The organism is Saccharopolyspora sp. NPDC002376 (genome assembly GCF_053593195.1).
The window spans coordinates 1-42,456 of record NZ_JBSFBZ010000065.1 but is presented as its reverse complement, the minus strand read 5'-3'; the positions used below and the strand labels follow the sequence as shown (position 1 = coordinate 42,456).

At 68.4% G+C, this 42,456-nt stretch carries 33 protein-coding genes and 4 pseudogenes; 17 read left to right on the top strand and 20 right to left on the bottom strand.

The window, feature by feature from the left end; genetic code table 11:
* Positions 1-92 precede the first annotated feature (92 nt).
* The 7 genes and pseudogenes from ACWCO2_RS31420 to ACWCO2_RS31390 form a co-directional block, all read right to left on the bottom strand.
* Positions 93-278: pseudogene (locus tag ACWCO2_RS31420) on the bottom strand (ISAzo13 family transposase); the annotation flags it as partial.
* Positions 279-604: 326 nt separating this feature from the next.
* The gene (locus tag ACWCO2_RS31415; protein WP_450131411.1) at positions 605-2,008 is read right to left on the bottom strand and encodes an amino acid permease; all 1,404 of its coding nucleotides are present in this window, start codon (positions 2,006-2,008) and stop codon (positions 605-607) included.
* A 1-nt stretch (position 2,009) separates the two neighbouring features.
* On the bottom strand, positions 2,010-3,179 hold the full coding sequence (locus tag ACWCO2_RS31410) for an aminotransferase class V-fold PLP-dependent enzyme (RefSeq protein ID WP_450131410.1): 1,170 nt from the start codon (positions 3,177-3,179) through the stop codon (positions 2,010-2,012).
* 37 nt (positions 3,180-3,216) lie between these two features.
* Positions 3,217-3,753, bottom strand: coding sequence for a helix-turn-helix domain-containing protein (locus tag ACWCO2_RS31405; RefSeq protein ID WP_450131409.1), 537 nt, complete (start codon positions 3,751-3,753; stop codon positions 3,217-3,219).
* A 68-nt stretch (positions 3,754-3,821) separates the two neighbouring features.
* The gene (locus ACWCO2_RS31400) at positions 3,822-4,265 is read right to left on the bottom strand and encodes a hypothetical protein (RefSeq protein WP_450131408.1); all 444 of its coding nucleotides are present in this window, start codon (positions 4,263-4,265) and stop codon (positions 3,822-3,824) included.
* 630 nt (positions 4,266-4,895) lie between these two features.
* Positions 4,896-7,187: a bifunctional salicylyl-CoA 5-hydroxylase/oxidoreductase gene (locus ACWCO2_RS31395; RefSeq protein ID WP_450131407.1), complete on the bottom strand. Its 2,292-nt coding sequence runs from the start codon at positions 7,185-7,187 to the stop codon at positions 4,896-4,898.
* Positions 7,184-7,753, bottom strand: a complete 570-nt coding sequence (locus ACWCO2_RS31390) for an acyl-CoA thioesterase (protein WP_450131406.1) — start codon at positions 7,751-7,753, stop codon at positions 7,184-7,186. The genes ACWCO2_RS31395 and ACWCO2_RS31390 overlap by 4 nt, the downstream gene beginning before the upstream one ends.
* Positions 7,754-7,862: 109 nt before the next feature.
* Between ACWCO2_RS31390 and ACWCO2_RS31385 the strand changes: the two genes are divergently transcribed.
* Positions 7,863-8,027, top strand: coding sequence for a hypothetical protein (locus ACWCO2_RS31385; RefSeq protein ID WP_450131405.1), 165 nt, complete (start codon positions 7,863-7,865; stop codon positions 8,025-8,027).
* A 38-nt stretch (positions 8,028-8,065) separates the two neighbouring features.
* Here the strand turns inward: ACWCO2_RS31385 and ACWCO2_RS31380 are convergent, their stop codons facing one another.
* Together ACWCO2_RS31380 and ACWCO2_RS31375 are read right to left on the bottom strand one after the other, a co-directional pair.
* Positions 8,066-8,509, bottom strand: a complete 444-nt coding sequence (locus tag ACWCO2_RS31380; RefSeq protein WP_450131404.1) for a cupin domain-containing protein — start codon at positions 8,507-8,509, stop codon at positions 8,066-8,068.
* The gene (locus tag ACWCO2_RS31375; RefSeq protein ID WP_450131403.1) at positions 8,506-8,730 is read right to left on the bottom strand and encodes a hypothetical protein; all 225 of its coding nucleotides are present in this window, start codon (positions 8,728-8,730) and stop codon (positions 8,506-8,508) included. The genes ACWCO2_RS31380 and ACWCO2_RS31375 overlap by 4 nt, the downstream gene beginning before the upstream one ends.
* Before the next feature lie 229 nt (positions 8,731-8,959).
* Between ACWCO2_RS31375 and ACWCO2_RS31370 the strand changes: the two genes are divergently transcribed.
* The 5 genes from ACWCO2_RS31370 to ACWCO2_RS31350 all read left to right on the top strand — a co-directional run bounded on the left by ACWCO2_RS31370 (position 8,960) and on the right by ACWCO2_RS31350 (position 13,852).
* On the top strand, positions 8,960-9,166 hold the full coding sequence (locus ACWCO2_RS31370) for a hypothetical protein (RefSeq protein ID WP_450131402.1): 207 nt from the start codon (positions 8,960-8,962) through the stop codon (positions 9,164-9,166).
* Positions 9,167-9,204: 38 nt separating this feature from the next.
* A complete protein-coding gene (locus tag ACWCO2_RS31365; protein WP_450131401.1) occupies positions 9,205-9,429 on the top strand; it encodes a hypothetical protein in 225 nt (74 codons plus the stop codon).
* Between the two features lie 129 nt (positions 9,430-9,558).
* Positions 9,559-11,730, top strand: coding sequence for a thiamine pyrophosphate-dependent enzyme (locus ACWCO2_RS31360; protein ID WP_450131400.1), 2,172 nt, complete (start codon positions 9,559-9,561; stop codon positions 11,728-11,730).
* Positions 11,730-13,445 carry an indolepyruvate oxidoreductase subunit beta family protein gene (locus ACWCO2_RS31355; protein WP_450131399.1) on the top strand — a complete coding sequence of 572 codons (1,716 nt, stop codon included), beginning with the start codon at positions 11,730-11,732 and terminating at the stop codon, positions 13,443-13,445. Before ACWCO2_RS31360 ends, ACWCO2_RS31355 begins: the two co-directional genes overlap by 1 nt.
* Entirely contained in the window at positions 13,442-13,852 is a 411-nt protein-coding gene (locus tag ACWCO2_RS31350; RefSeq protein ID WP_450131398.1) for a RidA family protein, read from the top strand. Before ACWCO2_RS31355 ends, ACWCO2_RS31350 begins: the two co-directional genes overlap by 4 nt.
* A gap of 70 nt (positions 13,853-13,922) precedes the next feature.
* Here ACWCO2_RS31350 and ACWCO2_RS31345 read toward each other — a convergent pair whose 3' ends face one another.
* From ACWCO2_RS31345 to ACWCO2_RS31335, 3 genes are all read right to left on the bottom strand, one after another.
* The gene (locus ACWCO2_RS31345; RefSeq protein ID WP_450131397.1) at positions 13,923-14,777 is read right to left on the bottom strand and encodes a PaaX family transcriptional regulator; all 855 of its coding nucleotides are present in this window, start codon (positions 14,775-14,777) and stop codon (positions 13,923-13,925) included.
* A 75-nt stretch (positions 14,778-14,852) separates the two neighbouring features.
* Complete coding sequence (locus ACWCO2_RS31340) at positions 14,853-16,376, bottom strand: flavin-containing monooxygenase (protein WP_450131396.1); 1,524 nt, start codon at positions 16,374-16,376, stop codon at positions 14,853-14,855.
* Positions 16,377-16,402: 26 nt separating this feature from the next.
* On the bottom strand, positions 16,403-17,185 hold the full coding sequence (locus tag ACWCO2_RS31335; RefSeq protein ID WP_450131395.1) for an SDR family oxidoreductase: 783 nt from the start codon (positions 17,183-17,185) through the stop codon (positions 16,403-16,405).
* Between the two features lie 164 nt (positions 17,186-17,349).
* Here ACWCO2_RS31335 and ACWCO2_RS31330 point away from each other — a divergent pair, with 164 nt between their 5' ends.
* From ACWCO2_RS31330 to ACWCO2_RS31315, 4 genes are all read left to right on the top strand, one after another.
* Positions 17,350-18,324: an AraC family transcriptional regulator gene (locus ACWCO2_RS31330; RefSeq protein ID WP_450131394.1), complete on the top strand. Its 975-nt coding sequence runs from the start codon at positions 17,350-17,352 to the stop codon at positions 18,322-18,324.
* A 118-nt stretch (positions 18,325-18,442) separates the two neighbouring features.
* Positions 18,443-19,216: a cyclase family protein gene (locus ACWCO2_RS31325; RefSeq protein ID WP_450131393.1), complete on the top strand. Its 774-nt coding sequence runs from the start codon at positions 18,443-18,445 to the stop codon at positions 19,214-19,216.
* A 2-nt stretch (positions 19,217-19,218) separates the two neighbouring features.
* Positions 19,219-20,835, top strand: a complete 1,617-nt coding sequence (locus tag ACWCO2_RS31320) for a phytoene desaturase family protein (protein WP_450131392.1) — start codon at positions 19,219-19,221, stop codon at positions 20,833-20,835.
* 298 nt (positions 20,836-21,133) lie between these two features.
* A complete protein-coding gene (locus ACWCO2_RS31315; RefSeq protein ID WP_450131391.1) occupies positions 21,134-22,420 on the top strand; it encodes an MFS transporter in 1,287 nt (428 codons plus the stop codon).
* Between the two features lie 608 nt (positions 22,421-23,028).
* Here the strand turns inward: ACWCO2_RS31315 and ACWCO2_RS31310 are convergent.
* Positions 23,029-23,259 carry a hypothetical protein gene (locus tag ACWCO2_RS31310; protein ID WP_450131390.1) on the bottom strand — a complete coding sequence of 77 codons (231 nt, stop codon included), beginning with the start codon at positions 23,257-23,259 and terminating at the stop codon, positions 23,029-23,031.
* 345 nt (positions 23,260-23,604) lie between these two features.
* Entirely contained in the window at positions 23,605-25,002 is a 1,398-nt protein-coding gene (locus tag ACWCO2_RS31305) for an amino acid permease (protein WP_450131412.1), read from the bottom strand.
* An 872-nt stretch (positions 25,003-25,874) separates the two neighbouring features.
* On the opposite strand from ACWCO2_RS31305, the gene ACWCO2_RS31300 reads away from it, so the two are divergent.
* The 4 genes from ACWCO2_RS31300 (at position 25,875) to ACWCO2_RS31285 (ending at position 30,156) form a co-directional block, all read left to right on the top strand.
* Positions 25,875-26,480 carry a TetR/AcrR family transcriptional regulator gene (locus tag ACWCO2_RS31300; RefSeq protein WP_450131389.1) on the top strand — a complete coding sequence of 202 codons (606 nt, stop codon included), beginning with the start codon at positions 25,875-25,877 and terminating at the stop codon, positions 26,478-26,480.
* Between the two features lie 573 nt (positions 26,481-27,053).
* Positions 27,054-28,268, top strand: coding sequence for a Glu/Leu/Phe/Val dehydrogenase dimerization domain-containing protein (locus tag ACWCO2_RS31295; RefSeq protein WP_450131388.1), 1,215 nt, complete (start codon positions 27,054-27,056; stop codon positions 28,266-28,268).
* Entirely contained in the window at positions 28,261-29,871 is a 1,611-nt protein-coding gene (locus ACWCO2_RS31290) for a thiamine pyrophosphate-binding protein (protein WP_450131387.1), read from the top strand. Before ACWCO2_RS31295 ends, ACWCO2_RS31290 begins: the two co-directional genes overlap by 8 nt.
* Positions 29,872-30,021: 150 nt before the next feature.
* Positions 30,022-30,156 (top strand): hypothetical protein, encoded by a 135-nt coding sequence (locus ACWCO2_RS31285; RefSeq protein WP_450131386.1) that lies wholly within the window; start codon positions 30,022-30,024, stop codon positions 30,154-30,156.
* Between the two features lie 112 nt (positions 30,157-30,268).
* Here ACWCO2_RS31285 and ACWCO2_RS31280 read toward each other — a convergent pair.
* The 4 genes and pseudogenes from ACWCO2_RS31280 to ACWCO2_RS31265 form a co-directional block, all read right to left on the bottom strand.
* A pseudogene (locus ACWCO2_RS31280) lies at positions 30,269-31,045 on the bottom strand (transposase); the annotation flags it as partial.
* Between the two features lie 114 nt (positions 31,046-31,159).
* Positions 31,160-32,554, bottom strand: coding sequence for a group II intron reverse transcriptase/maturase (gene ltrA, locus ACWCO2_RS31275; protein WP_450131385.1), 1,395 nt, complete (start codon positions 32,552-32,554; stop codon positions 31,160-31,162).
* Positions 32,555-33,220: 666 nt separating this feature from the next.
* Positions 33,221-33,777: pseudogene (locus tag ACWCO2_RS31270) on the bottom strand (transposase); the annotation flags it as partial.
* Positions 33,778-33,785: 8 nt separating this feature from the next.
* A pseudogene (locus ACWCO2_RS31265) lies at positions 33,786-33,911 on the bottom strand (IS3 family transposase); the annotation flags it as partial.
* 23 nt (positions 33,912-33,934) lie between these two features.
* Here ACWCO2_RS31265 and ACWCO2_RS31260 point away from each other — a divergent pair.
* Positions 33,935-34,138, top strand: a complete 204-nt coding sequence (locus ACWCO2_RS31260; RefSeq protein ID WP_450131384.1) for a hypothetical protein — start codon at positions 33,935-33,937, stop codon at positions 34,136-34,138.
* A 67-nt stretch (positions 34,139-34,205) separates the two neighbouring features.
* On the opposite strand, the gene ACWCO2_RS31255 is transcribed toward ACWCO2_RS31260, so the two are convergent.
* Positions 34,206-34,403 (bottom strand): hypothetical protein, encoded by a 198-nt coding sequence (locus tag ACWCO2_RS31255; RefSeq protein WP_450131383.1) that lies wholly within the window; start codon positions 34,401-34,403, stop codon positions 34,206-34,208.
* Between the two features lie 467 nt (positions 34,404-34,870).
* Between ACWCO2_RS31255 and ACWCO2_RS31250 the strand changes: the two genes are divergently transcribed.
* Complete coding sequence (locus tag ACWCO2_RS31250; RefSeq protein ID WP_450131382.1) at positions 34,871-37,183, top strand: hypothetical protein; 2,313 nt, start codon at positions 34,871-34,873, stop codon at positions 37,181-37,183.
* A gap of 38 nt (positions 37,184-37,221) precedes the next feature.
* A complete protein-coding gene (mycP, locus tag ACWCO2_RS31245; protein WP_450131381.1) occupies positions 37,222-38,448 on the top strand; it encodes a type VII secretion-associated serine protease mycosin in 1,227 nt (408 codons plus the stop codon).
* On the opposite strand, the gene eccCa is transcribed toward mycP, so the two are convergent.
* Positions 38,449-42,408, bottom strand: coding sequence for a type VII secretion protein EccCa (gene eccCa, locus ACWCO2_RS31240; RefSeq protein WP_450131380.1), 3,960 nt, complete (start codon positions 42,406-42,408; stop codon positions 38,449-38,451). It lies immediately after the preceding gene.
* Between the last annotated feature and the right edge of the window lie 48 nt (positions 42,409-42,456).

Genomic DNA, 42,456 nt, shown 5'->3' with positions numbered 1-42,456 from the left:
ACGCCCCGCGAAGTCCACAACGAGTACCTGAACCGGCGGCAAGCAGCATGAAATAGCTATCAAGGAAGCTGTCCGGAAAACGCGAGGCGGCCCAAGCTCGCTGCCCCCAGAGACACCGTGGCCTCCCGTACATCCACAGCACGGGCAACGAGCCTGATCCCGCCGTGCCCCAACGCTCTGGCCTCCGCCGCCAGCGTCAGACGCCGCTGACGCTCATCCAGATTAAACAGCAACACCTCAAACTTCGCCGCCAGCGACGCCTCAATACCCTCCGCCATGCCCAGACCACAAGGATGACAGCCGTGATCAAAACTACGAGTTAATTTTCTGCAAGCCCGTATCCCGACGGATTGCCTCGGAGCACTTGGAGACCAAACTGGAATCATGAGCGTTCCGATGGGTGAGCTGCCTGACCGCCGGAAGGGTCTTCGCAGGTCAAGACCTGTGAAGACCCTTCTTTTGTGATCTACGTGGACCCGTCACGAACACCGTGACCAGGCGGCAAGGCACTGCCGCGTATCGCGATGATTTCCGGCACCTCACCCCACACCACGAGACTCGGCGGACACGCCATGACGCCCATTCCCGTTCTATGGCGCGGGACTCATCGGCGCTCCAGGTGTGCGGAAGACCGATTGCGCGACCTCCGGCTGACCGCGAAGTAGATCGCGCTCAACACGATGAAGAACGGCACGCCCGCCCACCAGGCGATCGTGAGGTCGTCGATGAACGCGGTGGACACCAGGATCGCCGTTAGGAAGAGGATCGCTGCGATTCCGGTGATCGGCGCACCGCGCAGGCGGACCTTCGGCAGTGGTAGGCCCGCTGCTGCGCGGGTTCGTCGGAATGCCAGGTGTGTGATCAGGATGAGGATCCACACTGCCAGTGCGCCGAAGATGGACAGCCCGAACAGCACCAGGTACGCGGCGTTGCCCTGCGCAGCCGACAGTGCGGTGGCGACGAGCAGTCCGGCTGCGCTGAGCAGTAGCGCGTTGTGCGGCACGCCGCCCTTGCTCAATCGGGCGGTCCAGCGCGGCGCGTAGCCGTGCCCAGCGAGGGAGTGCAGCATCCGGGTGCACAGGTAGAGGTTCGTGTTCGCGCTGGAGAGCGCGGCGGTCAGCACCACGAAGTTCATCACCAGCGCGGCGAATGGGATTCCGGCCGCGCCGAAGACCGTCACGAATGGGCTCTCGGATACCCCGCTGCTCTGCGCGACCGTTGTCCAGGGCACCACCGTCAGCACCAGTGCGATCGCCAACAGGTAGAACAGGGACAACCGTAAAACCATCTGCCGGGCTGCGCGCGGGATGTCGCGTTCCGGGTTCTCCGACTCGGCTGCGGTCACCGAGACGACTTCGGTGCCGATGAAGCTGAACAGCGCGAACACCATCGCCAGGTACAGGCCGTTCCACCCGTTGGGCAGGAATCCGCCGTGTGCCACCAGGTTGTCGAAGCCGGTGGGCTCGGCATTCGGCAGTCCGACCGTCACCAGCGCGAGCGCCAGCAGGATGAACACCACGATCGCGGTGACCTTGATCATCGCGAACCAGTACTCGAAGGTGCCGAACAGCCCGACTGCGCCCGCGTTCACCGCGAGGATGAGCACCGAGAACACCACGACGGGCAGCCACAACGGCAACTGGGGCCACCAGAACTGGGTGTAGATCCCGGCCGCGATCAGCTCGCCGCCCACTGCGATCGCCTGGATCGTCCAGTACGTCCAGCGCACCACGAATCCCGCCCACGGCCCCAGGTAGCGGTGCGCGATCGCGCCGAAGGCACCCGCGTCCGGGTGCTGAACCACCATTTCGGCCAGCGCCCAGGCGATCACCAGCGCGACCAGCGCGCAGGCGAGGTAGGCGAGCACGGTGGCCGGTCCGGCCTGCGATATGGCCAGGCTGGAGCCCAGAAACAGGCCGGTACCGATCGCGCCGCCCAGTCCGATCATGGTCACCTGGCGGTGCGTCAGTTGCCGGCGCAGCCCGGTGTTGGACGAGTCGGAGTCCATCTCATTTCCCCGATCTGCGGTAGTCGGCGATGGCCGCGGCGACGGTGTCCACATCGGATTCGTTGTTGTAGAAGTGGAAGGACATCCGCAGCACGGTGCCGCGCGGGCTGGTCGCGATCCGGCGTTCGGCGAGCCATGTGGCGAGTTCGTTCGGGGCATCGTCGAGGAGCGCGACCTGCGGCCCGCGCGATGCCGGATCGGTCGGCGACCAAAGCCGCTCGCCCGCTGCCAGCAGCTTGTCCTGCAGGCTCTGGGTCAGTCCCCGGACATGGTTTTGCATCGCTGTCGCGTCCAGGTGGTTGACCAGGTTCAGGCCTGCGTTCGCTCCGTAGGCGGCCGGAATGCTGGGCGTGCCGGTTTCGTAGCGGCTCGCGCGTGCCGGGTGGTCCACCGAGCGCGGATCGAACTCGAACGGGTTCTCGCGGCCGAACCAGCCGGTCAGCTGCGGTGCCACTGCATCGTGCACGCCGCGACGTGCGTACAGGAATGCGATGCCGGGGATGCCCAGCATGTATTTGAGTGCACCTGCGACGAGGAAGTCGCAGTCGAGTTCCTTGACGTCGATGCGGTGCACACCCGCGGCCTGGTAGGCGTCGACGAACGTCGTTGCACCCTGCTCCTTGGCTCGGGAGATCACCTCGTGGACCGGCAGCAGGAGGCCGTTTCGGTAGGACACCAGCGGCACCGACACCAGTTGGGTCCGCTCGTCGATCGCGTCGAGGTAGTCCTCGGTGCGAACCTGTCCGGCTTCGGCCGCGACGTGGACGACTTCGGCTCCTCGGGCGCGCTGCGCGAGCCACACGTGTGCGATGGAGGGGAACTCCATGTCCGTGGTGATGATGCGCGGCCTTTCGGTGTAGGACCTGGTCGACGCCGTTTGGAAGGCTCCTTCGGTGGCGTTGGCCAGGACTGCGACCTCGTCGGGTTCGGCTCCGATCAGCTTCGCGAAGCCTCGACGCGCTTGCTCGACCTGCTGGATCCAGATGTCCCACGGTGCTCCGTGCACATGCAGGGTGCGTTGGAATTCGGTGAGCGCGTCGCCGAGCTGGAGGGAGGCGGCTCCCTGGCTGCAACTGGCCAGGTGCACGTTCTCGGTCAGCGACGGGAAGTAGGTGCGGAACAGATCCGGGTCGGTGATGGTTTCGGTGGGCAGCGTTGGGGCGGCGTTCACAGTGTGATTCCTTTGAGGGTGTGCGGATTCGGCCGGGTCAGTAGCTCGGCGGGGTCACCGAGACCAGGAAGGTGGCGGTTTCGGTGCCCGGGTTGACGAAGCGGTGCGGGACTCGCGAGTCGAAGTAGCAGCTGTCGCCCGGTTCCAGCCGGATCCGGGATTCGCCGATCTCGACCAGCAGCTCTCCTGTCTGGGCGAGCACGCACTCCTCGGAAGGGTGGCTCCACGGTTCGGCGGAGGACGTGGCACCGGGTTCCAGGCAGCCCTCGAGCAGCTCCAAGCGGCCCGAGCCGGGGGAGAGCCGCGTGTAGCTGATCCCGCCGTGCGGCGAGCTGACTTTCATTCGCCGCTCGCGGCGGACCACGGCCACCTGCTGGAGGTCCTCCTCGGCGAAGAGGCTGAACAGCGGGACTTCCAGCGTTTTCGCCAGGTGGCGCAGGGTTTCCAGGCTGGGGTCGTGGATGCTGCGTTCGACCTGGCTGAGCAGCCCGGTGGACAGGCCGCTGCGTTCGGCTAGCTGCTTGAGGGTGAGGTTGCGCTTCTGGCGCAACTCCCGGAGGTAGGGGCCGATCATGGCTCAGCTTCCGCACCTTCGACGTGGGTGAAATTTTTCAGTGAGAGTGACTCCACGTTCGAGTGAAGTCAATAGCGCGGTACCGCCGATCGCCGAGCGTCAGGAGGTCCGATGTGGATTCGCGGCATCCCCGCTGGGGTTCTCCGTTGCCAGGCGCAGTACCAAGGCTGAGATGGAGCGGGTGGTGCGTGGTCGGTCTGGGCGTTTTGGCTGGAAGCGGTCGTGTGGTGGCGTGCGATCAGGTTGCGGTGCCAGCGCAGCACTGTGTCCGGGCGTACCAGCAACCGCAGCCTGCGCAGCAGATTCCGTGGCAGTTGGTGCAGTATTGCCGCCAGGAACGCTCGATCAGCTGGGGTGAAGCGCACCCTCTCTTGGCCGAGTTGACGCTCCAGCACCGTGATCTGATGGCGCAGGGCAAGGTTCTCGATGTCCTTGTCGCGGTCGCTCATCGGCAGCAGACACAGTATGGCGAATGCGTTCGTCATACCGAGGTAGGCCAGTCGCAGCAGCACAGTCGATCACCATGCCGTGGCGCTCGACAGCAGCGAAAGCCTCCGGCCCAGCGACTACTCGACCTCCCCGGACGTACTGCCCACCGCCTCGCACCAGGGCGGATGAGGTTATCGGCAAGGGCAGGGTCAAACCATCGATCTGCTCGGCGAACAGGTGGCGTGGCAACTCCTTTCGATGGTCCGGCCCGGGGAGCAGCCTCGTCGAGCGGCTCCGCGACGCTACCGCGCAGCTCCGCGGTTGTCGCTTGATCTGCCGCAATCCGTTCACCGGTCGGCGCGATTGGTCACGGCGGTTACCGGCCAGGGCGCTGGCCGTCCAGCCGCGTCGACGTGCACGACGGTGTGCACACCCTCGATGTAGATCTCGTCGTCGCGGGTCACATGCCAGCCGTAGGTGACCGACGTCCGGCCGGTCCGGCGGACGTCCAGCCGGATTTCGCGTCGCCCGCGCCGGGCTGCGGAGGTAGGACACCTCCGCAGCCCGGCGCGGGAATGACGCGACGTCGGTGATGCCGAGCTCGCGCAGCAGGTCGTGCTCGGCGAGCTCCACCCACCGCAGCACCGACGACCAGTGGATCCGGCCGCTCGCGTCGGTGTCGGCGAACGGCACCCGGTGTGCGCGGACGTGTGTCATGGCACTTGGGCGCGACGGCGGGCGCGCAGCCCGGACCGGTACTGCTTCGGGCAGTCGTGCCCGCGGTAGTCCTGGTCGAGGGCCGCGTTCAGCGTCCAGTACGGGTCCACCAGGTGCGGGCGGGCGAGGGCGCACAGGTCGGCCCGCCCGGACGCGATGATGGTGTTCGCATCCTCCACAGAGGACACCGCGCCGACCGTGATCGTCGGGATCCCGGTCTCCTGGCGGATCCGGTCTGCGAACGGCGTCTGGTAGAGCCGCCCATACTTAGGCCGCGCGTCGATGCTGGTCTGGCCGGTGGAGACGTCGATGATGTCCGCGCCGTGCGCGGCCAGCATCGGGGCCAGCGCAACGGCGTCGTCGCCGTCGAAGCCGCCGTCCACCCAGTCGGTGGCGCTGATCCGGACGCTGATCGGCTTGTGTTCGGGCCACACCGCGCGGACGGCGTCGAGGATCCGCAAGCCCAGCCGGGCCCGGTTCTCCAGGCTGCCGCCGTAGTGATCGGTGCGCTGGTTGGACAGCGGGGACAGGAAGCTCGACACCAGGTAGCCGTGCGCGAAGTGCAGCTCGATCAGGTCGAACCCGGCCTCGTCCGCCCGGCGGGCGGCGGCCACGTGCTCGGCGACGACCCGGTCCAGGTCGGCCTCGGTGGCCTCGTGGGGGGTTTGGCCGTCCGGCCGGTACTGGATCGGGGAGGGCGCGAGGATCTCCCAGTTGCCCTCGTCGAGCGGCACGTCGACGCCTTCCCACATCGCCTTCGTCGACCCCTTGCGGCCGGCGTGCCCGATCTGCGCGCCGATCTTCGCGGTCGTGTTCTGGTGCACGAAGTCGACGACGCGGGTCCACGCGTCGCGCTGCTGGTCGGTCCACAGACCCGGGCAGCCGGGGGTGATCCGGCCCTCCGGCGAGGTGCAGACCATCTCGGTCATCACCAGTCCGGCGCCGCCCTGTGCGCGTCCGCCGAGGTGCACCAGGTGCCAGTCGGTCGGGACGCCGTCTACGGCGGAGTACTGCGCCATCGGCGAGACGACGATTCGGTTGGGCAGCTCCAGGCCGCGCACCTGGTAGGGGTGAAACATCGGCGGGGTGCCGGTCTCGACCTCGAGTCCGCGGGCTCGGGTGCGGTCGGCCAGCCACGAATCGACCCGGCCGACGTAGCTGGCGTCGCGGAGCTTGAGGTTGTCGTAGGTGATCCGCTGCGAGCGCGTGAGCAGTTGGAACACGAATTGCTCCGGCTCGAGGTGGCGGTACCGGCGGGCGCCCTCGAACCACTCCAGGCTGGTCTGCGCGGAGCGCTGCAGTGACTCGACGACCGGCTTGCGGTCCTCCTGGTACGCCTTCAGCGCCGCTTCGACGGTCGGTTCCCGGTCGACGGCGTCGGCCAGCGCGATCGCGTCCTCCAGGGCCAGTTTGGTCCCGGAGCCGATCGAGAAGTGCGCGGTGTGCGCGGCGTCGCCGACCAGCGCCACGTTCCCGGCGAACCAGTGCTGGTTGCGGACGACGCCGAAGGAGAGCCAGCCGGAGTTGTTGCCGATCAGCCCGTGGCCGTCGAGCAGGTCCGCGAAAACCTCCGCGCAGAACGACATCGAGCGTTCGTCGTTCTCGCCCGGCTGCCGCGGGACGGCCGCGAACTCCTCCAGGCCGGCGCGGCGCCAGGTGTCCCCGTCGGTCTCGACGATGAAGGTCGAGCGTTCGCCGTCGAACGGGTAGATGTGTGCCCAGAACAACCCGAACTCGGTCTCGACGAACTGGAAGGTGAAGCAGTCGAACGGCCGGGTGGTGGCGAACCAGGCGTACTTCGCGGTGCGCCGGTCCACGCTCGGTCCGAAGTCGGCCGCCAGCTCGGTGCGGATCCGCGAGTTCACCCCGTCGGCGGCGATCACCAGGTCGTAGTGTTCCCGGAGGTCGGCGAGCGGCGGCGCCTCGGTGGAGTAGACGACGTCGACGCCGAGCTCGGCGGCCCGCTCGCCGAGGATGGCGAGCAGCCGCTTGCGCTCCAGCGCGGCGAACGCGTGGCCGTCCGAGCGCTCCCACGTGCCCAGGAAGTCGACGTCGATCGCCGACCAGTGCCGGAACTCGGCGGCGATCCGGCCGAGCGATTCAGGTTCGGCGGACTCGATGTTCTCCAAGGTCTCCTGCGAGAACACGACACCGAAGCCGAACGTGTCGTCGGCGGCGTTGCGCTCGTAGACCGTGATCTCGCGCGTCGGGTCGGACTTCTTGAGCAGGATGGCGGACAACAGCCCGCCCGGGCCACCGCCGACGGAGACGATCTTCTTGGCGCTCACGGCAGCTTCACCAGTCCTTCCTGGACGACCGAGGCCAGCAACCGGCCGTCGGCGGAGAAGAGCCGGGCGGTGCCCAGCCCGGTGCCGCAGGTCGCGACGGGGGAGTCCTGAACCAGGGCCACCCACTCGTCCATGCGGCCATCGTGGTGCCACCACATGGCGTGGTCGAGGCTGGCGGTGACGACGCCGTCGTGGGCCCAGGCCGCGCCGTGGTGGCGCAGGATCGGTTCGAGCAGCGTGTAGTCGCAGACGTAGGCGAGTGCGCTGCGGTGCACGGCCGGGTCGTCGGGCAGCCGCTCCCAGGCTTTCAGCCACACGGTTTGCCGACGGCCGCGCGCCCCGTCCGCGTTGGTGTAGAGCGCGGTTGGCGCGTGCCGTATGTCGAAGCTGCGGTGGAAGCGCCAGTACTCGGCGTCCCGGGTGTCGGCGTCGGTCAGGACGTCGGCGGTGCTCGGCAGCTCCTCCGGGGTGCCGGCCTCGGGCGGCAGCGTGTCGGCGTGCTCGAGGCCGTCGACCGGGACGCCGAACTGCGCCATGGCGCGGAAGATCTCCTTGCCGGCCTGCACGCCGCGCACCGCGCGGTGGGAGAACCCGCGGCCGTCGCGGACCCGCTCGACCCCCCCAGCGGGTCGTGCCGTGCACGTCGCCGGCGCGCAGGAAGTAGCCGTGCAGTGAGTGGATCCTGCGGTCCTCGGCGCAAGTCAGGGTCATCGCCCGTTCGGCCTGCGCGACGAGCTCGCCACCGTAGGCGCGCCCGCTCGGGATGACCTGGTGGCGTGCGAGGAAGGCGTCGTCACCGTCCTTGATGAGGTCCAGCGCGGCGAGCAGTGGCGCGACTGAACTCGCGGTCTCGTCGGGCATCGGGGTCGTGTGCTGGTTCATGCGCGGCGGTACCCCTCGAGGATCGCATCGTCGACCTCCGGGAGGTTCACGACGATGTTGTCCGGCGTCCGGCAGGTCAACCACACCAGTTCCTCGGTGGTGCTCATGTTGCCCTCGACGTGCGGCATGTGCGGCGGGACGAAGACGAAGTCGCCCTCGGTGAGCCCGACCCACTGGGAGTAGTTCTCGCCGTACCAGATCCGGCCGGTGCCCTTGAGCACGTAGCCGCCGGTCTCGGCCCCGCCGTGGTGGTGCGGCAGCGAGCGGTAGCCGGGTTCGTTGGAGACCTTGCCGAACCAGATCTTCGTCGCCGGGGTGTGTTGCGGCGAGACCCCGGAGATCCGCACCGCGCCGCCGGACTGGCCGGTGCCGCGGTCCTCGGACCCGGCGCGGGTGACGACCGGGACGGCCTCGGCGCCCTGCTTGTTCTGCTCGGTCATGCGTTGCCTCCTGTCGCGGCGGGGGCGTGCGCCCCGGATTGGGTCTGGGACTCGATGTGGATCGGGGTGCTCAGGACGCCGACGCCGGCGAGGTCGACCTCGACGATGTCGCCGTCGGCGAGCAGGGCGCCGACATCGGGGTAGGGCAGGAACGCCCACTCGTCGCCGGACACGACCGCCGCGGCGGTGCCGTCGTCGGTCCGCAGAGTGGCCAGCCGCATCGCGACCTCCGTATGTCGTTTCTATGACGCCAGTAACTGAACCATGATGATTTGGGTTCGGCAAGAGGGGGCGATTTTCCGGAGTGCCGCCGTCTTCCTGGGATATCGCCCGAGCGCTTCTGGCGACTCGGCTCGATGTCAAGGGTTGTCGATTTACTGTTGGCCATGTTCTTATGACTGGCGTCACAAAAACGTCATACCGCGGGCTGCTGGGCCGAGAGGGGATGCCGTGGTCGACCAGCCGTTCTGGAATCCCAAGACCGAACTGATGCCGCACGACGACCTGCGGGAACTGCAGCTGGCCGCGCGGCTCGGGGTCGAGCTGTCCGACGCCCACGAGGGCCTGCGATTCCTGCTGCGCCGGGCGGCGACAAGGGAACTGCCCCGGTTCGAGTTGAAGGCGAAGCGGCTCACCGACCTGCGTCACACGGGTTGAACCCGGACATCGCCCGCACCGATGATCGAGGGGATTCCATGACGACCACCGCACCAACGCCCGCCACCGACCTGCTGGGCCGCGCGCTCGCCGACCACGAACGCGCCGTCCTGAACGTCTACACCGGACTGATCGAGACATTGAGCCGGGACGACCTGCCACCGTGTGCGGCGGCGAACTTGCGGGCCGCGCTGGCACCGGTCGCCGTCGCCGTCACCGACCTCGCGCTGCGCTTCGAGCACCTCACCGATCTGGAGGTGTGACGAACAGCCTGCGAGCACGGCAGCGCCAACCGGACAGCTGGCACGCGCAGGGGATAGGCGAAAGGTTCGACCGAACCTAGCGTCCGCATCAATCAGCATCGGCCACAACACCATGACGGAGGGACGGCCATGGCCGAACGGTCCTTCGCCGCCGAGGTGCAGAAACTGCGCGCTGGCGCGGGAGAGACTCTGCACGTCGAGGGCATCCTGGCAGTGACGAAGGCGCTGCTGCAGTCCGGCGTCGCCTACGTCGGCGGTTACCAGGGCGCGCCGATCTCGCACCTGATGGACGTTCTCGGCGACGCCCGCGAGATCCTCGACGAGCTCGAGGTGCGGTTCGAGAACTCCGCCTCCGAGGCGACCGCCGCAGCGATGCTGGCGGCGTCGGTGCACCACCCGCTGCGCGGCGCGATCACGTTCAAATCGCCGGTCGGCACCAACGTCGCGTCCGACGCGCTGGCCAACCTGGCCTCCGGTGGCGTCACCGGCGGCGCGCTCGTCATCCTCGGCGAGGACTACGGCGAAGGCTCCTCGATCATGCAGGAGCGCTCGCACGCGTTCGCGATGAAGTCGCAGATGTGGCTGCTCGACCCGCGGCCGAACACGACCGCGATCGTGAACGCCGTGGAGGCCGGGTTCGAGCTGTCCGAGGTGTCGAACACCCCGGTCTTCCTGGAGCTGCGGCTGCGGTCCTGCCACCTGCACGGCGGGTTCGTCGCCAAGGACAACAAGCGTCCGCCGATGACGGTCGCCGAGGCCGCCGACGCCCCGCAGCGGTCGGTTGACCGCATCGTGCTGCCGCCGGCGAGCTTCCTGCACGAGAAGGAGAAGCTGGAGCAGCGCTGGCCGAAGGCCGTGGAGTTCATCCGCGAGCGGGGCATGAACGAGCTCTTCCCCGGCGACGGGTCGGCTTCCGACGTCGGGATCATCGTCCAGGGCGGGCTCTACAACACCCTGAACCGGTCGATGGAGCTGCTCGGCTGCTCCGATGCGTTCGGGCGCACCAAGATCCCGACCTACGTCATGAACGTGACCTACCCGGTGGTCGACTCCGAGATCGTCGAGTTCTGCGCCGACAAGCGCGCCGTGATCATGGTCGAGGAAGGCCAGCCCGACTACATCGAGCAGAACCTGCACGCGATCCTGCGCCGCGCTGACCTCCCGACCGCGCTGCACGGCAAGGACCTGCTGGCCGCGTCGGGGGAGTACACCTCGCAGGTCATCACGAAGGGGCTCGACGAGTTCCTGGCCAAGTACGTGCCGAACGCCGTCACGCACCGGCCCTCGTTGCTGCTGGACCCGGCCGACCCGCGCAGCCCGCTGTCCGCACGAGTAGCCGCCGAGGCCGTCCGGCCCAGGCCGCCGGGCCTGTGCACCGGCTGCCCGGAGCGCCCCATCTTCTCCGGGCTGAAGCTCGCCGAACGTGAGACGGGACAGCACCAGATCTCCGCGGACATCGGATGCCACCTGTTCGCGATCAACGCACCGTTCGACCTCGGTGCGACGACGATGGGCTACGGCATGGGAGCGGCCGGCGCGGCGGCGCTGTCCGGCGGGCAGTCGGAGAAGCGGCCCGTGTCGATCATGGGAGATGGCGGGTTCTGGCACAACGGCTTGGTCTCCGGCGTCGGGAACGCGGTGTTCAACAAGTCCGACCAGGTGATGGTGGTGATCGACAACGACTACGCCGCCGCCACCGGCGGGCAGGATGTGCTGTCGTCCCACGCGGAGTTGGAGCGCCGATCGACGCGACACCCGATCGAGAAGGCCGCCCGCGGTCTCGGTATCACCCGCGCCACGACGATCGACCACACCTACGACGTGCAGCGGGTCAAGGACACGTTCCTGGCGGCGTTCCGGCGCAAGGAGAAGGGGCCGGAGCTGCTGGTCATGCAGTCCGAGTGCCAGCTCAACCGGCAGCGCCGGGCGAAGAAGGAGCGCACGGAGAAGCTGAAGAAGGGGGAGCGGGTCGTCCGGGAGCGCTTCGGCGTCGACCCCGAGACCTGCACCGGTGACCACGCCTGCATCCGGATCTCCGGTTGCCCGTCGCTGACGATCACCGACAACCCGGACCCGTTGCGCACCGACCCGGTCGCGACCGTGCTCGACAGCTGCGTCGGCTGCGGGGTCTGCGGCAACAACGCGCACGCGGCGGTGCTGTGCCCGTCGTTCTACCGCACCGACATCGTCGACAACCCCACCGTGAAGGACCGCCTGCTCGCCCGGGTCCGGTCCTGGTGGATCTCGCTCGCGTCCCGCGGCCTCGAGGCCAGGGCCGCTCGCATGGAGGGGACCTCCTGATGCCCACCGTCATGCCCGCACCGACGGCCTCCGCCGAGGCGTCCTGGTACGCCGGGGCCCGCCCGATCACGATCGCGATCCTCGCGATGGGCGGTGAAGGTGGCGGCGTGCTCGCCGACTGGATCGTCGCCGTCGCAGAGCAGGCTGGATACCACGCGCAGACGACCTCGGTCGCCGGCGTCGCCCAGCGCACCGGCGCGACCGTGTACTACGCCGAGCTGTACCCACCGACGTCCACATCGGACACCGCGGACGGCGCGGGGCGCCTGGAGCCTGTGCTGAGCGTGTTCCCGTCGCCGGGCGAGGTCGACGTGGTCGTCGCTTCTGAGCTGATGGAGTGCGGCCGTGCCGTGCAGCGCGGGTTCGCGACCCCGGGTCGGACGACGCTGATCGCTTCGACGAACCGCGTCTACTCGATCGACGAGAAGATGCACCTCGGTGACGGCCGGGTCGACTCCACCGAGCTGCTCTCCGCGGCCAAGCGCGCGGCCAAAGAGCTCGTCGCTGCGGACTTCGCCGCGATCGCCGAGGAGCACCGCAGCGTGATCTCCGCAGCGCTGTTCGGCGCCGTCGCCGGCTCGGGCGCGCTGCCGTTCAGCCGGGCGCAGTTCGAGCAGGCGATCATCGACGCGGGCAAGGGTGTGCAGCCGAGCCTCGCCGCCTTCGGCGGTGGGTACGACGCAGCGGTGGCGGCCCTCGCGGCTGCCGCGAAGCCGGTGACCCTGGAGCTCGCGCCGCCCCCGGCGAAGTCCACCCCCGTCGACATCACCATCGGCCCGCGGCCGGTGTCCGCCGAGGAGAAGAAGGAACGCGAGGAGGCGCGGCGCACCGAGATCGCCGCGACCGACCCGGCGTCGCTGGTCGGGCCGGATCTGCAGCCCCTCGCCCGGACCGTCACCGACCTCCCGGCAGCGGCCCGGTCGACGGTCCTGCACGGGCTGGTCCGCACCGGCCTCTACCAGGACGTCGACTACGCGCAGCGCTACCTCGACCGCGTCCGCGCGTTCGCAGTGGCCGACCCGGACCCGCGCGGGCAGGCCCGGCTGACCACCGAGGCGGCTCGGCACCTGGCGCTGTGGATGTGCTACCAGGACACGATCCAGGTCGCGCTGCAGAAGACCCGACAGCGCCGACTCGAGCGGGTCCGCGCCGAGGCCCGCGCCACCACGGCTCAGCTGACCCAGATCCGCGAATACCTGCACCCGCAGTCCGAGGAGATCACCGACACGTTGCCGTACCGGCTCGGGAAGGTGCTGCGCCGCTCGAAGACGTTCACCAGGACCGTCGACCGGGTCACCCGGGACGGGATGATCCTCAACACCACCTCGATCATCGGCTACACGATCCTCTCCACGATGGCCCGGATGAGGCCGCTCCGGCCCCGCTCGCTGCGGTTCGCGCACGAGCAGGCCGCCATCGAGGAGTGGACGGCGTTCGCCGTCGACGTCGCCGCCACCGCCCTGGCCACCGAAATCGTCATCTGCCAACAGGTCCTGAAGGGCTACGGCGCCACCTACGCGCACGGCAACGACAGCTTCGCCCTCCTGATGACCGCTGCTCGTGCTCTGCGTGGTCGTCCGGACGCCGCCGCCGTGCTGGCACGCCTCCGCGCAGCGGCGCTCGCCGATGAGGACGGCGCGACGCTGCGCGAGCAGCTGTCCGACGCGGACCTGCCCACGACTGTCGACACGAAGCAGAAAAGGAAGATGTCATGACGACCAGCACCACCGATGTCGAGCTCATCAACCCGGACACCCTCGCGAAGCCGTCCGGATTCACTCACGCCGTCCGGCACAGCGACACCATCCACCTCTCCGGCCAGACCGCGATGGACGCCAGTGGGAAGATCGTCGACGGCGACATCGTCGACCAGTTCCGCCAGGCCCTGTCCAACGTGCTCAACGCCGTGCGCGCAGCCGGCTCCGGACCGGAGGACCTGCTCTCGGTGCGGATCTACCTGACTGACGTCCCCGGTTACCAGGCGCGGGGCAAGGAGATCGGCGCGGTCTGGAAGGAGCTGTGCGGCCGCACCTACCCGGCGATGACCGGCGTCGGTGTCACCGCGCTGTGGCAGCCCGAGGCGCTGATCGAGATCGAGGCGGTCGCCGCGCACCGCGCATGACGTCCGTGCGGCAACGGCCCGGCCCCTTTCCGGGGTCGGGCCGTTGCTCTGTGGGTTTTGGTCCCCGGGCTCAGCTGCCCAGGACGGTGGTGACGTGCTCGCGGGCCGGGCCGGCGAGCCGGGCGCGCAGATTCCCGAACAACTGCTCCGCGCGACTGCCGACCCAGTTCTCAGGCAGCGCCTCCAGTGGCAGACCCGGGTCGAGGTAGGGCAGCCGTCGCCACACCGTCACCAGCGTCACGAAATCGGTGAACGCCCGCACCGGCGGGTGATCGGCTTCCTGCCACGCCTGCAGCACCGGCGACTGCCGGTCCACGAACGCGGCGTACTGGGCGTGCAGCGCGCCCAGGTCCCACCAGGACGCGACGGTCTCGGCCAGGAGGCGACCGGCGACGTGCCGGCTGCGGAACAACTCGGTGTAGCCGCGCAGGCCAGCCCGCTCCAGGGCGTGCGTAACCTCGGACTCCAGGTGCGCGGGAGCCACCCACAGCCCGGGCGCGACGGTGCCCAGCCCGAGCCGGATCAGCAGGGTGCGCAGCTGGTGGCGCTGGTCGCGGGCGCTCTCCGGCACCGAGAACGCGACCAGTAGCCAGCCCTCGCCTGCCTGGGCCCGACGCCGGGTGAAGATCCGTTCGTCGCCCTCGGCCAGGACGTCGGCGGTGGCCTGGGAGATCCGGTACCCGGCAGCGCCGCCGACCTGCTCGGGCTCGAGCACACCGCGCCGCTTGAGGCGGGACACCGCGGAGCGAACGGCCTGGCCGTCCACCCCGAGGTCTCCGAGCAACCGCACCAGGGAAGCCACTGACAACGCCCCACCGCGCTCGCGGGCGTACAACCCGTAGACCGTGACGATCAGCCGTCGGGACGGGATCGGAGCGGTGATCTCCTCCGGCACGGGTTCTGGCAGCCTAGCGACGGTCGTCACGAGGACATCGTACGGGCGTGTCCGCGCGCAGCCCACGCAACAGGCCAGCGCCGACCCGGGGAAGCGGGCGCGCGGTCATCCGACACCCCGCAGCGAAGGCGCGGAGGTGCCGCTGCGCCCGCCGGATGCGGCGGCAGGTCGTGTGTGCCGTTCCATCAGCGTCCGGGTCACCCGCGTGTACGCCCCCGGGTCGACCGGTAGCAGCCACTCGGTGAACCGGTGGCGGCGGCCAATGCCGGTGCACAGGTCGGACAACATCTCGTCGATGTTGTGCAGCGAGAACGGGATGATGTTGGTGCCGCGGGCGTGCTTGCCGTCGGTGCGCTCTTCCATCCACCGCAGCCGCCGCTGCACGAACGCGCGCCGCCGCTCGACCGGGGGCAGGTTCAGCCCGCCGTCCAGGTGGACGCCGATCCACAGTGCTGCGACCTCGGCGGACAGCGGCGACAGGAACGAGGAGTTGTAGCCGCAGAAGCTCAGGTCCGCAACCGTGTGCGGGTGGATCTGGCGGTAGAGCTCGAAGTTGCCGCGCTCGTCCACCAGCCGGTCGCGGACCTCCTGCGAAAAGAACGGCACCCGCTGGTGGAACCCGGTGGCCGCGACGATCACGTCGGCCGGGATTTCGGTCCCGTCCTGCAGCCGCGCGACCGGCTTGCCGGCCCGGGCCCCGAGAGAGCTGATCAGCATGTCGCGGTGGACGGTGATCGAGCCGTCAGTGACGCCTTCGTAGAACCCCTCGCTGACGAGGCTGACTGTCGAGCGGGCGATGTCCTCCAGCGACCCGTCCGGGATCAGGCCGAGCTTGTCCAGGTTCAGTTGGCGGACGATCTTGCTCTGCAGGCTCGCCATCATCCAATTGCGGATCCCGTGGCCCGGTCCGTGCAGGAACTTCTCGAAGCCAGCCAGGTGCGCGTAGCGGAACATGCTCTCGCCGAGGCGGGTGAGCATCACGTACTTGTAGTTGAGCGCCCCGCCAATCATGCGCGGCATCTTCCACAGCAGCTCTCGCGCGACCACGGTGGTCGAGGACGACACCTCGTTGAGGGCGACGGCGACGTCGCACGCGGACTTTCCGTAGCCGATCACGACGACGTCTCGGTCCCGGGCATCGTCGAGTTCGGTGAAGTCCGATGGCGGGCAGTACCGGCCACCGGCGGCGCGGAACTCGTCGGTGCCCGGGAGCTCCGGCATGAACGATTCGGAGAAGATCCCGTTCGCGACGACGAGGTGATCGAAGTCCTCGCGTCCGGCTGCGGTGGTGACGGTCCACCCGCCGGTGGCGCGCGGCTCGGCCGAGTGCACCTCGGTCGAGGTCCGGACCTTGTCCAGGACCCCGAAGCGGCGGGCGTAGGCCTCCAGGTACTCCTGCACCTGCTGTCCCGATGGCCACTCCGGGTAGTGCTTCGGCATCGGGAAGTCCGACAGCGAGTACGTGACCTTGTCGTTCTGCGTTGTCAGGCCGGGGTAGCGGCGGCTGCGGCTCCACACGCCGCCGACGTCGGGCGCCTTCTCGAAGGCGGTGACATCGTGGCCGAAGCCGGTCAGGATCTTGGCGGCGGAAAGGCCGGCGAACCCGGCCCCGATGATGGCGATGCGCATGGCGGGACTCCTGTGGGCGCGGTCGGTCAGTCGGCGAGCTGCGGGATGGCGGGGATGGCCTGCTCCGGGCCCATGGCGGAGTACCCGCCGTCGACGGCCCAGTCCGCGCCGGTGACTCCGGACGCGGCGGGGGAGAGCAGGAACGCGACGACAGCGCCGACCTCGTCCGGGTCGCCGACGCGGCGGGTGAGGTGGAACGGCGCGGCAACCCGGTCGGTCTTCGCGCGGTCGCCGCCGGTGAGGTCGTTCATGATCTTCGACCAGGTCCAGCCTGGGCTGACCGCGTTGACCCGGATTCCGTCGGCAGCGAGGTCCATCGCCATGGAGCGGGTGAGCTGGACGAGTGCGGCCTTGCTGGCCGGATAGACCCAGCGACCGGTCTGGGCGACCTTCGACGAGATCGAGGTGAAATTGACGATGGCGCCGCCGGTCGCGGCGAGGTGCGCCCGGGCTGCGCGCGTGACCTGCACGGTGCTCACGACGTTGACGTCCAGTGCCCGCAGCCAGTCGGCGCGGTTCGTCTCGGCGCCTTCGTCGAGGTAGGAGCAGGCCAGGTTGACCAGGCCGTGCAGCCCGCCTGCGGCGGCAGCGGCGACGGTCTTGGCCACCGCCGCGTCGTCGGTGATGTCAGTGCGGTGGAACGTGACGCGCTCGCCGAGTTCTTCGAGCAGCGGTTTGACGCCCTCGGCGTCGATGTCGGCGACCACGACGGTCGCACCCACTGCGTGCAGGGCGCGGACGACCCCGTGCCCGACGAGGGTGGAACCGCCGGTCACCAGGACCGTGCGGTCGTGCAGGGCTGACGACATGGCTGCGGAACCTCCGAAATACGACCGTCATCTAGCGGATTTGTTAACGCAGTCATAATTTGGTTATATAGCCCGTGTGACTATCCTCACTGCGCGGTCGCTGTCCGCAACGCGCGACAACCCCAGGGATGCGATCCGGAGAACCAGGAGTGGGAGGTGATGCCGTGGTCGAGGTGCTGCGTGGATTCCGACGGGTGCACTCGGTGGACCTGGAGGAAGCACTGGAACGGGTCGGCGAGGTTTTCTGCCCACACCGGCTGGAACCGGTCGACCGCCTCGTGAAGCCGGTGCGCTTCAACTCGGCCGGACTCGGCGAGGTGGGGCTGTCCTACCTGGCGTACGGGCCGTCGGTGCGAATCAGGCCGCAGCCGCTGCGGTCGTTCGTGCTGGTGCAGGTCCCGCTGTCCGGGCGGGCGTTGGTGCGCACCGGTGGGACGGAGGTCGTCTCCGACCCGACGACCGCATCGGTGCCGGACCCGGACGCGGGTCTCGACATGACTTGGGAGGCCGGTAACGAGCAGCTGATCGTCCGGGTCGACCGGGCGGCGCTCGAGGCCCAACTGCATCGGTTGCTCGGCCGTCCGCCGGCGAAGCCGTTGCGGCTGGCCACCAGCCTGGACCTGACGACGCCAGCGGCGCGGTCCTGGCTGGCGACGGTGGACATGGTGCGCACCGACCTGGACGGCCCTGGCTGGCTCGCGCACCCGCTGCTGCACCGCCAGGTCGAGCAGCTGCTGATGAGCCAGTTGCTCGCGGCGGTGCCGCACTCGTTGTCGGAGGAGTTGCTGGCCGTCGGCGACGATCCTGCTCCGGTCGTCCCGAAGGTGATCCGCCGGGCGAAGGCGCTGATCGACGAGCACGCCCGCGAACCGCTGACCGTCGAGGACGTCGCCGAGGCCGTCGGGCTATCGGTGCGCAGCCTGCAGGAGGGTTTCCGCCGACACCTGGACACGACACCGACCGCGCGGCTGCGCGAGGCACGGCTGGTCGGAGTTCGGGAGGAGCTGCGCGCGGCCGATCCAACCCGGTGCACGGTTTCGCAGGTCGCGGCCGACTGGGGCTTCCACCACCTCGGTCGCTTCGCCGTCGCGTACAAGGAGCGCTGGGGTGAGTCCCCTTCCGAGACGCTCCGGCGCTGACGGCGACGCCCCACCGAACTCCGGTGCGGATAGCGGACATCCGCCGCGCGCAGCGGATGGCGCCGGCCGGAGGAGTACCTAGATCCTTCCCCCATCCCGACCCCGCTTGGAGGCCATCGTGCCCGTTCTCCCCGCGTTGCTCGCCGCCGCCCGCACCGGTTCGGTCCGGATCGTCGACCTGACCGCGCCGCTGCAGGAGTCGACCCCGATCCTGGAGCTGCCGCCGCCGTTCGCGAACACCAGCCGGTTCCGGCTGGAGGAGCTGTCCCGCTACGACGACCGCGGCCCCGCTTGGTACTGGAACGACATCCACACCGGCGAGCACACCGGCACTCACCTCGACGCGCCGAACCACTGGGTCACCGGGCGCGACGGTCTCGACGTCTCGCAGGCACCGTTAAGCACGCTCGTGGCGCCGGTCGCCGTGCTCGACAAGACGGCCGAGGCAGCGAAGAACGCCGATTTCCAGCTGGAGCGCTCGCACGTCGAGGAGTGGGTGGCCGAGCATGGCCCGTTGCCCGAAGGGGGCTGGTTGCTCTACCGCACCGGCTGGGATGCCCGCAGCGACGACGAGGCCGCCTTCGCCAACGTCGATGAGAACGGATCGCACACTCCAGGAGTCTCCCCGGAATGCGCGAAGTGGCTGGCCCGCGAGACTCCGATCGTCGGACTCGGTGTCGAGACCGTCGGCACCGACGCGGGGCAAGCGCCCGCGCTGGAGCCGGCGTTCCCGTGCCACTCGGAGCTGATGGGGGCCGGTAAGTGGGGCCTCACCAGCCTGCGCAACGTCGAGCAGCTGCCACCCACCGGCGCCGTGCTGGTGGTGTGCCCGTTGCCGATCGTCGGCGGTTCGGGCAGCCCCGCGCGCGTCCTCGCGCTGGTCGAGGACTGACCGTGGCCGCACACCGAAGCGCTGCCGACGCGGTCGTCGTCGGCGGTGGGATCAACGGTCTGGTGGCCGCGGCGCGGCTCGCGCGGGGCGGCTGGTCGGTGGCCCTGGTCGACGACCACGACCGGGTCGGCGGCTTCGTCGGCAGCGGAGAACGCACTCTCCCCGGCTGGATCCACGACACCTGGTCCAGCTGGCACCCGCTGTTCGTGACCGGCCCGGCATACGCAGCGTTCGGCGCGGACCTGCACCGGCACGGACTCGGTTACGCCAACACCGACGGGCCGCTGACCGCGACCGTCGGCGAAGACGGCGCGGTCGCCTTGGCTCATCGGGACGTGGAGGAAACGGTCGCCGGGTTCGCCGAACCGGCCGACCGGGACGCCTACCGCGCGATGATCGCCCGCTTCGGGGCGCACGCCGCCGGGATCGGCGGGTTGCTCGGCGCTGAGCTGCACGCCCCGTCGTTGCTCGGGCCGGTCGCGACCCTGGCCCGGGCGGCTGGGCGCAGCGGGCTGGAGAGCTACGTCCGCGACGCGGTCACCTCGGGCCGGGCCTGGATGCGGGCCCGTTTCGCCGGCTGGGAGACCGACCGGCTGTGGGCGCCGTGGCTGTTGCACGGCGGGCTGGCGCCGGATTCGGCGTCGGGCGGGGTGATGGTGCCGGTCTTCGCAGCGACCATGCACGGCGCTGGGCTACCGGTCGTCGCCGGCGGGGCGGCGAACTTCGTCACGGCCTGGGAGCGGCTGCTCGACGAACTGGGCGTCGTTGTCCACACTGGACGGAAGGTGGAGCGGATCTTGCTCCGCGGCGGGGTCGCTGCGGGCGTCGCGGGAGAGGGGTTCGAATTCCGCGCCAGGCGTGCGGTGCTCGCCTCGGTCACCCCGCCGGCGCTTTACGGCTCGCTGCTGCCCTCCGGGGCGGTGCCGCGCGAGGTCTCCGAGGCCGCCGCCCGCTACCGGCCCGGCCGAGCCGCGATGCAGATCCATGTCGCGCTGTCCAGTCCGGTGCCGTGGGCCGATGCCCGGCTCGCGCAGGTGCCGCTGGTGCACGTCTCGGACGGGTCGTCGTCGACGGCGATCGCCTGTGCCGAGGCCGAAGCCGGGTTGCTCCCGCGACGACCGACCGTCGTCGTCGGGCAGCAGCACGTCCTCGACCCCGCACGGGTGCCGGATGGTGCGGCGGCGCTGTGGCTGCAGCTGCAGGAGCTGCCGTTCGTGCCGGTGGGCGACGCGGCCGGCGAGCTGGACACCGCCAACGGCTGGGACCGCAGGCTCGCCGAAGGCTACGCCGAGCGGGTCCTCGACCGAGTCGCCACGCACGCGCCCGGGCTACGTGAGCTGGTCCGCGGGGTCGACGTGCTCAGCCCGGTCGAGATCGCCGCTGGCAACGTGAACGCGCTGTGCGGGGACCCCTACGGCGGATCTGCCGAGCTGGACCAGAACTTTTGGTGGAGGCCGCTGCCTAACGCCGGATCGCACGCCACCCCGGTGCCGGGACTGTGGCAGATCGGGGCTTCCACTCATCCGGGGCCTGGGCTCGGTGGCGCGTCGGGGTTCCTGGTCGCCGACCGGCTCGTCGCACCTGGACCGATCGCCCGGCTGGCCGCGCGGTTCCGCTGAGAGGCGGACGCGATCTCGGCCTTCACCGCACCTCCGCAGGGCAGCAGGTCCCCGCTGCGGACGGTGGGGGAGTGAGAGCTGGTTCGTTGGGCAGGTCTTCCGCGGAATTGAACCTACGAATTTTTGACCACCGTTATGAATACAGCATATAGTCGTCCGCATCACGCCGCTGGAGCTCCCCGCGGTCGCGAAGCTGGTTCTCACCGCGATCACGGATGCTCGAGAACTCCGGAAGGCATCCGTGTCCAGCTACCCCGCGTCGATCTCGCGGTAGCTCACCGAAGGACGGAAACGTCTTATGCGCACTCTGAATTCGTCGCCCGGCATCCGGACGTCCAACAGATTCGTGGTTGTCGCGCTGTGCTCTGCCGCGATCATCATCGACGGATACGACTTGATCGTCTACGGCACCGTGCTGCCCACACTGCTCGACGGGAGTGCCGAGTGGGTGCTCACCAAGCAGCAAGGCGGCAACATCGGTGCTTATGCCCTGATAGGCATGCTGCTCGGCGCGATCGGCGTCGGTGCCATCACCGATCTCGTCGGGCGGCGCCGCATCATGATCGGTTGCATCATCTGGTTCACTGCCGCGATGGCCGCCGCCGCGCTCGCCCCTGATCCGTCGCTGTTCGCGCTGTTCCGGTTCGTCGCCGGGCTCGGACTCGGCGGCGTGGTGCCCACCGCCATCGCGCTCACCGTCGAGTACGCCCACTCGCGGCACCGCGTGATGACCAACGCGGTGATGTACTCGGGATACTCAATCGGCGGGATCGCCGCGTCGCTGATCGCCATCCCCGTGCTGCCGGTCTTCGGCTGGCGAACCATGTTCTGGATCGGTGTGGCGCTGGGTGTGGTGCTGATTCCCCTCGTCGTACGACTGCTGCCCGAATCGCCGAGCTACCTGCTCGCCCAAGGCCGTCGCGAACAGGCTCGGATGCTGGCCGCCAAGTTCGACCTGGCCCTGGAGGAATCCACTGCGGACACCGAACGGCTCGGCACGCTGGCCGGGCTCAAAGCGCTGTGCTCGCGCGCTCATCTTCGCGCGACGCTGCTGTTCTGGGTGGGCACGGGCCTCGGACTGCTGCTGGTGTACGGGCTGAACACCTGGCTGGCGCAGATCATGCGCGAGGCCGGCTTCGAGCTCGGCTCTGCGATGGCGTTCGTGCTGGCCCTCAACTTGGGCGCGATCATCGGCACTCCGCTGTTCGGCGGCCTGGCCGACAGGATCGGCGCTAGGCCCGTCACCATCGGGATGTTCCTCGCCGCAGCGGCGTGCATCTTCTTGCTGTCCGCCAACGTCCCTGGGCTAGTGCTGTACCTGCTGGTCGCCGTTGCGGGCGCGTGCACCATCGGCACCACGGTGGTGGTCAACGGCTTCACCGCCACCTACTATCCGGCGGCCATGCGGGCGACCGGCCTGGGCTGGGCACTGGGCGTCGGGCGCCTCGGCGCGATCGTCGGACCGATTTACGGCAGCTTCATCCTGACTTCCGGCTGGGGGCTGGAGGCCAACTTCTACGCCTTCGCTGTCCCAGCCGTCCTCGGTGCTGTGTGCATGCTGTTCATTCCCGCCCGGACCACTTGAGCAATGTGCCACGGCAATGGATCAGGTGGCTGACCCATCGTCACAACGCCGAGTGGTCGGAGCTGGACGTCGATCTGGCCTATGTCGTTGGCCAGGAGCATGTTTCTGATGATGCACTGTGGATTATTGGCCCGATAGTCGTGCAGGCCCCATCCGCCTACCGCGGCACTCTATCGTGGTCGGCCGAAACCCGTCCTGAAAGCAATCGGCACCCGGCGAGACCGTCCACGGGCCAGCCGGACTGGCCATCGACCTGATGGACGAGCCTGCTGCGGCGGGGAATGAACGTGTACTTCCGGTACCAACGGGAAACAGCACCAGAGGCCCGTGACGCGACTGTCCGCCAGTTGCGACATCGAGTGATGAGAGCCGAGTTGAACCCCCACCGGTGAGAGGGGTCCCCGAAGCGGGGATTCAACTCCAAGAGGGCGTTGTTAGCGCCGGGGTTGGCGGCTACCAAGGATCCTGTCTTGGCCGGGTTTCGGCAGTTCGGCAGTTCGGCGGTTTTCTCGGTGGGAAATCCTGGGCTGGATCCTAAAGGCTGTCCCGTAATGATCAAGTGTTGGTGGTGTGCAAGGGAAACGAGGCCTGTGTGGTGGAGGTTAGCTTCAGTGGTTCATCGCGAGGACCGTGCTGGCTGGGTTGACACTGAGCGTGGCCCCGTAGTCGCGGGCCACCGCTGCCATTTCCGCAAGTCCGGCGGCGAGACGCTCTGGTTCGGCGGGGTCAAGCCAGCGGACCCACACCTGGGAGGCGTCGTCGTAGGTCGCGCCAGTCGCGCGGATCGCCTTGATCTGGTTATCGAACCACGGGCGTGAGCCGCGCGCCGGGGTCAGCATGACCCGGAAGCGCCACTGCTGTCCCGGAACAGGGTGTACCGGTGGGAGCCTGACCAGTTACGGGGCACTCTGCCGGTTCATGCTGTCGTAACGGTCGGGGGTGCTTTCTTGATGTCCAAAGTGGACATATGGCGGTGACCGAGGTCAAACCAGTGTGGACGTCCTCGGGCAGATTCCACGTGCCTGCGCCAACGCCCGCTCCACGACCTCCTCGACATGACTAAATCCTGATTGTGTACGCACCGTGGCGACATCGAGCGTGCCACCGCTGGAGTGCGCCAGCATCGCAGCCATGTTCAGGACGGCCTGAGGGCGGCGATTGGGTCGGGTATCCGGCAAGAATTCTCATGCCCCTGCCTCTCTCTCGAGGGTCGAATCGCTGGGTTCAGCGAGTCTGGAGCGCTTGCGGGAGTACAGGAGGTACCACAGGAACGCCACGGCTGCCCATGCGAGGAATACGTAGAGCGTGATCGGACGTAAGTTGCTGATGATCCAGAGCGATCCGGCGATGGCGGCGAGGGGGATCAGCGGATAGAGAGGAACTCTGAACCCACGCGGCATCTCGGGGGCCCGCCTCCGCAGAATGATTAGGCTGACCGACACGGTGACGAAAGCGACGAGGGTGCCGACACTGGTTAGCTCGGCCAGGAAGTTGATGGGAACCAGACCCGCCAGGACAGCCAGCAGGATCGACACGACGACCGTGTTACGGACCGGCGTCAGCCTGCGCGGATTGACCTTGTGGAAGAGCGGCGGGAGCATTCCGTCGCGCGACATCGCGAACAGGATTCGCGTCTGACCGAAGATCCCGACAAGCGTGACGCTGAAGATGGAGGTCACGGCGCCGATCGCCAGGATCGTCGCCGGCCAGGTCGATCCTGTGACGTCCTGCAGGATCTGGGCGAGCCCTGCCTCCTGACCCTCGAACTTGCCCTGTTCCTGGGCGCCCACGGCGACGACGGCCACCGCGATGTAGATCGCTGTAACGATCACTAGGGACAGCAAGATCGCCATAGGCAGATTGCGCCGGGGGTTCTTCGCCTCCTCGCCAGCCGTCGCGACTCCGTCGAGCCCGACGAACGAGAAGAAGATGACCCCGGCTGCCGTGGAGATACCGGCAATGCCGTGGGGCGCGAAAGGCTGGAGGTTCTCCGCGGTGAAGCCCCGGGCGGCCACGACGACGAATATCAGCAGCACGAGCACCTTGATCATGACCATGATCGCGTTCGTCTTTGCGGTCTCGCTCGCTCCACGCATGAGGAGGAGCCCGCACAGGGCGATCAGGAGAATCGCCGGGAGGTTGACCACACCCCCCTCCTCGGGTGCGTTCGACAGCGCATACGGTAGCTCGAACCCGAAGGTGGAGCTCAGCAGCTTGTTGACGTACTGCGACCAGCCCACGGCCACCGCCGACGTCGCGACACCCCACTCAAGGATGAGGCAGGAGCCGACCAGGACGGCGACGCCCTCCCCCATGGTCGCGTACGCGAACGAGTACGACGAACCAGATGCCGGGACTGCGCTGGCCAGCTCGGCGTAGCAGAGCGCCGTGGCCCCGGCCACGACCGCTGCTATGAGAAACGACCAGATCACGCTCGGCCCGGCCAGCGGCACGGCCTGACTGAGGATGAAGAAAATGCCGGTGCCGATGGTGGCGCCGACACCGATAGAGGTGAGGCCGGCAAGTCCGATGGCTCGTTTCAGCGCCCCGGTGTTGCCGGCCATTCCGGCTTCCGCCGCCATCACGTGCACAGGCTTTCGCCTCAGGAGCTGTTGTCTCAGTGTTGTCATGCCTGCCTCGATCGTGTGGGTGCGATGCGCTGGGTGTTTGAGCTCGGCCCGTGCGCTGGACGCCGCCGGTGTCGAATTAGTGGTGGCGTGTGGGCGGTTTCGACGTCAACCGGGGGGCGAGCATTCCGAAGCCGGAGTGGCGCTGGGTCAGTTCCGCTGCCGGCGCGGCGATCGGCTTGGTGTCGCAGCGGGAAGATCGACAGCGGGTCGGAACTCCGACGCAGTGGACACGAACGACGTCTCGCTGGCAGACCGGGCCCGCCTCAGGTGACGTGTCCGGCGTTGGGCGGCAGGGTCGCATCGCCTTTCTTGTCGGTCAGCGTTGTGGCGACCGATGCGAGGCCGGCTCCCGCGAAAGTTCAGGGCTCGGTGCCTCGTCGAGCCACGATGTCCCACGGAGCGAGGCGCTCGTCGAGTCCGTCCACTCTGACATTCCTCGACGTGCTATTACCTGAATCGCCATTTAGCCCACGACATCGCGCGCCTGTCAAGGTTCCCGTTGTGGGCACTTCCGAACGATCAATGGAAATGCCCCCTGAAGTACCTTTTGTATTGACTCAGGCGCCAGTATGGTGCCGGTCTGCACGGATCGTGCCGTACGTAGTCTGGGGAGAGGCAGCATGACCTACCGGCCGCGCACTGCGGATCACCGGCGGTCGGAAGTCCCCTGCACCACCTGGCAGTTGACCGCGGAATGGGCTTCCGCTCGCAGCCGGTACCCCAGAGTGCGGGCTGCTGCGACCACGCCGGCCGTCTGGCACCTGGCGGCGACCGACCGATGGCCACCTTCCGTGCCGGCTCTGCACGTGGCTTACCTTGCTTGCATGTCGAGGAAACGCGTCCAGCTACGTCGGGAAGAGATTCTTGGTGCGACCGTGGACCAGATCGATGCCGTGGGAACGGGCGCGCTACGCATCGCAGACGTCGCGAAGAGGTTGGACGTCAGCCCTGCGTTGATCATCTACCACTTCGAGACACGTGACAAGCTGATCATCGAGGCATTGGAGCACGCAGCCGAGCTCGACCTTCTTAAGCTGCGCAGATTGGTTTCCGCTCCCGGCTCACATACGCAACGGCTCATGCGGGTCATCAAGTGGTACACGCCGACGGGCCGAGCGCGTGGGTGGAAGCTGTGGGTTGACGGGTGGGCGTACGCGTTGCGTGACAAGGCAGGCGCCGCGGTCGTCAATGACCTGGATCTCCAGTGGAAGCAGACTCTCGCGAGTGTCATAGCCGCCGGTGCAGAGGCCGGCGAGTTCGAGGTCGAGGACAGCTCGGCGGCAGCCACCCGGATTCAGGCCTTCTTGGACGGCCTGGCGGTTCAGCGGGTGGTTCACCGCCGCGCGATAGGACGCGTGTCCATGGAAGCATGGGTCGCATCGACGGTCGCGTACGAGCTCGGCGTAGACATCACGACGGTGTCCGCATAGGCCGAGGTCGAGCGCCTCGAGCGCGCCTGCACCCTCGAAACATCCGCCGAGTCGTGTCATTGCGCTGCAATGTCAACGAGTTCAGACAGTCGCAGCAGCTGACTCGACGATCTCGGCGAATGTCGTGGAGGACTTCCTCCGGTCAAGACTCCCGCCCCTCCGAAGCGATCCAGGTCAAGCGCTACGACCGGTCGAACCCGAGGAACCTGGAGTTCCGCGAACGCGACGTCCGCGCCGGAATCCAGCCGGAACGACGGCCAGCGCCCGTTCGTCCATGTCACGACAGCCCGTGGAAATCCCCGGAGGGCTTGTCGCACAACCTGACCGAGTCCCCGGCACGAAACCGTCGCCCCAGTCATTCATGACAGCCGTAGTGGATCCTCGCAGCGGTGTTCGTGACCGCGTTCCCACATCGCCAAGTACTGGTGAGGAGTTCCCCGGCGTCGTCGGTGAAGGGGGGCGTCGTCATCGTGCTGTGAGCAGTGGTGGGCCAGCATCCTTGACAGTGCGGAGCCGTCGACTCAAACTGACTCGCGATTCAGTAAAATTTGAACCGTGAGTCAGGAGCGGAGCGTGGCCAGTACACTCGAAGCCGCACAGACGAAGACCGAAACGCCAGCCGCCCTGCTGGAGCTGACCTGGACCGATCCGGTCTCGGGTAAGCGGGGTTACCTCGTCATCGAGAGGCTGGTGCGCGGCGTCAGCAGCGGCGGCCTGCGGATGCGCGAGGGCTGCACCCTCGACGAGGTACGCGGTCTCGCCAAAGGCATGGGTCGCAAGGAAGCCGTGCACTACCGGCCCGGCGCTCGCTACGTCCCGCTCGGCGGGGCCAAGGGCGGCATCGACTGCAGCCACGACGACCCCGACGCGCGTGGCATACTGCGCCGCTTCCTGTCCGGCGTCCGTCCGCTGCTCGAGCAGTACTGGGTGACGGGTGAGGACCTGGGCGTGCGGCAAGACATGATCGACGACGCCATCGGTGAGCTCGGCCTGGAGAGCTCGTCGCAAGCCGTGTTCCGACTCCTTCCCGACCGCGACCAAGCCATCGCCCGGTTCGACGCGGCATTCGAGATCAAGGTCGAGGGCATCGAGCTCGGTCTGCTGGTCGGTGGCCTCGGTGTCGCCGAGGCCGCGCTGACCGCGCTCGAGCGGCTCGGCACGTCCGTCGCCAACCTGCGGGCCGTTGTCCAGGGCTTCGGCTCGATGGGCGGAGCGACCGCCCGCTACCTGCAGCGCGCTGGCGTGTGCATCGTCGGGATCGCCGACGCCGAGGGCGTCGTCACCAACCCCGACGGCCTGAACGTCGAGGAATTGCTTGCCACGCGCGATGAGTCCGGCCGGATCGACCGGAGCCGGCTCCAGCCCGAGGACCAGCAACTGCCGTCCTCCGAGTGGCTGAACATCGACTGCGAGATCCTCGTCCCCGCGGCCGTCTCCTACAGCATCGACGAGCACAACCAGGCCGACGTCCGGGCCTCCCTGATTGTCGAGGCCGCCAACATGCCGGTGCTGCCCGACGCGGAGAAGCAGCTCGCCGAGCGTGGTGTGACCGTCATTCCCGACTTCGTGGCCAACTCCGCGACGAACGCCTGGTGGTACTGGACGCTGTTCGGCGACGTCGAGGCCGACGCGGAGGCGGCCTTCTCCATGGTGCGCTCGCAGATGCGCCGCATCGTCGACGCCACCTTCGACCGGTGCGCGCGCGACGGCGTCACCCCCCGGGAGGCCGCGCTGAGCATCGTGACCGAGAACATCAACGAGATCGACGCCCGGTTCGGCGATGTCTGAGCCGGCCGGTCACACCGGTGGTGCGGTGCTGGTGGCGGCACTGGCCGACCACGGTGTCGACACCGTCTTCGGTATCCCGGGCACGCACAACCTCTCGGTCTACGCGGCTCTGCACCGGCACGGGATCCGCCACGTCCTGCCCCGGCACGAGCAGGGAGCGGGCTTCGCCGCGGACGGCTACGCACGGGTGTCGAGGCGGCCGGGGGTGTGCCTCACCACGACGGGGCCGGCAGCGCTGAACGCGGCCACGGCACTGGCCCAGGCCTACTCCGACTCCGTGCCCGTGCTGGCGGTGTCACCCGGGATGCCGCTTGGCCACCCGGCCTTCGGGAACGGCTACCTGCACGAGGTAAAGGACCAGCATCGTGCTCTCGACGCCGTGTGCGCCTTTAGCCACCGGGTCGAGAACGTGCAGGAGATCCCGGCGGCGGTCGCGCATGCCTTCGCCGCCATGACGGCCGAACGTCCGCGCTCCGTGCATCTGGAGATCCCGTTGGACCTCCTAGATGCCGAGGCCGGGGTGGAGTGCCCTGCCGTCGCCCCGATCGCTGCCGGGCCACGGCCTCCCGACCCGGCATCCTCCGCCGCCGCCGCAGAGTTGCTGGGGCGGGCTCGCCGGCCCCTGCTCGTCGTCGGAGGCGGCGCGCGGGGCGCATCGGCCGAGGTTCGTGAGCTCGCCGAGGCCTGCGCCGCACCAGTGATCATGTCGGCCAACGGCAAGGGCGTCGTCCCCGCAGACCACCCGCTTGTGGTCGGAAGCGGGATGCATCTCACGACCGTCACCGAGCTCGTGAACGACAGCGACGTCGTCGTCGCCGTAGGTACCGAGCTCGCCCCGTCGGACTTCTGGCTGGAGCCCTTCCCCGTGGATGCGACGGTGATCCGCATCGACATCGACCGGACGGGAGTGGCCGCCAACGCCACGCCTGCGGTTGCGGTCGTCGGCGATGCCGCCACCGCGGTCCGTCATCTGGTCGAGTCTCTCTCACCTGTCCACGGACAAGACGGGCACCTTCGTGCCGCACGGTGGCGGGAAGAGTTCACACGCGAGGCCGTCGCAGCCAGCGAGAACTGGCTCGGACTGTTGGACGGGATGACCGCAAGCTTGGGCCGGAACTTCGTGGTCGCAGGTGACAGCGCGACGGTGTGCTACATGGGCGCCCTGGCCAATCTCCCGAGCTACCTGCCTGCGTCCTTCCTCTACCCGTCGGGCCTCGGGACCCTCGGCTACGGTCTGCCAGCCGCAATCGGTGCGAAGATCGCGCGCCCCGAGGACCGCGTCATGGCCCTGCTTGGCGACGGTGGTGCCATGTTCACGATCGCCGAACTCGCGACCGCAGCACAGCTCGGGCTGCCACTCCCCGTGGTCATCGTCGACAACGGCGGGTACGGCGAGATCGGCAAGGAGATGGCCGAGCGTGGGGAACCGGTGCATGCTGTCCAGCTCGACCGCGTGGACTTCCCCGCCATGGCGCGCGCAATGGGCTGCTACGGCGTCGCCGTCGAGAGTTCCTCACAGCTCGAGTCAGAGCTGAGCAAGGCTTTCGACGCGGATCGCCCCACGGTGATGCACATCGTCGAGGGGGTTCCGACGCGGCGCTGAGGCTCCCTGCCCTGATCCACGAAACATTGCTGATCGATCGTGGAGTGCGGGACATCCCGGGTTGGGATAGGCAGTCTGGTGGCGCCACCACGATCCCGGGATGTCCTCGTGGTCCAGGCTGACGTCCTTGCGTCCCGGCGAGGAATGGTGATGCCGACACACTCGGCCGGTGTGCTGGTGTCGGTACGCATCAGTCCTCGTAGCAGGTGGGAACCGGTCGTGGCGGCGGTCTGCACTACCAATGAGCTGCACGTCGACGCGGTTGTCCGGGCGGCGCTGGCGTAGTTCGACGATTGTCCGGCTCTCCATGCACGGGCGGCCCCGCAACAGGCCGCAGGGCCGCCCGACGTTTCCGGTCGGGGGGGTGCCTCTATGTCTTTTGTCAAGTGTGGGCTGGTCATGCGTTGGCTGTTGCGAGGGTGCGGGGTTGGTAGAAGGTGCCGTCGCGGAGCATCGCGAACAGCACGCTGATGCGGTGGGGGAGAGGCGGAGCAGGGCCTGGGTGTGCGTTTTGCCTCGTGCCCGGCATTTGTCGTAGTAGGCACGGGAGGCGGGATCGTGCAGGGCGGCGAATGCCGCGAGGAACATCGCCTGCGTCCCGAGGATCTGGTTGCTGGTGCCGGGCCGGCGTAGGAGGCGAGGTGGGCGGCGCTGGGGAAGCTGGTGCCGTCTCCGATGGTGACCAGCAGGGTGGCGGCAGTCCTGACCGCGACGCCCGGCATCGAGGTCAGGACCTGGGAAAGAGGGTGGGTCTCCAGCAAGGCCTCGATCCGGGTTTCCAGGGCCCGTCGGTGTTCGTGGACGGCCGCGAGCGAACGGGCCAGCGACGGGATAACGATGTCAAGAGTGCCGGTTCCGGGAACGACGACGGTTTGTTCGTTGAGCGCATCGAAGACCTCGACGATCAACCGTTCGGCCATGCGCGGAGCCTTGAGGCGGATGAGTTCGATCAGCTTGCTGCGTCCGGCTTTTCGCAGAGCGGCTGGGGAACCGTGGCGTTCCAACAGCCAGGTGACAGCCGGGTGGTCCAGGCGTGGGCCGAGGACGCGTTCCAGGCTGGGGTGGAACTGGGTGAGCAGGCCGCGGATCCGGTTGGACGTGCGGGTGCCTCGGTCGCGAGGTCCCGCTCGAAGCCGACCAGGACGGTCCGCTCGGCAGTGATCTCGTCGGTGATGGTGGGTCGGGCCGGGGCGCGGTGCCGGGATTGCTCCCGGTCCGTTTCCCCGGCCCGCCCGCCGCACCGGACGTGCGTGTCTCCACGCATCCGGCGCTCCACGGGTTCCCGGGGTTAACTAGCTGCCGGGGTGGCCGCTGCGCTCGTCCATGGTGTGGGGATGTTGTTCGCGCGCCACCGGTATCGAGTGACCTCGACCGTGGTGGTGTCGAACATGACGATCCCGTTCTCAGCCGGGCGGTTTCCGGGCCTGCCGGTCAGGAACCGCCGGTAGAGGTCCTTCCAGTTGATCCGTTCGTGTCGTTTCCGCAGCCAAGTGGCCACCCGCCGCCAGGTGAAGGCGTCGAGGTAACCGAACGTGGCTTTGGAGACACCGTGCCGGAAGTACTGACACCATCCCCGCAGCACCGGATTGAGCTGGCGCAGCAGGGCTTCGAGCGTCCGGTGTCGTGTTCTGCGTGTGAGCGCCCGCACCTTTCCCATCACCGAGAGCAGCGCTTCCTTCGACGGATAGGTGTAGATCGCCCACGAATTCGTTCCCTTCTTACGGCGCCGCTGGATGTGGAACCCTAGGAAGTCGAATCCCTCGTCGAGGTGGCAGACCCGGGACTTCGATTCGGACAGGCGCAGCCCCAACGGGGTCAGCACGTGGCGAACCTCGTCCCAAAGCGCGTCCGCGTGCTCTCGGGAGCCACACACCATGATGACGAAGTCGTCCGCGTAGCGGACGATTCGGTAGAAGGCTCCTCCGTTTTTGCGGTGCGCCTCGCGTCGCCATCGTGTGCCGTGGTTGTCTTTGGCGCAGAAGTGTTCGTCCAGCGCCGACAGAGCGATGTTGGCCAGCAATGGCGAGGCAATGCCGCCTTGGGGCGTGCCCGATGCTGTTCCCTGAAGTTGTCCAGCCTCGGACAGGATGCCCGCTTTGAGGAAGGACTTCACCAGGGCCAGGACGCGTTTGTCACCGATCCGTCGCCGCACTCGCGCCATGATGGCCGAGTGCGATAGCTCGTCGAAACACGCCGCGATGTCAGCCTCGAACACCCAGTGGTAGTTCCGGGTTCCCAGGGCATGGATCTCGGCGATCGCGTCCTGGGCACGACGTTTCGGACGGAAACCGTAGGACACCGGTTTGAAATCTGCCTCGAAGATCGGCTCCAACACCAGCACCAGGGCTGCTTGTGCCAGCCGATCCCGCGCTGACGGGATACCCAGCCTCCGCAATTTCCCCGGTTGCCCTGGTTTGGGAATCAGTCGTTCCCGCGCTGGCAGCGGGGTGAACGAGCGCGATCGCAGCTGCTCCCGCGTCTCGCTCAGGAAGGCTGCGGCGTCGGCCGGCCCGGAGATGAACGCCGGGATCACCCGGTCCACCCCTGGCGTGCGCGCGCCCTTGTTGCCCACCACCCGCTCCCATGCCACGGCGAGGAAATCCGGGTGACAGACGAGATTGAACAGATCATCGAACCGGCGGCCGGGATCTTCGGCCGCCCATTGGTGCAGCTTGGTCTGCATCCGTCGTACCCGTAGCCATGCCATATCGGCGTCTGGCCACGGCTCACCGGTATTCACCAGCGTCTCCGTCCCTTGCAGTACGTCGCGTGCGTGAACCCGCTAGACCCCTTCGCCAATGTGGACGGCTTTCCCGCCCTCGGACTACTACGGGTCCTCCGCCCCACCACCGAACCGTCAGCGGACGACGCGCCTATCCGACCTACGCCCATCTGGCTGGCAGGAGCAAACCGGAGGCTCAGGGTGGTTCCCACGTTCACCATGAACCGATCGATAGGTGAGGTGCCCAGCTATACCCCTGCGGCATCACCACGGCTACGCCGCAGACTTTCACCGTGGCCTCCGAAGCCATCGATCTCGATATGACTCCGAAGTTCCCCACCGACATGATGGGTGCGCACCGCAATCCAGCCCAGATCCACCGGGTTTCGAGCTGGCGGGAGACTTGAGGGGCGTTAAACCGCTGGTTCCTCGCGTACACCTTCCCATCTCGCTTGCCGGACCCGAACCATCCGGTAGTACTGGTCCGTCCCGGCGTTGTCGGGGCTGCTTACCACTCTCACCGGCATCTCCCGGCTCGAACTGCCCCCAGCTTCGTTATGCTGCTACGACAACACAACGGTGCAGGTCTTTCACCTCCACTCGGTTACATAGCGCCTCGTGGCGCTCCAGATCACCTTCCCAATGGCCCGGGACCGCGCGATCGGCGACTTCGGCGGGACGCTGGCTGATTACGACCTCGGGCGTGACGTGCCTGCCCGGACGTTGCCGAGTTCGTGGTCGCGGCACCCGCAGCGCGCGACCGGTCCGCAGGCAGACGCCCAACTCGCGTTTCAACGCACCACGGCCCTGGATATAGAGGGATTGGTAGATTGCCTCGTGGGAAATCCGCATGGCCTCGTCATCGGGGAAATCGACAGGTAGGCGGCGGGCGATCTGCTCCACGCGGTGGCCCATAGCCGATCTTGCCGGTGAGGCTTGTTCCGCCCCTTCCACTCCGGCGGAACCGGACCCGGTACGGGCGTCCGGTCTGGAGCGCGGATCACCCCGGCGAGTCGGTCCTGGACGTACTCGCGCAGCTGCTCGCTTTCCACGAGCTTCGCGGTCTTGGGACGCTGCGCGAGTAGTTCCGCCTTCAATTGTGCGACCGACGCCCGATACTCAAGCTTCCCACCGCGGGTGGCCGAGTTACGGCGCAACTCCCGTGAAATGGTGGAGGGAGAACGAACTCAGGCTGGCTACCCCGATCCGAGTGCACAATCACCCCGCGCGGGTCGCGCAACGCGATGGCGTTGCGTAACGCGGTCATAGCGAGCGAGGATCTCATGTGATCGGAGATCTAGTAGCCGACGATCTTGTTGGGGCCCGCGGATCCTGACCACGGTGGCCGATCGGCTCACGGGCGTCAGCCAGGCGCTGGTGGAGGCCGGACTGTCGATTGAGGACGTTTCAGTCATCGAGGAGGCGGTCAGCCGCGACGGCGGCACGCAGGTCATGTGGCGCATCCTCGACGATCATCCCCAAGTGACCGCGGTGATCGCGCTCAGCAGTAGCGCCCCCACAACAACGCCCGGCGTCAGCAGCTGAAAACGCTTCTGCTGCCGGGAATTCCTCGGTTTTAGCCCGGAAGCCCCGGCCGTCCCACGATCGGCAGTCAGCCGTGCAGTGAGTTGAGCGCTGGGCGGCACATGTCCGGGCAGTGCGGCGTCGCGTCCGCGCACATCCGGCAGTGCGTGTGGCGCTCGGCGTGCTTGCTGCACAGGTCGTGACTGCGTTCGCAGGCGACCAGACATCCTTCCAGCTGCGCACCGAGGAGGCTGGTGTCGACGCCATTGCTTATTGCATGATCCACCCGAAGATGTGGCCAGGAAACCGCTTCAAGTGGTACCGGAAATCGCTGTGGTTCAGGTGGTGCGAGCCTTTTCGACTCGGCTATTTTGGATGGACGGGGGATCGAAAGGTGGCGGCGTCGGGGCTTGGGTCGCAGTGGCCTGGAGCGTTGCAGAAGCATGTGTTCCCCGCTCTCGATCTTCCGGCACGAACGTGTTCTCCTGGTCAGAGCTTGATCAGAATGGAAATCATTACCAAATATTTTGTCCGGCAACCATCGCCGTGCCTGGGATGTCGAGAAGCGGTCCGGGGACGGCTGGCGATGGCGAGTGAGGAAAAACCCTGGCCGAGCGGGCGGTCCGTCCAGGTAGCAGCTGCTGGCGGGCGCGGGTGTCCAGAATCACGGTGGCATCTTCCGCCAACCATGTCGACAGGCGTCCCGGTGACTGGGACGGCCTGGAGCCCGCTGCTGCAGGGAAACAGAGGCTCATGTCTGCACCATCTTCGAAACGACGGGGGACCGTTCCGCGCGATGCGGTCGAGAACCCCGAGGGCGGCCGCCTGGTGTTCCGGTGGCGGGGATCGATCGGTCTGGTCGGTCAGCGCGGCGCGGCGGCCGACACGCGGGAAAGTCGCGTGTTCGATGCGCTGCCGCAGGTCCCGGGCGTCGCTGCACTGGTGGTTTCTGGCACGGCGGTCAGCGATCCGGGGTTGCCGGCGGCCTTGTGGGAGGCATGCGGGAAGCTGTTCGGCGGCCCCACGCCGCATCAGGCGCTCTGGCTGGTCATGCCGGGGGCGGGGCGTCCCGACGCGTTCGGGAAGGTCTACGCGCAGATTGTGGCGGACTCCTTCGGAGCGGAGGTGATCGCGCCCGCGGGTGAGCTCGCCATCGTTGCGCGCGGATCGGCCTTCGCGGTCGGGGCCGCTGGTGCGGCGGGCTGGAACCGCTTCCGCCGAGGTGTGCCGAGCGACCCCGTCGGATACCGGCTGCCGCCGCAGAGCTGGGAGGCGATGCTCCCAGAACTCCCCCTGTTCGAGAAGGACCTCGTGTTCGAGCACGTGCCAGCCGGGCTGTTGGTGCGGAATGTGCGCTCGCGGCCTTCCTGCCAGGGCGATCCCGCGTGGGACGTACCAATGGACGCGCGCCGGCCGCGCGTGGTGCTGGGGCGGCCCGGAGAGGATGAGCTCCCCCACGCGCAGCTCGTGGCCGGGCTGCGCAGGCTGCCTCCGCAACTGCCCGATGTGGCTTGGTTCGTGCCGGGCGCGACCGGAACCCATGTTGCGGCTTGGGCGCAGCGGCTCGCGGAATCGCTGGGGCGCAGCGTTGTCGTGACCCCCGGAGTTCCGGCGGCCGACGGTTCCGTCGTCGTCCGGAACGTGGAGGGCGGACAAGCGTGGCCGACGATGCCGACCCTGTTGCGGTATTCGCCCGGGTCGCAGGCCGAAGTCCTGGACGCTGCACCACCTCCCCCGGGATGGGTCGCGGACGGTGCGCTGAACTACCGCCCGGTGGCGGGGCAGCGGGTCAGGCTTCGCGTGGTGCCAGCCGGCCTGGTCATGACGGGCCCCGATGACACCGACGATCCCGCGGCCGGACCGTTCGAGCCGCATCGGATGACCATCGCGGTGACCTCATCCGCGGCAGCCGAGGGGACGGGCCCGCTGCGGCATCTGCTCGGCTGGTTCGCGCAACGATGCGGCGTGCGGATCCTCGCCGTGGGTGTGCAGGAGGACCGCTTGCGCGATGAACTCCACGACATCGCACGAGAATCCGGAGTGGAACTCGATCTGGGCAGCGGGCCGGTCGCCGGAGAACCGCCGCGCGGTGCGGAGAAGGTCAAGTCCATCGGAGAGTCCACTGTGGTCATTCCGGTCCCGGCGACGGCTCGGCCGGTCACGTTGAGTTCCGGGCCGTCGACTGCGCCGTCTTCCGGGATCGATGAGCCGCCGACCGTGCAGCCGGATGCGCGGATCACCACCGTCCGCGCAGCTCCGCATGATCCTCCGCTGCTCCCCGGAGGGCATGTGAGCAGCGAGGGCGAGCGCGCGGCATTCCTGGCATGGGCGGCCGACGAGTTCAACGATGCGGTGGGTGTTGTGAACGCGGCACTCGCTCTCCTCCCGGCGCTGCGGGGCAACGATGAGACCGCCGCGCGTGTCGACCTCGTCGCGGTGCGCCTCTACCTCGGTGCCAGTGCGCGTGGCGGTGCGGCGCTCAACGAGGCGCTCCGGGAGCAGCGGGTTCTGCCTTGCTCCGAATACCTGGCCTGCCTGACCTCCGGGCTCCGGCGACTGCCGGTGCAGCGCGGGCCGGTTTTCCGCCAGTCCAGCTGGTCTTGGCAACAGGATGTGCGGGATGCCTACCCGCTCGGCGAGGTGCTGTCGGAGCCGGGATTGCTCAGCGCCGTGCCTAAGGGCGAGTGCGTCGCCGCGGATCTGCCCGTCGACTTCGGCATCTGGTCCAGGACCGCGCGCCGCACGTCGGCCCTCGCTACCGCCGGGGAGAACGAGGAACTGGTGTTCTGCCAGCGCAGTCGGTTCAAGGTACTGGACGTTGATGACAACGCAGACGCTCGTCCGGCCGTGCTGCTGGGAGAACTCGCCGCAGACGAAAAAGGCGGCACCGGGAAGCTCACCGAACACGATCTCGCCGTAGCGGAGAAGCTCCGCGAGGCGTTGCGGCTTCGCCGTGCCGTCGAGCCGTCCACGATGGGTGAGGTGCAGGCGTCTCGCTTCCAGAGCCCCGTGGGGCTCGTCGCCGGTGCCGTGGTGGGACAGTCCATTTCCGCGACGGCCTCGTGAGCACCGCAGAATTCCGTCAACTCCTTCGGAGTGAACCGATGAACGCTTTCGCCAGCCGTTCCGCTCGTACTGCCGCCGTGATGTGCTTGGCGTGCGCGATGTCGGGAGGTGAGGTGCAACCGGCGCTTGCGGTGCCGAACGTGGGGCCGCCCGACAGGGCGTCGATCCAGGGCTGCGCCCCGCCGCCGATGGTCACCGAGGGAACCATCCCGTGGGCGCAAGCACAACTCGCCCCGCAGCGGGCGTGGAAGGTCACGCGTGGGCAGGGGGTCGTCGTCGCCGTCGTCGATTCAGGCGTCGACCCCAATTCGCCCCAGCTCGTCGGCTCCGTGTTGCCTGGCAAGGCCGTTTCGGGTGCTGCCGACTCCGACTGCTCGGGGCAGGGCACGTTCGTCGCCGGGATCATCGCCGCGAAGCAGGAGCACGGCATCGGCTTCGCCGGGATCGCCCCGGAGGCGCGCATCCTGCCGGTGCGCGTCCTGGATGACCAGGGGAATGGGGATCCCGCCGCGCTGGCGAAGGGAATCCGCATCGCGGCGGACTCGGGGGCCCGCGTCATCAACGTCTCCACCACCACGTCGCAGCCAAGCACCGACCTCGAATCCGCAGTCGCTTACGCGCGATCCCGTGACGCGCTGATCGTCACCGCCGCGGCGAAGGGCGGCGAGGCCGACTCGGTCACCTATCCGGCGGCGTACCCGGGCGTGCTCGGGGTGGGAGCCGTCAACGAAACCGGGCAACCCGGCGCTTACTCGGAGACCGGCGAAACGGTCGATCTCGTCGCGCCCGGCGAGGGCATCGTCAGCATCGGTCCCGGTGGGGCGGGGCACTGGCAGGGTTCGGGCACCGCCTACGCGACGCCGTTCGTCTCAGCCACGGCGGCGCTCGTCCGTGCATACCGCCCGGAGCTGAACGCCGACCAGGTCGCGCAACGCCTGTTGACGACCGCGAATCCATCGGGTGGAACTGTTCCGGACCCGAACACCGGCTGGGGCATGGTGAATCCGTACGCGGCGGTGACCGCCGTCGTCCCGGGCGGCGCCGATGCGCAACCGGGCGGTGGCTCCGCTGCGCGGGTCGCACACCCGGTCGTGCCGCCGCCCGACCCGATGCCCGGGCGAATCGTGTTGGCCACGGTTGCTTCGGCGGTCGCGCTCGCCTTCGTCACGTGGCTGGTTTCGGTGCTCGTCCCGGCCGGTCGTCGCCGGGGCTGGCGCCCCGCCCGCAAGGTCGTCGTTGCGGACGGGGCCACCGGCCCTCGCTGATCAGCTGTTCTGCGTCGAACCCGCTGCCGAAGCCGCGCCGGATCGATCATCGCCGAGCCGCGGCGTCTGCACGAGCCGGACCACGCGTCGGCGGTTGACGAACTGGGCGCGGCCCGGCGGAAGCTGCCGGGGACGCAGGTTGCCCACGAAACTGCCTTCGTCCTTGGGGCAGGAGAACAGCAGCATCGGCGTGCCGAGTTCCCACAGCCGGCGCAGCACCGGGTCCATCATCGCCCGACTGCCCCCGGACGTGCTGCGGGCGATGATCAGGTGCAGCCCGATGTCGTGGCCCTGCGGGAGCAGGGAAATCAGCGGTTGCAGCGGGTTGGTGAACCCGCTTTCCACCAGCTCGGCGTCGTCGACGACGATGAACAGGCGTCCACCGGTCCACCAGTCCCGCTTCGACAGGCGATCCGGGCTGATCTCCGGTCCGGGCACCCGCGAGGTCAGCAGTTCCGCTGCCTCCGCGACCTGCTTCGCCAGGCTGTCGCCGGTCACCGCGTACCCGATCTGGTATTCGGTCGGCACCACGTCGTGCAACTCCCGCCGGGGGTCGGCGAACAGCACCCGGGCCTGCTCCGGCGAGTACCGCCGGGTCACCGCTTCGGTGACGTAGCGGAGCATGTTCGTCTTCCCGCTCTCGGTGTCGCCGAACATGACCAGGTGCGGGGTCTGGTCGAAGTCGTGCCACAGCGGCGCGAGTTCGACGTCGTCGAGGCCGAGCGGAACCTGAAACACCGCGTTCTCGTGCGCCACGCGGAGCTCCGGCAGCTGCTGCGCCGGGACCTCCAACGGCAGCAGCCGAACCGGGGGTGCGGGCACCGCGCCGGGGCCGCCGACCGCCTGCACCAGGTCGGCCACGGCATCGGCGAGGTCGTCGGTCGATGATCGACCGTCGATCCGCGGGAGGGCGGCGAGGAAGTGCTGCTTGTCCACGGTGATGCCCCGACCGGGCGCGGCCGGAACAGTGGCCGCCAGCCTGCTTTTGACCTCCGACTCGACCGGGTCGCCGAGTCGCAGTTCGAACCGCGTGCCCAGCACGTCGCGCAGCCATGGGCGCATGTCGGACCACCGCCCGGAGCACACCACCAGGTGGATGCCGAAGCTCAGCCCGCGCGCGGCGATGTCTTGCAAGCGGGCTTCCAGCTCGTCGAATTCGCTGCGCAGCGTGTACCAGCCGTCGATGACCAGGAAGACGTCGCCGCAGGGGTCCTCGTCGACGAACCGTCCCTTGGCGCGGGCCCGCCGGTACGCGGCCATCGAGTCCAGGTTGTGCGAGGCGAACAGCTGCTCCCGGCTTTGCAGCAGGTTGGTGATCTCCTGCACGGTGCGGGTGACGCGGTCCCGGTCCAACCGGTTCGCGACGCTGCCCACGTGCGGCAGGCCGGAGAGCGCGGCCAGCGAGCCGCCGCCGAAGTCCAGGCAGTAGAACTGCACCTCGGCGGAGGTGTGGGTGAGCGCGAAGGCACAGATCAGGGTGCGCAGCAGCGTGGACTTGCCGCTCTGCGGCGCGCCTACGATCGCCACGTGCCCCTCCCCGCCGGAGAGGTCGGCGGTGAGCAGGTCGCGGCGCTGCTGCGCGGGCAGGTCGACCAGCCCCAGCGGAACGACCAGCGTGCGCGCCGGATCCCGGTCGTTGGTGTGCAGACCCAGCTGCGGGTCGTCGTCCAGCGCCGGTAGCAGTTCGTCCAGCGCCGCCGGTTTCCGCAGCGGCGGCAACCACACTTGGCGCGCCGCAGGCCCGTGACCGGCCAGCCGGTTGATGACGACATCCATCATGGGCAGTCGTTCTTCGTCGGGCTGGGGTTGTTCCACGACGGGTTCTTCGACGTCGTGCCGGCGCTGGGCCACGTGCCCGCCGCTGAAGTCGACCAGCTGCTCCGCGACGACCTTCTGGCTGGTCCTCCTGCGCGGGGCTCGGTAGGGGCTGGAAACGTAGGCGCCCTTGAACCGGGTCAGGGTCTGGGTGTCGGAGCGCAGGTAGCCGTTGCCCGGTGCGGTGGGCAGTTCGTAGGCGTCGGGTACGCCGATGACGCTGCGGCTTTCCATCGCGGAGAAGGTGCGCAGCCCGATGCGGTAGGACAGGTGCGTTTCGACCTTGCTGATGCGGCCCTCGTCCAGCCGCTGCGAGGCCAGCAGCAGGTGCACGCCGAGGCTGCGGCCGAGACGGCCGATCATCGCGAAGACGTCGATGAATTCCGGTTTGCTGACGAGCATTTCGCTGAACTCGTCGACGACGACGAACAGCGCGGGCATCGGCTCCAGCTGCGCGCCACCGCGGCGGGCCTTCTCGTAGTCGCGCCGCGACGCGTAGTTCCCCGCTGAGCGCAGCAGTTCCTGCCTGCGGTTCATCTCCCCGGTCAGGGCATCCTGCATGCGATCGACCAGTTCGATCTCGTCGGCGAGGTTGGTGATCACGGCGGAGGTGTGCGGCAGGCGGTCGAAGCCGAGGAAGGCCGCGCCGCCTTTGAAGTCCACTAGCACGAAGTTGAGCTCGTCGGAGGGGTGCGTGACCGCCAGAGCCAGCACGAGGGTGCGCAGCAGCTCGCTCTTGCCGGAGCCGGTGGCGCCGATGAGCATGCCGTGCGGACCCATGCCGTCCTCGGCGGATTCCTTGATGTCCAGCTCGATCGGGACACCTGAGGTGTCGATGCCGATCGGCACCCGCAGCCGCTGCCGGGCAGCGCGGTCCCGCCGCAGCTTGTCGCGGTCGAAGCTGTTCGCGTCACCGATTCCCAGCAGCGTGGTCAGCTCGTAGTCGGTCGCCAGCGGTTCGCTGGTGTCGGTGGCCGCCCCGATGCGGAACGGGGAGAGCGTTCGCGCCAGCGCCGCCGCGGCTTCGGCTCCCAAAGCATCTGGGATGCCGAGCCGGGTTGCCGACTCCTTTCCCGCGCGGTTGAAGGCGATGGTGCTCAGCTCGTCCTCCGCGACGTCCAGGTGCAGGGTGTCGCGTTCCGGCCGCCACGGCAGGCCGTCGCCGACGTCGATGACCACGGTGTTGCGGTAGCCCTCGTCGGCGAACCGGTGCCCGGAGGGGACGGTGACGCCGTCGAGCACGACGACGACGAGCGGCTCGCGGGCGGTGATGGGGCTGGCGCCCTCGAACTTCGGCCGTTCGGTGAAGTCCTCGCCGAGCAGCTCCTCGACCTCGGTCACGTTGTCGGCCATCAGCCGGACCGGCCCGGCTCCGTCGCGGCGCTGCGCGTCCTGGGCGTGCGGCAACCACTTGACCCAGTCCCACGCCGCGCGCTCCAGGTCACCGGCGCAGACCGCGATCATCAGGTCGTCGGGGGAGTGGAAGGTGGCGAGCTGGGCGACCATCGCGCGGGTCATGGCGCGCGCCGCGTCGGCGTGGCCGCGCAGCTGGATCCGCGCCAACCCGCGCACGTAGACCGGCACCGGTGCGGCGGGCAGGCTGCTGTAGGCGCGCAGGAACCGGCGAAGTCCGTGCGCCGACAGCGGTTCCAGGTCCTCGACCGGCTTGGTCTCCGGGGGCACCAGCTTCAGGGCGGAGTGCTGCGGGCCGACGCCGATGCGCACCTCGCCGAAGTCCTCGTGGGTGCCGCGCCGTTCCCAAAGCCGGTAGCTCAGCGCCAGCGACCACAGCGATCCCGGATGCGGGTGCGTCCAGGCCGCGGAGGCCTGCTGCTCGCCCAGCGATCGGCGCACCTTCTGCCGCTGCTGCGAGAGGTAGCGCAGGTAGTCGCGGCGGTCGCCGCCCATCTTGTGCTTGCGGTCGGTGGCCGCCCGGATGAGCTGACTGACAACCATGCCCACCATGCCGACGACCATGACGCCGCCCGCCACGTAGGTCATCGGGCCGGGGCGTTGCAGGAACGTCAGCGTCATGCTGCCCGACATGAGCACCATGGGCAGGTAGGTCAGTATCGTGCTCAGGCTGTTGCTCTTCGACTCCGGTACCGGTGGCGGCTCTTGGAGGGCGAGTTCGCCCTCCGGCATCTTCGGTCCCACGCGACGCGCGGGCCGGTTGAACAACATCGTGGTCAA

Excerpts from the sequence above, each read along its gene's own strand:
- ACWCO2_RS31350 (WP_450131398.1), top strand. The coding sequence starts at position 13,442 with ATGACGACCAGCACCACCGATGTCGAGCTCATCAACCCGGACACCCTC.
- ACWCO2_RS31415 (WP_450131411.1), bottom strand. The coding sequence starts at position 2,008 with ATGGACTCCGACTCGTCCAACACCGGGCTGCGCCGGCAACTGACGCAC.
- ACWCO2_RS31405 (WP_450131409.1), bottom strand. The coding sequence starts at position 3,753 with ATGATCGGCCCCTACCTCCGGGAGTTGCGCCAGAAGCGCAACCTCACC.
- ACWCO2_RS31315 (WP_450131391.1), top strand. The coding sequence starts at position 21,134 with ATGCGCACTCTGAATTCGTCGCCCGGCATCCGGACGTCCAACAGATTC.
- ACWCO2_RS31310 (WP_450131390.1), bottom strand. The coding sequence starts at position 23,259 with ATGCTGACCCCGGCGCGCGGCTCACGCCCGTGGTTCGATAACCAGATC.
- mycP (WP_450131381.1), top strand. The coding sequence starts at position 37,222 with ATGAACGCTTTCGCCAGCCGTTCCGCTCGTACTGCCGCCGTGATGTGC.
- ACWCO2_RS31250 (WP_450131382.1), top strand. The coding sequence starts at position 34,871 with ATGTCTGCACCATCTTCGAAACGACGGGGGACCGTTCCGCGCGATGCG.
- ACWCO2_RS31355 (WP_450131399.1), top strand. The coding sequence starts at position 11,730 with ATGCCCACCGTCATGCCCGCACCGACGGCCTCCGCCGAGGCGTCCTGG.
- ltrA (WP_450131385.1), bottom strand. The coding sequence starts at position 32,554 with ATGCAGACCAAGCTGCACCAATGGGCGGCCGAAGATCCCGGCCGCCGG.
- ACWCO2_RS31290 (WP_450131387.1), top strand. The coding sequence starts at position 28,261 with ATGTCTGAGCCGGCCGGTCACACCGGTGGTGCGGTGCTGGTGGCGGCA.
- ACWCO2_RS31340 (WP_450131396.1), bottom strand. The coding sequence starts at position 16,376 with ATGCGCATCGCCATCATCGGGGCCGGGTTCGCCGGCCTTTCCGCCGCC.
- ACWCO2_RS31365 (WP_450131401.1), top strand. The coding sequence starts at position 9,205 with ATGACGACCACCGCACCAACGCCCGCCACCGACCTGCTGGGCCGCGCG.
- eccCa (WP_450131380.1), bottom strand. The coding sequence starts at position 42,408 with ATGCCGGAGGGCGAACTCGCCCTCCAAGAGCCGCCACCGGTACCGGAG.
- ACWCO2_RS31305 (WP_450131412.1), bottom strand. The coding sequence starts at position 25,002 with ATGGCGGCGGAAGCCGGAATGGCCGGCAACACCGGGGCGCTGAAACGA.
- ACWCO2_RS31375 (WP_450131403.1), bottom strand. The coding sequence starts at position 8,730 with ATGCGGCTGGCCACTCTGCGGACCGACGACGGCACCGCCGCGGCGGTC.
- ACWCO2_RS31300 (WP_450131389.1), top strand. The coding sequence starts at position 25,875 with ATGTCGAGGAAACGCGTCCAGCTACGTCGGGAAGAGATTCTTGGTGCG.
- ACWCO2_RS31360 (WP_450131400.1), top strand. The coding sequence starts at position 9,559 with ATGGCCGAACGGTCCTTCGCCGCCGAGGTGCAGAAACTGCGCGCTGGC.
- ACWCO2_RS31285 (WP_450131386.1), top strand. The coding sequence starts at position 30,022 with ATGCCGACACACTCGGCCGGTGTGCTGGTGTCGGTACGCATCAGTCCT.
- ACWCO2_RS31335 (WP_450131395.1), bottom strand. The coding sequence starts at position 17,185 with ATGTCGTCAGCCCTGCACGACCGCACGGTCCTGGTGACCGGCGGTTCC.
- ACWCO2_RS31380 (WP_450131404.1), bottom strand. The coding sequence starts at position 8,509 with ATGACCGAGCAGAACAAGCAGGGCGCCGAGGCCGTCCCGGTCGTCACC.